At 68.7% G+C, this 56473-nt stretch carries 51 protein-coding genes and 4 tRNA genes (1 of these 55 cut by a window edge); 30 read left to right on the forward strand and 25 right to left on the reverse strand.

Annotated elements, in window-relative coordinates; translation table 11 throughout:
• Positions 1-36: 36 nt before the first annotated feature.
• From AC3EO7_RS22470 to AC3EO7_RS22500, 7 genes are all read right to left on the reverse strand, one after another.
• Positions 37-657, reverse strand: a complete 621-nt coding sequence (locus AC3EO7_RS22470; RefSeq protein WP_431966474.1) for a hypothetical protein — start codon at positions 655-657, stop codon at positions 37-39.
• A 172-nt stretch (positions 658-829) separates the two neighbouring features.
• A complete protein-coding gene (locus tag AC3EO7_RS22475) occupies positions 830-1681 on the reverse strand; it encodes an SDR family oxidoreductase (protein ID WP_435592321.1) in 852 nt (283 codons plus the stop codon).
• A gap of 157 nt (positions 1682-1838) precedes the next feature.
• The gene (gene rsgA, locus AC3EO7_RS22480; protein ID WP_435592322.1) at positions 1839-2885 is read right to left on the reverse strand and encodes a ribosome small subunit-dependent GTPase A; all 1047 of its coding nucleotides are present in this window, start codon (positions 2883-2885) and stop codon (positions 1839-1841) included.
• Positions 2886-3125: 240 nt separating this feature from the next.
• A complete protein-coding gene (glfT1, locus tag AC3EO7_RS22485; protein WP_431966480.1) occupies positions 3126-4121 on the reverse strand; it encodes a galactofuranosyltransferase GlfT1 in 996 nt (331 codons plus the stop codon).
• On the reverse strand, positions 4118-4969 hold the full coding sequence (gene wzt / locus AC3EO7_RS22490) for a galactan export ABC transporter ATP-binding subunit Wzt/RfbE (RefSeq protein ID WP_431966482.1): 852 nt from the start codon (positions 4967-4969) through the stop codon (positions 4118-4120). The genes glfT1 and wzt overlap by 4 nt, the downstream gene beginning before the upstream one ends.
• Positions 4970-4980: 11 nt before the next feature.
• A complete protein-coding gene (gene wzm / locus AC3EO7_RS22495) occupies positions 4981-5817 on the reverse strand; it encodes a galactan export ABC transporter permease subunit Wzm/RfbD (RefSeq protein ID WP_431966785.1) in 837 nt (278 codons plus the stop codon).
• A 252-nt stretch (positions 5818-6069) separates the two neighbouring features.
• Positions 6070-6672, reverse strand: coding sequence for a bacterial proteasome activator family protein (locus AC3EO7_RS22500; RefSeq protein WP_431966484.1), 603 nt, complete (start codon positions 6670-6672; stop codon positions 6070-6072).
• 429 nt (positions 6673-7101) lie between these two features.
• Between AC3EO7_RS22500 and AC3EO7_RS22505 the strand changes: the two genes are divergently transcribed.
• Entirely contained in the window at positions 7102-8304 is a 1203-nt protein-coding gene (locus AC3EO7_RS22505) for a cysteine desulfurase-like protein (RefSeq protein WP_431966486.1), read from the forward strand.
• Positions 8305-8356: 52 nt separating this feature from the next.
• Here the strand turns inward: AC3EO7_RS22505 and AC3EO7_RS22510 are convergent, their stop codons facing one another.
• Complete coding sequence (locus AC3EO7_RS22510) at positions 8357-9367, reverse strand: NAD(P)H-quinone oxidoreductase (protein WP_431966488.1); 1011 nt, start codon at positions 9365-9367, stop codon at positions 8357-8359.
• Between the two features lie 417 nt (positions 9368-9784).
• Here AC3EO7_RS22510 and AC3EO7_RS22515 point away from each other — a divergent pair, with 417 nt between their 5' ends.
• The 3 genes from AC3EO7_RS22515 (at position 9785) to AC3EO7_RS22525 (ending at position 11602) form a co-directional block, all read left to right on the forward strand.
• Complete coding sequence (locus AC3EO7_RS22515) at positions 9785-10960, forward strand: alpha-hydroxy-acid oxidizing protein (protein WP_435592323.1); 1176 nt, start codon at positions 9785-9787, stop codon at positions 10958-10960.
• A 122-nt stretch (positions 10961-11082) separates the two neighbouring features.
• Positions 11083-11493, forward strand: a complete 411-nt coding sequence (locus tag AC3EO7_RS22520) for a MarR family winged helix-turn-helix transcriptional regulator (protein WP_431966787.1) — start codon at positions 11083-11085, stop codon at positions 11491-11493.
• A gap of 24 nt (positions 11494-11517) precedes the next feature.
• A tRNA-Ser gene (locus AC3EO7_RS22525) sits at positions 11518-11602 on the forward strand.
• 150 nt (positions 11603-11752) lie between these two features.
• Here AC3EO7_RS22525 and AC3EO7_RS22530 read toward each other — a convergent pair.
• Both AC3EO7_RS22530 and AC3EO7_RS22535 read right to left on the reverse strand, forming a co-directional pair.
• A complete protein-coding gene (locus AC3EO7_RS22530; protein WP_431966492.1) occupies positions 11753-12583 on the reverse strand; it encodes a phosphatase PAP2 family protein in 831 nt (276 codons plus the stop codon).
• 176 nt (positions 12584-12759) lie between these two features.
• On the reverse strand, positions 12760-13878 hold the full coding sequence (locus AC3EO7_RS22535; protein ID WP_435592324.1) for a nitric oxide synthase oxygenase: 1119 nt from the start codon (positions 13876-13878) through the stop codon (positions 12760-12762).
• A gap of 435 nt (positions 13879-14313) precedes the next feature.
• Here AC3EO7_RS22535 and AC3EO7_RS22540 point away from each other — a divergent pair, with 435 nt between their 5' ends.
• The gene (locus AC3EO7_RS22540) at positions 14314-15366 is read left to right on the forward strand and encodes an alpha/beta hydrolase-fold protein (protein WP_435592325.1); all 1053 of its coding nucleotides are present in this window, start codon (positions 14314-14316) and stop codon (positions 15364-15366) included.
• A 62-nt stretch (positions 15367-15428) separates the two neighbouring features.
• Here AC3EO7_RS22540 and hisC read toward each other — a convergent pair whose 3' ends face one another.
• A complete protein-coding gene (gene hisC, locus AC3EO7_RS22545) occupies positions 15429-16505 on the reverse strand; it encodes a histidinol-phosphate transaminase (protein ID WP_435592326.1) in 1077 nt (358 codons plus the stop codon).
• Between the two features lie 193 nt (positions 16506-16698).
• Between hisC and AC3EO7_RS22550 the strand changes: the two genes are divergently transcribed.
• The 5 genes from AC3EO7_RS22550 (at position 16699) to AC3EO7_RS22570 (ending at position 22293) form a co-directional block, all read left to right on the forward strand.
• On the forward strand, positions 16699-17412 hold the full coding sequence (locus AC3EO7_RS22550; protein WP_431966498.1) for a dienelactone hydrolase family protein: 714 nt from the start codon (positions 16699-16701) through the stop codon (positions 17410-17412).
• A 91-nt stretch (positions 17413-17503) separates the two neighbouring features.
• Positions 17504-17593: transfer RNA gene (locus AC3EO7_RS22555), tRNA-Ser, on the forward strand.
• A gap of 35 nt (positions 17594-17628) precedes the next feature.
• Positions 17629-17701 (forward strand) — tRNA-Arg (locus AC3EO7_RS22560).
• 396 nt (positions 17702-18097) lie between these two features.
• Complete coding sequence (locus AC3EO7_RS22565; protein WP_435592327.1) at positions 18098-19504, forward strand: lipase/acyltransferase domain-containing protein; 1407 nt, start codon at positions 18098-18100, stop codon at positions 19502-19504.
• Between the two features lie 2 nt (positions 19505-19506).
• Positions 19507-22293 (forward strand): CHAT domain-containing protein, encoded by a 2787-nt coding sequence (locus AC3EO7_RS22570; protein WP_431966502.1) that lies wholly within the window; start codon positions 19507-19509, stop codon positions 22291-22293.
• A gap of 7 nt (positions 22294-22300) precedes the next feature.
• Here the strand turns inward: AC3EO7_RS22570 and AC3EO7_RS22575 are convergent, their stop codons facing one another.
• Together AC3EO7_RS22575 and AC3EO7_RS22580 are read right to left on the reverse strand one after the other, a co-directional pair.
• Positions 22301-23029, reverse strand: a complete 729-nt coding sequence (locus AC3EO7_RS22575) for a maleylpyruvate isomerase family mycothiol-dependent enzyme (RefSeq protein WP_431966504.1) — start codon at positions 23027-23029, stop codon at positions 22301-22303.
• A 67-nt stretch (positions 23030-23096) separates the two neighbouring features.
• Positions 23097-23516: a RidA family protein gene (locus AC3EO7_RS22580; RefSeq protein ID WP_435592328.1), complete on the reverse strand. Its 420-nt coding sequence runs from the start codon at positions 23514-23516 to the stop codon at positions 23097-23099.
• 88 nt (positions 23517-23604) lie between these two features.
• Between AC3EO7_RS22580 and AC3EO7_RS22585 the strand changes: the two genes are divergently transcribed.
• Positions 23605-25182: an esterase-like activity of phytase family protein gene (locus AC3EO7_RS22585; RefSeq protein WP_435592329.1), complete on the forward strand. Its 1578-nt coding sequence runs from the start codon at positions 23605-23607 to the stop codon at positions 25180-25182.
• On the opposite strand, the gene AC3EO7_RS22590 is transcribed toward AC3EO7_RS22585, so the two are convergent.
• From AC3EO7_RS22590 to AC3EO7_RS22600, 3 genes are all read right to left on the reverse strand, one after another.
• A complete protein-coding gene (locus AC3EO7_RS22590) occupies positions 25169-25879 on the reverse strand; it encodes a DUF998 domain-containing protein (protein WP_431966510.1) in 711 nt (236 codons plus the stop codon). The two genes, AC3EO7_RS22585 and AC3EO7_RS22590, sit on opposite strands and share 14 nt — an antisense overlap.
• Before the next feature lie 273 nt (positions 25880-26152).
• Positions 26153-26572, reverse strand: coding sequence for a very short patch repair endonuclease (locus AC3EO7_RS22595; protein ID WP_431966512.1), 420 nt, complete (start codon positions 26570-26572; stop codon positions 26153-26155).
• A gap of 4 nt (positions 26573-26576) precedes the next feature.
• Entirely contained in the window at positions 26577-27731 is a 1155-nt protein-coding gene (locus AC3EO7_RS22600; protein ID WP_435592330.1) for a DNA cytosine methyltransferase, read from the reverse strand.
• Between the two features lie 304 nt (positions 27732-28035).
• Between AC3EO7_RS22600 and AC3EO7_RS22605 the strand changes: the two genes are divergently transcribed.
• Positions 28036-29286, forward strand: coding sequence for a KasA/KasB family beta-ketoacyl-ACP synthase (locus AC3EO7_RS22605; RefSeq protein WP_431966516.1), 1251 nt, complete (start codon positions 28036-28038; stop codon positions 29284-29286).
• A gap of 3 nt (positions 29287-29289) precedes the next feature.
• Positions 29290-31209: a long-chain-fatty-acid--AMP ligase FadD32 gene (fadD32, locus tag AC3EO7_RS22610; RefSeq protein ID WP_431966518.1), complete on the forward strand. Its 1920-nt coding sequence runs from the start codon at positions 29290-29292 to the stop codon at positions 31207-31209.
• Positions 31210-31259: 50 nt separating this feature from the next.
• Here the strand turns inward: fadD32 and AC3EO7_RS22615 are convergent, their stop codons facing one another.
• Entirely contained in the window at positions 31260-31538 is a 279-nt protein-coding gene (locus tag AC3EO7_RS22615) for a putative quinol monooxygenase (RefSeq protein WP_431966520.1), read from the reverse strand.
• 156 nt (positions 31539-31694) lie between these two features.
• On the opposite strand from AC3EO7_RS22615, the gene AC3EO7_RS22620 reads away from it, so the two are divergent.
• From AC3EO7_RS22620 to AC3EO7_RS22630, 3 genes are all read left to right on the forward strand, one after another.
• Positions 31695-33548: an ABC transporter ATP-binding protein gene (locus tag AC3EO7_RS22620; RefSeq protein WP_431966522.1), complete on the forward strand. Its 1854-nt coding sequence runs from the start codon at positions 31695-31697 to the stop codon at positions 33546-33548.
• 2 nt (positions 33549-33550) lie between these two features.
• Positions 33551-35443 carry an ABC transporter ATP-binding protein gene (locus AC3EO7_RS22625; RefSeq protein WP_431966524.1) on the forward strand — a complete coding sequence of 631 codons (1893 nt, stop codon included), beginning with the start codon at positions 33551-33553 and terminating at the stop codon, positions 35441-35443.
• Positions 35444-35555: 112 nt separating this feature from the next.
• Positions 35556-36161, forward strand: a complete 606-nt coding sequence (locus AC3EO7_RS22630; RefSeq protein WP_431966526.1) for a putative glycolipid-binding domain-containing protein — start codon at positions 35556-35558, stop codon at positions 36159-36161.
• Positions 36162-36178: 17 nt separating this feature from the next.
• On the opposite strand, the gene AC3EO7_RS22635 is transcribed toward AC3EO7_RS22630, so the two are convergent.
• Complete coding sequence (locus tag AC3EO7_RS22635; protein ID WP_435592331.1) at positions 36179-37126, reverse strand: prephenate dehydrogenase; 948 nt, start codon at positions 37124-37126, stop codon at positions 36179-36181.
• Positions 37127-37184: 58 nt separating this feature from the next.
• Here AC3EO7_RS22635 and AC3EO7_RS22640 point away from each other — a divergent pair, with 58 nt between their 5' ends.
• The 5 genes from AC3EO7_RS22640 (at position 37185) to AC3EO7_RS22660 (ending at position 39190) form a co-directional block, all read left to right on the forward strand.
• Positions 37185-37724: a tRNA adenosine deaminase-associated protein gene (locus tag AC3EO7_RS22640; protein ID WP_431966530.1), complete on the forward strand. Its 540-nt coding sequence runs from the start codon at positions 37185-37187 to the stop codon at positions 37722-37724.
• A 13-nt stretch (positions 37725-37737) separates the two neighbouring features.
• Complete coding sequence (locus AC3EO7_RS22645; RefSeq protein WP_435592332.1) at positions 37738-38214, forward strand: nucleoside deaminase; 477 nt, start codon at positions 37738-37740, stop codon at positions 38212-38214.
• A 149-nt stretch (positions 38215-38363) separates the two neighbouring features.
• Positions 38364-38454 (forward strand) — tRNA-Ser (locus AC3EO7_RS22650).
• 101 nt (positions 38455-38555) lie between these two features.
• Complete coding sequence (locus tag AC3EO7_RS22655) at positions 38556-38816, forward strand: hypothetical protein (protein ID WP_431966534.1); 261 nt, start codon at positions 38556-38558, stop codon at positions 38814-38816.
• The gene (locus tag AC3EO7_RS22660) at positions 38813-39190 is read left to right on the forward strand and encodes a PIN domain-containing protein (RefSeq protein WP_431966536.1); all 378 of its coding nucleotides are present in this window, start codon (positions 38813-38815) and stop codon (positions 39188-39190) included. Before AC3EO7_RS22655 ends, AC3EO7_RS22660 begins: the two co-directional genes overlap by 4 nt.
• Positions 39191-39241: 51 nt before the next feature.
• Here AC3EO7_RS22660 and AC3EO7_RS22665 read toward each other — a convergent pair whose 3' ends face one another.
• A complete protein-coding gene (locus AC3EO7_RS22665) occupies positions 39242-39649 on the reverse strand; it encodes a winged helix-turn-helix transcriptional regulator (RefSeq protein ID WP_435592333.1) in 408 nt (135 codons plus the stop codon).
• A 94-nt stretch (positions 39650-39743) separates the two neighbouring features.
• Here AC3EO7_RS22665 and AC3EO7_RS22670 point away from each other — a divergent pair, with 94 nt between their 5' ends.
• Together AC3EO7_RS22670 and AC3EO7_RS22675 are read left to right on the forward strand one after the other, a co-directional pair.
• Positions 39744-40391, forward strand: coding sequence for an NADPH-dependent F420 reductase (locus tag AC3EO7_RS22670; RefSeq protein WP_435592334.1), 648 nt, complete (start codon positions 39744-39746; stop codon positions 40389-40391).
• A gap of 193 nt (positions 40392-40584) precedes the next feature.
• The gene (locus tag AC3EO7_RS22675; RefSeq protein ID WP_431966544.1) at positions 40585-40785 is read left to right on the forward strand and encodes a hypothetical protein; all 201 of its coding nucleotides are present in this window, start codon (positions 40585-40587) and stop codon (positions 40783-40785) included.
• Positions 40786-40857: 72 nt separating this feature from the next.
• Here the strand turns inward: AC3EO7_RS22675 and AC3EO7_RS22680 are convergent, their stop codons facing one another.
• Positions 40858-41850, reverse strand: a complete 993-nt coding sequence (locus AC3EO7_RS22680) for an EamA family transporter (protein ID WP_431966546.1) — start codon at positions 41848-41850, stop codon at positions 40858-40860.
• A gap of 179 nt (positions 41851-42029) precedes the next feature.
• Here AC3EO7_RS22680 and AC3EO7_RS22685 point away from each other — a divergent pair, with 179 nt between their 5' ends.
• Entirely contained in the window at positions 42030-42275 is a 246-nt protein-coding gene (locus tag AC3EO7_RS22685; RefSeq protein WP_435592335.1) for a hypothetical protein, read from the forward strand.
• Between the two features lie 155 nt (positions 42276-42430).
• On the opposite strand, the gene AC3EO7_RS22690 is transcribed toward AC3EO7_RS22685, so the two are convergent.
• Both AC3EO7_RS22690 and AC3EO7_RS22695 read right to left on the reverse strand, forming a co-directional pair.
• On the reverse strand, positions 42431-44728 hold the full coding sequence (locus AC3EO7_RS22690) for an MMPL family transporter (protein ID WP_435592336.1): 2298 nt from the start codon (positions 44726-44728) through the stop codon (positions 42431-42433).
• A 230-nt stretch (positions 44729-44958) separates the two neighbouring features.
• Positions 44959-47256, reverse strand: a complete 2298-nt coding sequence (locus tag AC3EO7_RS22695; RefSeq protein ID WP_431966550.1) for an MMPL family transporter — start codon at positions 47254-47256, stop codon at positions 44959-44961.
• Between the two features lie 202 nt (positions 47257-47458).
• On the opposite strand from AC3EO7_RS22695, the gene AC3EO7_RS22700 reads away from it, so the two are divergent.
• The 4 genes from AC3EO7_RS22700 to AC3EO7_RS22715 all read left to right on the forward strand — a co-directional run bounded on the left by AC3EO7_RS22700 (position 47459) and on the right by AC3EO7_RS22715 (position 52265).
• A complete protein-coding gene (locus tag AC3EO7_RS22700) occupies positions 47459-48052 on the forward strand; it encodes a TetR/AcrR family transcriptional regulator (protein ID WP_431966552.1) in 594 nt (197 codons plus the stop codon).
• Between the two features lie 36 nt (positions 48053-48088).
• The gene (locus AC3EO7_RS22705) at positions 48089-48547 is read left to right on the forward strand and encodes an RrF2 family transcriptional regulator (RefSeq protein ID WP_431966553.1); all 459 of its coding nucleotides are present in this window, start codon (positions 48089-48091) and stop codon (positions 48545-48547) included.
• A gap of 68 nt (positions 48548-48615) precedes the next feature.
• The gene (locus AC3EO7_RS22710; RefSeq protein ID WP_435592337.1) at positions 48616-50349 is read left to right on the forward strand and encodes an ABC transporter ATP-binding protein; all 1734 of its coding nucleotides are present in this window, start codon (positions 48616-48618) and stop codon (positions 50347-50349) included.
• Positions 50346-52265 (forward strand): ABC transporter ATP-binding protein, encoded by a 1920-nt coding sequence (locus tag AC3EO7_RS22715; RefSeq protein WP_435592338.1) that lies wholly within the window; start codon positions 50346-50348, stop codon positions 52263-52265. The genes AC3EO7_RS22710 and AC3EO7_RS22715 overlap by 4 nt, the downstream gene beginning before the upstream one ends.
• Position 52266: 1 nt before the next feature.
• Here AC3EO7_RS22715 and AC3EO7_RS22720 read toward each other — a convergent pair whose 3' ends face one another.
• Positions 52267-52899, reverse strand: coding sequence for a TetR/AcrR family transcriptional regulator (locus AC3EO7_RS22720; protein ID WP_431966559.1), 633 nt, complete (start codon positions 52897-52899; stop codon positions 52267-52269).
• A 60-nt stretch (positions 52900-52959) separates the two neighbouring features.
• Between AC3EO7_RS22720 and tgt the strand changes: the two genes are divergently transcribed.
• The gene (gene tgt, locus AC3EO7_RS22725; protein WP_435592339.1) at positions 52960-54213 is read left to right on the forward strand and encodes a tRNA guanosine(34) transglycosylase Tgt; all 1254 of its coding nucleotides are present in this window, start codon (positions 52960-52962) and stop codon (positions 54211-54213) included.
• Positions 54214-54312: 99 nt separating this feature from the next.
• Here tgt and AC3EO7_RS22730 read toward each other — a convergent pair whose 3' ends face one another.
• Entirely contained in the window at positions 54313-55095 is a 783-nt protein-coding gene (locus tag AC3EO7_RS22730) for a queuosine precursor transporter (RefSeq protein ID WP_431966563.1), read from the reverse strand.
• 129 nt (positions 55096-55224) lie between these two features.
• Between AC3EO7_RS22730 and AC3EO7_RS22735 the strand changes: the two genes are divergently transcribed.
• Positions 55225-55770, forward strand: coding sequence for a DUF4190 domain-containing protein (locus tag AC3EO7_RS22735; protein ID WP_431966565.1), 546 nt, complete (start codon positions 55225-55227; stop codon positions 55768-55770).
• Positions 55771-55848: 78 nt separating this feature from the next.
• On the opposite strand, the gene AC3EO7_RS22740 is transcribed toward AC3EO7_RS22735, so the two are convergent.
• Positions 55849-56473, reverse strand: the 3' portion of a protein-coding gene (locus AC3EO7_RS22740; RefSeq protein ID WP_431966567.1) for an RDD family protein. Its footprint extends 110 nt past the window's final position; only the last 625 of its 735 coding nucleotides appear in the window; its start codon lies beyond the right edge, outside the window; it ends in the stop codon at positions 55849-55851.

Here is a 56473-nt window from a genome sequence, read left to right on the forward strand (position 1 = left end):
CTTCCCCCTTCCCCCCCCCCCCCCCCGCCCCGGCGGTCACACCAATTCGGGTACGCGCAGGTGTGCGAGCGCCAGCTCGAATTCGCGGACTTCGGTCACTCGGATGCCCGCGTGCTTGGTGTTGGTCTCGCGCATCGCTGCGGCCTGCTCGCGGTTGCGGGCCATCGCCTCCGAGCTGTCGAAGGTGACGCTGGAGACGCCGCGCCCGGAGGCCCGGTCGACCATCAGGCTCGCGCTGCAGAAGCCCTCCAGGGTTTCCATCCCGGGCAGCGCGCGGGACTTGTAGGTGTCGATCGCGGTATCCACGCGATTCGGGTCGCCTTCCACCCAGATCGCGCGCACGCAGGCGCCTTCTCGCGAGCGGTGGTCGCGGTGCAGAACGGCGATCTCCCACTCCTCGACTTCCGCGTTGCCGCCGAACATTTCGGCTACGCGCTCGCGGATCGGACGGACCCGGACCGCGCTGTCGTGCATCGCCTGCTCGGTTTCCCACGCCGTCGTCGCGATGCATTTCCCGGACTGCCGGTCGACGAGCAACGACAGCCCGATACAGCCTGGTATGCCCTCCAACGCGGGCATGGTTTCGTCGCGCACGTGCGCAATCCCGGCGTCTATCGAGGAGGATCGCGCGTGAATAGTGGTAGAACGTGCGAACACGGTCCACCTCCTCTGTGCTCGGGGCAGCGCCCCGGTGGCGCCACCGGTGCCTATCACACTTCTCCCCCCGCCTCTCCGAGGCAATAGGACCGCCCCGCCGCACAGACGTTTCGTGCGCCTCACCGGCGCGGCGGCCCTGTGACGCGCACGAAAGTTGTGTGCCGACCCAGGATCAGAGGAAAAGGTCGGTGGTGAGTTCGGCGTCGCCGGGGACTACGCGGTATTTGTCCAGTTCGGTGATGCCGTGTGCGGCGAGCACCTCGTCATCGATGAAGAAATTGCCGGTGGTCTTCTCGGCGGGCGAGGTGAGCACCAGGTAGGCGGAGTCGGCGTAGATGTCGGGGGTGCGCGAGGTGGCGACCATCTGCTCGCCGCCGAGCAGGTTGCGCACCGCGGCGGTGGCGATGGTGGTGCGCGGCCAGAGCGAGTTCACCCCGATGCCGTCGCCCTTCAGCTCTTCGGCGAGACCGAGCGTGGTCAGCGACATGCCGTACTTGGCGATGGTGTAGCCGAGCGAGCCGCCCGCCCACTTCGGGTCCAGGTTCAGCGGCGGAGAGAGGGTGAGGATGTGCGGATTGCGCCCGGCCTTCGCCGATTCGCGTAGGTGCGGCAGGCTCAGCTTGGCCAGCAGGAAGCTGCCCCGGCAGTTGATGTCCTGCATGAGGTCGTACTTCTTCATCGACAGCGCGTCGGTGTTCGACAGATCGATCGCCGAAGCGTTGTTCACGACGATGTCGATGCCGCCGAAGCGTTCCACGGTCTGGCGCACCGCCTCGGCCACCGAGTCGTCGATGCGCACGTCGCCGACGAACGGCAGCACCTGCCCACCCGCCTCCTCGAGTTCCGCGGCCGCGGTGTGGATCGTGCCGGGGAGCTTGGGATGCGGCTGATCGGTCTTGGCGATCAACGTGATGTTGGCGCCGTCGGCCGCGGCGCGCTTGGCGATCTCCAGACCGATGCCGCGGCTGCCGCCCGACATGATCATCGTCTTGCCCGCCAGCGGCTTCGAACCCGGTTCCGTCATGGCCTGCTCCTGTCGTTCGTGCCGCGGACGAGGTGCGCCCGCGACGCCACGCCTTGCACGCTAAGCGTAACTCAGCCCCCTATGCAACCAGTTGCATAGGGGGCTGAGGGGTGGCCGTCGAATCACTCGTTCCCGGGCATGCGGCGAAGCACGACGCTCAGCGTCGCGACCCCCGCTCCCGATATATCTGGCGCTGCTGTTTTCTGATGCCGCGCCAGGCGCGATCGCGCTCGGCTTGCAACCGCTTGTCGACCCTGGCCGCCATCCAGGCGTTCTCCTTGGCGAGCTTGCGATAACTGTCGAAGCGGCGCTGGGAGAGCGCCCCCGTTTCGAGGGCATCGCGCACCGCGCAGCCGGGTTCGCTCTCGTGCGAGCAGTCGTCGAAACGGCATGCGGCGGCGAGCGATTCGATGTCGCTGAAGGTCTTCTCGAGCCCTTCGCTGGCGTCCCACAGGCCGATGCCGCGCAGCCCAGGGGTGTCGATCAGCGTCCCGCCGTTGGGCAACGGGCGCAACTCCCGGTGCACGGTGGTGTGCCTGCCCTTCTTGTCCACCGAGCGAACGGCGTTGGTGGCGAACACTTCCGCGCCGAGCAGCGCGTTGGCCAGCGTCGACTTGCCCGCGCCGGAGGGGCCGAGCAGCGCGACCGTCCCGTCCAGCACGGCGGTGAGCACGTCGATGCCGTACCCGCTGGCCGCGCTGACCGCGAGCACCGTGGCGCCCGGCGCGACGGCCTGCACCGCCTCGATCGGAACATCCTCCGCCGCATCGGCTTTGGTGAGCACTACGAGCGGTTGCGCGTTGCTCTCCCAGGCCAGGGTGAGCAGCCGTTCGATCCGGCCGAGGTCCACGTCGCCGTCGGCGGGGGCGCAGATCAGCACGGTGTCGACATTGGCGGCCAGCACTTGGCCCTCGGACCGGCGTGAGGCCGTGGAACGCACGATCGCCGAGCGGCGCGGCAGCAACGCGCGCACATTGCGCTGCGCGTCGATGGTCACCCAGTCGCCGGTGCACAATCCGTTCGGCTCGGCATCCGCGCGCGGGCAGCGGGCCCGCGTCGAGCCGTCCGGCGTCGCGACCTCGCATTCGCTGCGATCCATCCGGATCACCCTGGCGGGCACGCAACCGTCATCGATGAGCGCGGCGTATTCGTTGGCTACGGCTTCCGTCCAGCCGTAAGGGACGAGCAGGTCGTAGTCGACCATGATGGGAAGAATCCATTCGTCGGGCGCCGAACCCGACCGAGGTTCAGCGAGGGGTAATAGAGGTGGAGTGCGGTGCGGCGGCACGCGGCAGCGCGGCGCGCACGGCAACCCGAACGTTCGTCGTCACGATCTCCACCTCCTCCCTTCTGATCTCACCCGGCTCGAACCGGGAACTCCCCGAACCTTGCCAGACCCCGATAGCCCCCGCAAGCGATTTATCGACCCCCGGCGATGGACCGCTTACTTGTCCGGCTTGCCGAACTGTTCGTTGCGTCCGAGCGAGCGCAGGTGGAACCATTCGCGCAGGCCTGCCGGGTCGCGGCGGGTGACGAGGAAGAACCAGGAGAAGCGAATCCACTCCTGCGGCAACAGTTTGCGCATACCGGGCTGGGCCATCAGATAGCCGCGGTTGCGGTAGGTGAAGTAGCGCTTCACCGGATCGTCGGGGTACTGGGTGTGCATCCGGCCGCCCAGGATCGGCTTGAATTCGGCGGCGCCGTTGGGATGCAGGTAGGCCGTCTGTAGGCAGGTGCCGAAGGGTAGGCCCGAGCGGACCAGCCTGCGGTGCACCTCGACCTCGTCGCCGCGCACGAACAGGCGTAGGTCGGGCACGCCGATCAGGTCGACCGCCTTCGCGGAGACGAGCGCGCCATTGAACAGCGACGCGATGCCGGGCAGGAAGTCCTCGTCGCCGAGCTCGGAACGCAGCCGCCGCCACACCACGCCGCGGCGCAGCGGGAAGGCCAGCCGGTCCGGGTCGTCGATATCGCAGACCACCGGGGAGACCTCGGCGAGCCCGTGCCGGTTCGCGCAGTCGAGCAGGGTCGCCAGCACCTCGGCGCCCTCCGGTCGTCCGTCGTCGTCGGCCAGCCACACCCAGTCCGCGCCCTGGGTCAGCGCGTGCAGGATGCCGAGCGCGAAGCCGCCCGCGCCGCCGAGGTTGTGCGCCGAGCCCAGGTAGGTGGACTCGATCGGCTGCTGCTCGACCAGTTCGGCGACCTCGGGCTCGTTGCCGTTGTCCACCACGATGAGGTGATCGACCGGCCGGGACTGCGAGGTGACGACCTTCAGCGATTCGGCGAGCAGGTCACGACGCTTGTGGGTGACCACGACGGCGATGATGCGGGCGCCGGGACCGGTGTCGGTCGGCGTGTACACCCGCTCCGGTGCGGTCGAGTCGACCGGGGCCTGCGCCCCAGCGGTGATCGGGGCGTCTTGCCCGGTCGGCTCGTTCATGCGTTGTTTCGCTCCAGTTCTCGTGCGCTGTCCTCGGACTCTTCGGTCGCCGCCCGCTCCGCTGCCATTTCCTTCAGCACGGTCGCGACGTGGTTTCCGGCGTCCGGACCCTCGTACGCGCGCACCACCTCTTCGATGCCGCCGCGCAACCGGATCTGTCCGTGATCGATCCACAGCGCGGAATCGCAGAGCTGAGCGAGGAATTCGTTGGAATGGCTGGCGAATACCAGAATGCCAGAACGCGCGACGAGTTCCTGTAAACGCAGCCGCGCCTTCTTCATGAATTCCGCGTCGACCGCGCCGATACCCTCGTCCAGCAGCAGGATTTCCGGGTCGATGGAGGTGACGACACCCATCGCCAGCCGCACCCGCATACCGGTCGAATAGGTGCGCAACGGCATCTGCAAGTATTCGCCGAGCTCGGTGAACTCGGCGATCTCGTCGATCTTGGCGAGCATCTGCTTGCGGGTCTGGCCGAGGAAGAGCCCGCGAATGATGATGTTCTCGTAGCCGGAGATCTCCGGGTCCATGCCGACGCCGAGGTCGAACACCGGCGCCACCCGCCCGCGAATGCGCGCACTGCCTCGGGACGGTTCGTAGATGCCCGAAAGCAGCCGCAGCAGCGTGGATTTCCCCGCGCCGTTGTGGCCGACCAGGCCGACCCGGTCGCCTTCCTTCAGCGACAGCGTGATGTCGCGCAGCGCTTCGACCACCACGACGTCGGATTGGTTGCGCCCGATCGCGCCGCCCGCCTTGCCGAGGAACGCCTTTTTCAGAGACCGCGATTTGGCGTCGAAGATCGGGAACTCGACCCACGCCTGACGGGTTTCGATACTCACACGGCTCATCGCTGCGGCTCCTATACCCAGTACGGTACGCGCGAACGGTACTTCTTCATGGCCAAGGCCGCGACGATCCAGCCCACCACCGTGATCGCGCCGACGATCACCCAGTGCCGCAGTTCCTGCGGTTCACCGAGCAGGGGAGCGCGCACGATTTCCAGATAGTGGAAGGTCGGGATGATCTCCACCAGCCTGGCTCGTTCGCTCGCCGCGCCGATCTGGCTTTCCAAGGTCTTGGTCGTCCACATCACCGGCGTCAGCACGAACAGCATCAGCGTGGTGCTGCTGAGAATCGGCGCGATATCGCGGTACCGGGTGCTGAAGATGCCGAACACGATCGACACCCACATGGAATTGAGGAAGATCAAAACGATCGCCGGTATCGCCAGCAGGCTCGACCAGCGCAGGTTCTCCCATATCCCGAACGCCGCCAGCAGCACCAGGTAGATGACCATGTTGTGGGCGAAGAACAACAGTTGCCGCCACACCAGCCGGTACACGTGCACGCTCAGCGCGGACGGAAGCTGTTTGATCAGGCCCTCGTTGGCGATGAACACCTCCGAGCCCTCGAGAATGCTCGCCTGGATCACATTCCAGACGATCAACCCGACGGTCACGTAGGGCAGGTATTCGCGCAGCGGCTGACCGAGCAGCGTCGCGTAGAGGATTCCCATCGCCGCGGCCTGCACGCCGGTCGCGATGGTGATCCAGAACGGGCCGAGCACCGAGCGCCGGTAGCGCTGTTTGATGTCCTGCCAGCCGAGCGACAGCCATAGTTCGCGCTGGCCGAAGCCGTCGCGCATGTCCTTGATCGCGCGCCGGAAGGTCTGCGAGTCGGAGACCAGCGGCGTCATCGCCTCGGTCTCGCTCGGCTGCTCCGGCGCGGTGCTCTCGGCACTCACCGGATGCTCTTCGGCGGTCGAGGGACTGTCGGAACGCAAGCTGTCATCTGAACGCACTGGGCTCTCTTCAGGACGCGCCGTACTCTCATCGGAGTCGGGGCGAGCGGCAGCGGCGGGCACGGTGCTCGACCCTACCCCTGCATCCTCGCACCGGGTCCGCTGGCACACGCTGGACCGGGGAAACTCGTCACCCACCAAGCTGGGTTACAGGTACTGTCCGGAACCGCCCGTCACCTGGTCGCCGCGCCCGCCGCGCGGGTCCACCGTGTGGATACCGGGCGGCAGCGCGCCTTGGCGCATCTGCTCGAGCTGCGCGCGAGCGGCCATCTGCTGAGCGAACAGCGCCGTCTGGATGCCGTGGAACAGGCCCTCCAGCCAGCCGACCAGCTGGGCTTGCGCGATGCGCAGCTCGGCGTCGGAGGGAATGGCGTCGTCGGTGAACGGCAAGGTCAGCCGCTCGAGTTCGTCGCGAAGCTCCGGGGCGAGGCCCTGCTCGAGCTCACGTACCGAGGACTTGTGGATCTCCTTGAGCCGGCTGCGGCTCGCGTCGTCGAGCGGAGCCGCCCGCACCTCCTCGAGCAGCTGCTTGATCATGGTGCCGATGCGCATGACCTTGGCGGGCTGCTCGACCATGTCGGCGAGCGATTCGCCGGCGTCGTCGTGGTCGCTCTCGTCGTCGGCCTTCTCGTCGCCGTCGGTGACCACCTGTCCGGTCAGCGGGGTGCCCGCGTCGGCCGGGATGACCAGCGGCCGCCCGTCGGGTCCGACCACGACGATGGAATCGGGTGACTCATCCGAGTGCGTCATGTTCCCTATCATGTCGCGTTGTCGGCGGACGCGCTAAACGGGCACGTCCGGGTGGAAGGTGGCCGGGCCGGTCCCGCGGCTGGACGACGCCGACTATTCTGTTCGGGTCCGTGTGGTTCGGATTTGCTGAAAGTCGGTTGCCATGCTGATTCCCGGGTCGCTGCGTCGCCGCGCATCGGCGCCCAGTCCTGAACGGTCCGGTTCCGAGCGACTGTGCACGGAGCGGTCCCCTCTCCCTCGGCCCTGCCTCGCGCGGCCGCGCGCGTACCGGCGGAGCCCGGGGCGAAATCCCAGGTCGAGGTCGGTGTCGAGCCCGCAGCGGCCGTCCGTCGTCCGGTTCGCGCGGCGTGCCGTTCCGCCTCCTTCGCGAGCAGGCCAGGAGGGGAAGGCGGTTACGCAGGCTTGCCCGCTGCCCTTAGAGTGGCCAGCATGACTTACGACGTCGCGAGGGTTCGGGGCCTGATACCGTCCCTGGGCGACGGCTGGATCCATCTCGATCCACAGGCGGGCATGCTTGTCCCGGATTCGGTATCTCGTGCCGTGTCAACGGGTTTCCGCACGTCGTCGTTCTCGCACATCGGCCGCAACGGCGCAGCGGTGCGCAGCGCGGCCATCCTGGACGCCGCCCGCGAGGCCGTCGCCGATCTGGTCGGCGGTGATCCGGCGGGCGTCGTGCTCGGCCCGGATCGGGCGGTGCTGCTGGCCTGGCTCGCGGAATCGCTGAGTTCCCGGCTCGGTCTCGGCACCGGGATCGTGCTGTCCCGCCTGGACGACGAGGCCAACGTCGCGCCGTGGCTGCGCATCGCCAACCGCTACGGCGCGCACGTGCGCTGGGCCGAGGTCGAGATCGAGACCTGCGAGATGCCGTCCTGGCAGTTCGAGGAGCTGATCGGGCCGACGGCCCGACTGGTGGCATTGACCGCGGCCTCACCCATCGTCGGCTCCGCGCCCAACGTGCGGGTCGCCGCCGACCGGGTGCACGAGGTGGGCGGTCTGCTTGTCGCCGACGCGTTCGGCGCGGCGCCCTACGCGCTCATCGATATCGACGAGCTCAATGCCGACGTGGTCGCGCTGAGCGCACCCGCGTGGGGCGGGCCGCAGATCGGCGCGCTGGTCTTCCGCGATCCCGCGTTCCTGGACCGGATCCCCTCGATGTCGTTGAACCCGTACGCGAAGGGCGCCGAACGGCTCGAGGTCGGCGGGCACCAGTACGCGTTGCTGGCCGGGCTCACCACCTCCATCGACTTCCTCGCGGGCTTGGACGAGCGGGCCACCGGCACCCGCCGCGAGCGGCTGGAAATCTCCATCACCTCGCTGCAGGACTACCACGACCAGCTTTTCGAGCACCTGATGGACGTGCTGGACAAGATCCCCGGCCTGACCGTGATCGGCCGTGCCTCGACGCGGATCCCGACCGTCAGTTTCACCATGGCGGGCATGCAGGCGGAGAAGATCGCCGCCAAGCTGGCCGACGCCCGCATCGGCACGCTCAGCGGCGTGCACGGCGGGAGCAGGCTGCTCGACGCGCTCGGCGTCAACGACGAGGGCGGCGCCGTGACCGTCGGACTCGCGCCCTACACAACCAGATTCGAGATCGACCAGCTCGGCCGCGCGCTCGCCGCGCTGGAATGAGCCCGGGTCTCGAGGCCGCGTCCGGCTCTCGAGACGTATCAGCCCGCGAAGGTCAGTTCCCGTCCTCGCGCACGCGCAGCACGACCTTGCCGAAGGTGTCCGCGGCATCCAGCATCCGGTGCGCCTCGGCGGCCTCGGCGATCGGCAGCTCGGCGTGGATCACCGGGACGATGGTGCCGTCGGCGATCAGCGGCCAGACGTGCCTGCGCACCTCGGCGATGATCTCGGCCTTGCTTCCCGTGCCGGTGGCCGGGCGGTTGCGCACGTTGGTCGCGTGCACCGAACCCCACTTCGACAGCAGCGCACCGAGGTCGAGCTCGGCCTTCACCCCGCCCTGCATGCCGATCACCACCAGGTGACCGTGCTCGGCCAATGCCTCGACGTTGCGGGACAAGTAGGCGGCACCCATGTTGTCGAGGATGATGTCGGCGCCGGGGCCGTTCGCGCCGGACTGCTCGGCGCGGACCGCGGCGACGAAATCGTCCTCGCGATAGTTGATCAGCACGCTCGCGCCGAGTTCGGCACAGCGCGCCAGCTTCTCGGCCGAGCCCGCGGTGACCGCCACCCGCGCGCCTTTGTGCACCGCGAGCTGGATGGCGTGCGTGCCGATGCCGCTGCCGCCGCCGTGGATCAGCACCAGCTGGCCCGCGCGCAGACCGGCGGTCATCACCAGGTTCGACCACACCGTGGCCGCCACCTCCGGAAGCGCCGCCGCCGCAGCGAGATCCAGGCCTTCCGGCACCGGGAGCACCTGGCCCGCGGGGACGACCACCCGCTCGGCGTACCCGCCGCCGGACAGCAGCGCGCACACCCGGTCGCCGACCCGCCAGTCCCGCACGCCCTCGCCGACCTCGGCGATGACGCCCGAGCACTCCAGACCGATGATCTCGCTGGCGCCCGCGGGCGGTGCGTAGAAACCTCGGCGCTGGAGCAGGTCCGCGCGGTTCACGCCCGCGGCGACCACATCGATCGACACCTCGCCGTGGCCCGGCGCCGGATCGGCGGCCTCGCCCCACGTGAGCACCTCGGGTCCGCCGTATTCTTTCAGCTCGATCGCACGCATCAGCCCATAGTGCCCCGCCGCTCACCGCGGCATCCGTGCGACCCGGTCGCCGTGGTTTCGCCCGGTCGGCAAGCGCCGTGGACTTGCTCGGTCGGCGAGCGCCGTGGACTTGCTCGGTCGGCGAGCGCCGTGGACTTGCTCGGTCGGCGAGCGCCGTGGACTTGCTCGGTCGGCGAGCGCCGTGGACTCGCTCGGTCGGCGAGCGCCGTGGACTCGCTCGGTCGGCGAGCGCCGTGGACTTGCTCGGTCGGCGAGCGCCGTGGACTCGCCCGGTCGGCGAGCGCCGTGGACTCGCCCGGTCGGCGAGCGCCGTGGACTCGCTCGGTCGGCGAGCGCCGTGGACTTGCCCGGTCGGTGAAAGCCGTGGATTCGCTCAGCGTCCTGCGGGAACGGACACAACGGACTAGCGTTCCCCGCGTGAGCAGCTTCATCGACTTCCAAAACGAGATCTACCTGGGCGGAGTGGGCGGCATCGTGCCCGAGCTGCCCATGACGGCCGCCGGGTTGGAACAGCGTGCCAAGGAAGTCCTAGGGCCTGCCGAATACGCCTATGTCGCGGGCAGCGCGTCGGCCGAGCGCACCGCGGCGGCCAACCGCGCCGCCTTCGACAGATACCGGATCGTTCCGCGCATGCTGCGCGGCACCACCGGGCCCGGCGCGCGCGATCTCTCGGTGGAGGTGCTCGGCACCCGGCTGGCGGCGCCGGTGCTGACCGCGCCGATCGGGGTGCTCGAACTGATGCACGAGGGCGGCGAGGTGATCGTCGGCGAGGTCACCAAGGAACTCGGGATCGGGTCGGTGCTGTCCACCGCGGCGTCGTCCACCATCGAGGAGGTCGGCGCGGCCGCGGGTGAATGGTGGTATCAGCTCTACTGGCCCAACGATCCGGAGCTGGCGCGCTCGTTCGTGCAGCGGGCCGAGCGCGCGGGCGCCAAGGCGATCGTGGTCACGGTCGACACCCCCACCCTCGGCTGGCGGCCGCAGGATCTCCAGCTCGCGCACCTGCCGTTCCTGCACGGCAAGGGCATCGCCAACTACCTGTCCGACCCGGTGTTCCTGGCGAAGCTGCCGACGCCGCCCGAGGAGAGCGAGGACGCCATGCGGGTGGCGATCCTCACCTGGGTCGGGCTCTTCGGCAACCACAACCTACGCCCCGCCGACCTCGCTCACCTGCGCGAATGGACCGATCTGCCGATCGCGGTGAAGGGCGTGCTGCACCCGGACGACGCTCGCCTCATGGTGGACGCGGGCGCCGACGCGGTGGTGGTCAGCAACCACGGCGGCCGCCAGGTGGACGGGTCCATCGCGGCGCTCGACGCGCTGCCCGCGGTCGTCGCGTCCGTCGGTGACCGTGCCGACGTGCTGTTCGACTCCGGCGTGCGCAGCGGCTCCGACGTGCTGATCGCGCTGGCGCTCGGCGCCAAGGCCGTGCTGTACGGGCGGCCGTACGCCTACGGTCTCGGCATCGCGGGCCGCGACGGCGCGCGGCACGCGCTGCGGCTGCTGCTCGCCGATCTGGACTCGGTGCTCGGGCTCTCCGGATGCGCGAAGGTGGCCGATCTGAACCGCGGCATGATCGCCGCCGCCCGGTGAACGAATCGGGGTTTGCCCAGTTCAGGGCTGTTTAGAATAGGGCGGTGGATCCCGAACCAAGCGGTCGCACGCCCGAACCTCGCTGGCTGAGCCCGACGCAGCAGCGCGCCTGGCGCGCCTACATGGACGGTCATCAGCGGCTGATGACGGCGCTGAACCGGCAGTTGCAGCGCGACAGCGACCTCAGCCTCGCCGAGTACCGAATCCTGGTGCTGCTGTCCGAGGCGCCGGGCCGCTCGCTGCGCATGAGCGAACTCGCGGATGGTGTGCTCTCCTCCCGCAGCAGGCTCACCCATCAGATCCGGCGCATGGAGGCGCAGGACATGGTGCGCCGCAACACCTGCGAAGAGGACGGCCGCGGCGTCGTCGCCGAACTCACCGACGAGGGCATGCGCCGCCTCGAAGCCGCCGCCCCCGGCCACGTCGAAGCCGTCCGCAACGACTTCATCGATCTGCTCGTCCCCGAACAGCTCGCCGTGATCGGCGAAGTGTTCGACCGCGTCGACAAGATAATCGGCGAGCGAGCCGACTGAACCGTCCGTTAGGATCGTGGGCCTGGAGACGTGGCAGAGCGGCCGAATGCACTCGCCTTGAAAGCGAGCGTCGCGAGAGCGACCGGGGGTTCAAATCCCTCCGTCTCCGCTCCACTCGTCGTTGGCTCATGCTCATGGAGGGCATGAGCCGGGCTCGTTTCGCAATGTTTGTGCGGGTGCAACCCCCACACCCCGCCCGGCGGGCTTTGCCCCCGGACCCCCAACCCATCCATGGTTGGGCCGACCATGGGACTCGGGTCTATGGTCGGGCTGACCATAGGGGCTGTGCGGCAGCTTCGTTCGTGTCCCACAGCGTGGCGGCGGCGGGGACGAGCAGCCGGTGCAGCACCGCTGCTCCGGCCAGCAGGAGGACGGCGACGATGGCGTCCAGCCAGTAGTGGTTGCCGGTTCCGATCACGATGACCGTGGTGAGCGTGGGGTGGGCGAGGGCGAGCCAGCGCCAGCTGGTGCGTGTCGCGGCCACCACGGCGACAGCGAGCAGCAGCGCCCAGCCGACGTGGAGCGACGGCATCGCCGCGAACTGGTTCGACAGACCGCCGGATTCCGAAGGGCCGTAGACGGACTGGCCGTGCAGCGCGGCCACGTCGACGAAACCGCGTTCCGGCAGCATGCGTGGCGGCGCGAGCGGCAACAGCACGTGCAGCAGCAACCCGGCGCCGGTCAGGCCGACCATGAGGTTGCGGGTCATGCGGTAGTGCCGTGGGCGGAAGACCCAGAGCCATACGATCACCGCGACGGCGACAGTGAAATGCGCCGTCGCGTAATAGAAATTCGCCGGGACGGCGAGAAAATCCCAGTGCAGGAACGGCCTCTGCACGGTGGTCTCCGCGAGGAATCCCAGCCGGTCTTCGACATCGAGCAGCGCGTGCGCGTTGCCCAGGGCGCGCTCGGTGTCGTCGGCGGTGATCAGCCGACCGGCGCGGTACCCGAGATACAGCACGGTGATCAGAGCCAGCTGTCGAACCGCCTCGCCGCCGCGGCCGTGCACCGCCGACCGCACACGGTCGAGCGCTCCGGTGGCCGGGAGGCCGAATTCCAGATGCGGACCGGGAAATCCGACAGCCACCATCGCCCGTGGCCTCCTTCGCCATTGAACAGATCCGCCGAAATGTTTAACCGGAGGTGCATTCTCCGTTTACCGTAACAGCATCGGCTCGTCGGCAAGCCCGTGTGTGACCCGAGAGACAGCAAGGGCCGACACGGGTCCGAAGGGAGGGACCCGCGGGGCAGGCGAAGCGAACGGACTCAGCGCCGGACGAAGTTGGGGCGGATATCGTCGTCCGGCGGGTCGAAGTAGCGGTGGAAGGTCGGGGTCAGGCCCGAGGAGATCGGCGGGTTGATCCAGCTCCAATCGGTGGGACAGGCGCGGCCTGCGGCCTTCTCCTTCTCGGCGTGCTCGCAGAACTGTTTCGCCACGGTGTGGTGGTCGACGATGTGCACGCCTGTCTTGCGATAGCTGTGCAGGACAGCGCGATTCAGCTCGATCGACGCCTGGTCGCGCCAGAGGGTGCGGGGATGCGAGGTGTCGAGGCCCATCATGTCGGCGATCAGCGGCAGCATGTTGTAGCGGTTCGTGTCGCTGAGATTGCGCGCGCCGATCTCGGTGCCCACGTACCAGCCGTTGAACGGCGCGAACGGATAGGTGACGCCGCCGATCTCCAGATTCATATTGGAAACCGCGGGCACCGCATGCCATTTCAGGCCGAGCTTGGCGAACCAGTCGAAATCGGGATGCTCGATCTCCACCTCCCTGGCCAGCTCGCGCGGCACCTCGAACCACCTTATCGGCTCGTCGGGCGTGCTGATCAGCACCGGAAGGAGATCGAACGGCGTGCCCGCGCCGCGCCAGCCGAGCTTCCTGGCGAACTCGGTGAGCGCGACATTGGCCGCGTCGCCGGTGACTGTCCCGTCGCCGTTGCGATACCCCGCGTAGCGCAGCAACTGCGGGCTGACGATGCGGTACTCGCGCCCGTCACCCTGGCGCGGCGGACCGACGGTGATCATGGACTGCACCGCGCCGCCATTGGTCGCCATGTGCAGATGCTGCCAGCACACCTCGGCCAGGTCGCGCGCCGAGCGGACGCGCCGCGCGTCGAGCAGTTTCAGTGAGCGCCAATGCTTTCGGCCGACGCAGCGGGCATGGTTGCGCCAGGCCAAGCGAGCGCCGATCAGGATCTCCTCGGCGGTCTGCACATAAGCGCCGGTCTGGCGCAGCTGGTCCAGCGCGTTGCGGCGGCGATGGGCGTTCAGGTGGGCGAGTTCCGGTTGTCGGAAGAAGTCGTCGCACTCGCGCAGGCGGCGGGCCAGCCCGGGGTCGAAAGGCTGGGTGTCGGTGGCGGTTTCGAACGGTGGAACGGGCAACACGTGGTTCACGGTCTTTTCTCCGGTCGGGCATCAGGTACTGCGGCAAACAGACATCGATCGAGCAGAGAAGTCGCGCGCGCGGCGCGGCCGGCACACCGATCTGTTCGGTGGTGCGCGGGTGTGTGTTAGCAGAACCGGGTGGATTAGCCCTCGCGTTGCCGAAAAACCGGTCGGACGGTGCGGACGCGGGCGTGCCGAATGCCGACCTCTGTCAGGGTCGTGGCTGTGTCGTCCGGTCATGGCGGTCCCCATCGACGTGCCAAGAAGCGCCCGAGACGCAGCGTAAGGCGAGTGTGCTGGCGGTGTGCCCGAATTCGGAGTATTCGCACTTAGCCTCGCCGGGCGCCGAACCGCGAAAGTGGCGCTCGTCACAAATCATTCGAATCCCGTATCGCGGGTCGAGTGGGCCGCACGCCATCTGGCACCATGGCAGGCATGCTGTCTCGGCGTTGGATGCGGCGACGGCTCGCGGTCGTCGCGATGGGCGCCGCACTGCTCACGGGTGCGGCTGGGGTCGGAGCACCTCCCACGGTGGCCGCGCCCGACAAGCCGAGCACCGGGTCTTCCGACGGCCCCGGCGCCGCCGAGCCGACCACCGCGCCTGCCGACACGCCCTCGATCGAGCGCGTCGAACCGATCACCGATCGCAGAGTCCGCGTGTTCGTGAAATCGCCCGCGATGAGCCGCACCGTGCAGGTGCAGGTGCTGCTGCCGCGCGACCAGAACCACAGCAGGCCCACCGTCTACATGCTGGACGGGCGCAGCGCCGAAGCCGACAGCAACAACTGGATCGAACTCGGTCACGCCGACCGCTTCTACGAAGACAAAGACGTGAACGTGGTGTTCACCGTCGGAGGTCCGGCCAGCTTCTACACCGACTGGCAGCGCCCCGATCCCGTGCTCGGCACCAACCGCTGGGAAACCTTCCTGACCAAGGAACTTCCGCCGCTCATCGACGCGGAATTCCAGGGCAACGGCCGCAACGCGATCATGGGCGTCTCGATGGGTGCGGAGGCGGCGATGATGCTCGCCTTCCGCAGGCCGGAGCTCTACCGTGCGGTGGCCGCGCACAGCGGATGCTTCTCCACGGGAACCGATATGGGCCAGGCGCAGGCCCGTGCCGTGGTGGCCACCTATCAGGGGGAGCCGGACAACATGTTCGGCTCCGAGGGGCATCCGGACTGGCTCGCCCACGACGTGGTGCTGCACGCGGACGCGCTGCGCGGCAAGGCGATCTATCTGTCCGTCGGCAGTGGTATCCCCGGGAAGTACGACGTGCCCGGCAAGACGGACGTGGTCAGCACCATCGGATTCGGCGGACCGCTGGAGGCCGCGACGAACGCGTGCACCCGCAGGCTGGTCGACCGCTTCACCTCGCTCCGCATTCCGGTCACCGCGAATTTCCGTGCTACGGGCACGCATTCGTGGCCGTACTGGGGTGACGAACTCGCCGCCTCGTGGCCGACGGTGTACCCCGCGATCCGCTGACGCCGCGGGGCGTGGTCGTACCGGCGACCTCGCTCGGACGCCGACCGGGGTCGCGCCCGATCTCAGGCGAAGCGCGCCAGCACGCCGGGATCGGTGGCGAAGTCGAGGAACCGGTCGTTCTCGTGCGGATCGCCGACCGTCACGCGGACGCCATCCGTCCCGTACGGCCGCACCAGCACACCGGCTTCCGCGCTCGCCTCGCCGAACTCCCCGCTGCGCGCGCCCAGCGGCAGCCAGACGAAATTGGTCTCGCTCGACGGCACCGCGTAACCGGCCGCGAGCAGCGCCGCGCGCATCCGATCGCGCTCCACGATCACCGCGTCGGTGCGCTCCAGCAGCTCGTGGCGCGCCTCCAGCGAGGCGATCGCCGCGGCCTGGGCCACCCGGTTCACGCTGAACGGGATGTGCACCTTCATCAGCGCCGCGATCACCTCCGGATCGCCGACCGCGTAGCCGACGCGCAGGCCCGCGAGCCCGTAGGCCTTCGAGAAAGTGCGCAGCACAATCACATTCGGCCGGGTGCGGGCCAGCTCGACGCCGTCCGGCCGATCCTGCGGAGTGAGCCGCAGGTACTCGTAGTACGCCTCGTCCAGCACGACGAGCACGTGCGAGGGGACGGCGTCCAGGAAACGGATCAGCGCCTCGCGGCCCAGCGCGGTGCCGGTCGGGTTGTTCGGGTTGCAGACGAAGATCAGCCGGGTGTTGTCGGTCACCGCGGCGGCCATCGCGTCCAGGTCGTGCGTCAGCTCCGGTGTCAGCGGGACCTGCACGGCCGTCGCGTTGCCCACCTGGGTGACGATCGGGTACGCCTCGAACGAGCGCCAAGCGAACAGCACCTCGTCGGCCGGTGCGGCGCAGGTGATCTGGACCAGCTCCTGGCACAGCGCGACGCTGCCGCAGCCGACCGCGACGTGCTCGATGGTGACCCCGAGGAACTCGGCCAGCGCGGCGCGCAGCTCGTTCGCTTGGTTGTCCGGGTACCGGTGGGCGAGCTCGGCCGCCTCCGCGATCGCCTTCGCCGCGGCGGGCAGCGGGGGCAGGGTGGTCTCGTTGCTGGCCAGTTTGACCGCGCCCGGATGGCTGCGCCCGGGCGTGTAGGCCGGGATGGCGGAGAGGTCGGGCCGGATGCGCGCTGTCACCCCTCCACCCTAAATGGCCCGGGGCGAGCGGCGCCCAGGCGTACCTCCGCCTCGGCCGCGGCCACCCGCGGGCCGGCGACGGGCGTCGTCCGAAGGCGCCGGAATCGCGGCTTCCATTCCGGAAATGTTGCGGGTAATGGCCGCTCACGTGCAATTTCTCGCGAAGAACAGCGGCTCGCCCTAGGCTGGTTCCATGTCGGGCATTTATGACGATATCGCCCCGCTACGTGGTGGCGAAGACCTCGAGCAGCGCCCCATCGAAGGTCGCCGGGTGCCCATCACCGTGATCGAACCGGAGGGTAATTCGCGCGGCGGAATCGTGGTGTTGCACGAATCACGGGACTTCACCGGCGCACTGCTCGAGTTCATGCGCGCGCTCGCCACCGAGGGATGGACCGTCGTCGCGCCCAACCTGTTCCATCGGGCGAACGGCGATCCCGCGCACGAGGTCTTCGGCGAGGAGCTCTTCGACGACTTCGACGCCTGCTTCGACTGGCTGACCCGGCGCGGCGTCTTCCCCGACTGCATCGGCGTGCTCGGCTTCGACCACGCGGGCACCGCCGCCTTCCTCGTCGCCACCAACCGGCCCATCGGCGCCGCGGTCAGCATCGCCGCCTCCGGCATCACCGAACCGCTCACCGACGAGGCCGAGGCGCTCGTGCGCGTCGCCCCCGACCTCCAGGCCCCCTGGCTCGGCCTGTTCGGCTCCGACGATCCGGCCACCCCGCCCGGTGACGTCGACCGTCTGCGCGACGCCGCCGCCCAGGCCAGCGTCGCCAGCCTCGTGGTCACCTACCCCGGTCTGCACCACCGCGCGGACACCCCGGACGCCGAGGACGAGGACGGCAACTCCGCCATCGACTCCCAAACCCGGATCTTCGACTGGTTCGACAGCAACTTACGCTGATAACCAGGCGTTTTGTTATCCGGACGTTGGGTCATGTAACCTTCATGCTCGGCGGTTCGAAAGGACCGGTGCCCTCGAAGAGAAGGCTCCAGGAGGCGTGCCAGAGCGGCCGAATGGGACTCACTGCTAATGAGTTGTCCCTTCACGGGGACCGGAGGTTCAAATCCTCTCGCCTCCGCCACACCCGGTTCGCCGGGTGACAACTGAAAAGGTAATGCGCCCGTAGCTCAACGGATAGAGCATCTGACTACGGATCAGAAGGTTAGGGGTTCGAATCCCTTCGGGCGCACTTTGTCGAAAGGCCCCTCCTGCACTCGGGAGGGGCCTTTGTCATGCGAGTGCGAATGGTCGGGGAGGCCGACCGGCCGGTATGCGTAGTGACCATTGGGGAACGTGGGTAGCGGGGTACGCATGCGGTGCGGGCGGGGATGGGGGAATCTCGGGGCGGAGGCGGACCGATCGTGCCGGCCGGGTCCGGAAGTCGTTGCGTACACGCATTTCTCGCCGGCGCTCGGCAAGTCGGGCGGTTCGCCCGACGAATCGCCTGGTGACGGCCTCCGGTCTCGATCATCGCGGCCTCGCCGCGCGCAGGCCTGACCAGGTCTTTCGAGTACCCGAGTACTCGTGATTCCGGCCACCGAACGCGAGAGCGTGGAGATCACACACGAACGGACGGAGGCCGGACATGCGTGACGTGGTCGTGTTGATCCCGGGGATCGGCGGCTCCGTGCTGGCACGCGAGGGCAAGGAGCTGTGGGCTCCCACGCCGGGCGCGGTCCTGCGCGGTGTGTTGTCCCTCGGTCGCAGCATCAAGCGGCTGCGGCTGGACGGCGACGATCCCGCCGTCGACGACGTGGACGGCGTCGTCGCGACGCGGGTGGTGCCGGATCTGCACATAGTGCCCGGTCTGGATTGGAAGATCGACGGCTACACCCGGTGCCGCAAACAACTGGTCGAGCGGTTCGGGGCGGTCGCGGGCGAGAACTATTTCGAGTTTCCCTACGACTGGCGGCGCGACAACCGGGTCGCCGCGGCGAAGCTCGCCAGGTCGGCGCACGACTGGTTGCGGAACTGGCGGGAGAAGTCCGGCAACGCCGACGCGAAACTGGTCCTGATCGGGCACTCGATGGGCGGTATCGTCTCGCGGCTCTACCTGGAGCAGTTCGACGGATGGAAGGACACCCGCACGTTGATCACCTTCGGCACGCCCTATTCCGGGTCGATCAACGCGCTCGAATTCCTCGCGAACGGTTTCCGCAAGAACTGGGGGCCGTTCGACGTCGACCTCTCCGACCTGCTGCGCTCGTTCACCTCGGCGTATCAGCTGTTGCCGTCGTACCGCTGCGTGGCAGGGCCCGACGGTACGTGGCTGAATCTCGACGACCCCAGCCTGGACTGGAGCAGGACCGGCGTGGACGCCGACCGTCTGCGGGCCGCCGTCGAGCTGCATCGCGGCCTGCGCAAGCAGGTCGACGACCGGATCGCCGAAACCGGACCCGGTTACGAGATCCGGCCGGTCATCGGCGACTTCCAGCCGACAAGGTGGGCCGCGCGATTCGCCGACGACCGGATCGAGGTGCTGTGGGCGCGCAAGGCCGCGGGCGAGGACGGCGGCGACGGCACGGTCCCGAAGGTGTCCGCCATCCCGCACGAGTTGATGGACGGCTGGCGTAACGCCTCGTTCGTGAGCCAGAAGCACGGCTCGCTGCAGAACGACGATCCGGTGCTCGACCACGTCGGCGGCGTGCTGCGTACCGCCGAGTTCGGTGGCGTCGATGTCTTTCCCGCAGTGCAGGACCCGGTCGCGCTCGAGGTGGAGGACGTCACCACCGCCGAACCGATGGTCGTCCGCGCGAAGACCGCCGCCCGCGAGGCGGCCTTGGTCGCGACGGTGGAGGATCTCGGCCGCGGCGTGTCCAGCGTGCATCCGCTGACCGAGGCGTCCGACGGTTGGCGGCAGGTGACCCTGGCGAACCTGCTCCCCGGTGACTACCGGGTGACCGTGGCCGCCGACACCGTCCACCCGGTGACCGATCTGGTGAGCGTAATAGATCTCGATGAGCTAGCCCGCAGCGCGGAAGGGCCGGGATAACGATGCCGCCGGAGCCCACGCAAGCCTTCCACCGATTCGACATCAGTGTGCTGGATGCCGGTGGGCGCGTGTGGGTCTCGGCATCCTCGCCCCAGGGAGCGGTGTACGCCGTGCCGCGGACGCCGCCCACCTGGGCTCTGTCCCACGGCTTCGAAACGCCGTCCGAGTGGCTCAACGCGGTCGTGCGCAACGCCTGTTCCGGCGCCGAACCGGCCGCCGTCGAGGTCGGACGTATCTTGACGCGACTGGTGTTCGACGTACCCGAGATCCGCAATCTGTTCGCGCGAACACGCGGCGCCGCCCGCCACATCGGGGCGCAGGTGCTCGTACGCGTCCAATCGGCGCCCCAGCACGTCAACGCCTGGCCGTGGGAGCTCTTGCTCGACCCGGAGAGTGGCATCGCCAGAGGGGTCGACCTCCTCGCCTGCGCTCGTGACACCCACATTCTGCGGCTCGGGCGCTTCCGCACCTATCCGGTTCAGCAGGCCCAAGACCCGATCAAGGCGCCCTTGAACGTCCTGATCGTCATGTCCAGCCCGATGCCGAAGGTCGGCGAGCAGAACCAGGAGGCGCTGTTCGACCTGTACGAGGCGAAGCGATCGCTGCTCGACGGGCTGCGCCCCCTCGTGCGGCAGGGCAAGCTCAACGTCGTCGTAGAGGACCGGCCGTCGACCGAACGAATCCGTCGGACCATTCGCTGCCAGTCCGATGGATTCCAGATATTCCACTATCTCGGGCATGCCGCGCCGAACGGCTTCAAGCTCGAAGACGCGGGCGGCCGTGGCCGTTTCGTCCACAACCGGGAACTCTGTGACATTCTCTCCGAACTACCCGACTTGCGGCTGGCGGTCTTCGCGGGGTGCGAGACCGCGCGGGCCCCTGCCGCTGTCGCAGGCGACGACTGGCGCGGTCAGATGTCCACCGCCGACCACTTCGTGCGCGCCGTGTGCCCGATGGTCATCGGCATGCAGACGGTGCTGCCGTTCGACACCGAGAAGATCTTCACCAGCTCGTTCTACGAAGCGATCACCGCAGGGCACTCCGTCGTGACGGCGCTGCGCATGGCCAGGCAGGAGATCGCGGCCGACGAGTCCGCCGGTGGAACCAAGCTGAACTGGGTGGTGCCGACGCTGCACGTCGGCGCCAACGAGCCGGGCGCGCTGATCGACAAGCGCAGCGCGGGCAAGCCGATCGACCTGCCGCCGCGCGTCTACCGCCCGTTCGGCATCGTGCAGGGCGACCGCAGGTTCATCTCGCGACTGATCGAGCTGCGGCAGGCCATCGACGTACTGGCGGGAACCGCGCAGGCTCGGCTGCTGCACGTCAAAGGAGTTGCGGGCAGCGGCAAGTCGGCGTTCATGGACCGCGTGCTCGATGATCTCGACGACGACGTCGTCCGGGTGTTCGTCGGCGCGCGCTGGTTGCTCGAAGAGGCGGAACGCAAACGTCAGGATCAGAATCCGGTCGGGATACTGCATGACGCCGTAGCCGCCGCGATGGCCGAAAGCGGCCTGCGGGTGCCGCGCGACCGCCTGGCGAAGGACCCGACCGATCTCTGGCGGAACCTGCTCGGCAAACTCGAGCACACGCGCTTCGTACTCGCTGTCGACGAGGCGGAGCTGCTCGCCGACGACACGAGAGGTGCCGCTACGCTGCGCGCGCTGGCGGAAATGCTGGATCGGCGCCTGCCCGCACGGGTCGCGATCACCTCGACCAACGGCGTCGCCGGGTTGACCGACCGCGCCGACATGCCGTCGCGGACCAGGGAAATACGGTTGGACCTGCTGGCCTGGCCCGAGGTGTGGCAGTGGATCCGCCGTAATCAGCCGGTCCTCATCCGGTTCGGACCGACCGCCCTTTCGCGCCTGTACGCCGATCTGCCGCACCTCGAACAGTGGGACCAGCTCGCCGACCGAGTGCGGGCCTGTCCGACACCCCCGACGGCGGAATCGCTCGCGAACCTCGCGCGCCAGGACATCGAGGAAGTCGCCGCACCGGTGAACGCTCAGGATCTGTTCACCGCCGCGACGGACCTGGGCAGGAGGGAGCGCCCGCTGCGGCTCGCCCTCGCGGGGCCGATGTCGGACGCCGGTGAGCTCGCGCGCACGATCACCCAGTTCGCCGGAGAACACGGCGTAGCCGGACGGGCGGTGCCCTTCGGAACCGGCGACAGCGCCGCCGTGTTCGCCGAAGTGATCTCCCTCGAGGGTGTGGCGGATCGAGATCGGCTCGTCCAGCAGGCGGGCGCCGACATCGTCGTGGCGGACGATGTCCCGGACGCCGCGATGCTCGACGGCTCGGACCATCTCGTCGTCTGTACCGCGGACTCGGGGCTCGGGGAAGTCCCGGGCGCGGCGCGTGGGCGCGTATTGATCGCGGGCACCATCGAGGACCGTGCCGGGCCTATCGATGTCGTCGCCGCCCGGACGCTGCCCGGCACGTCGGCGGCGTACGAAGCGGCCATCGCGGCGCTCATCGTCTGGGCCACCGATCGCACGCTCGACGCCGCCCACGTCCGAGCCCTGCTGCTGGAGACCGCCGAACAGAAGCAGCTCGCGGACGGGCGCGTGGTGCGACGGCTGAATGTGGCGGCCGCGCTGGACAGGCTGCGCAAACAAGACATCGTCGAAACGATCGGATCGGGCAGGCTCGACCTGCCACAGGTACTCGCCAAGACGGCCGCCAGATCGGATCAGGCCATCGCCTTGGTCGACAATCTGGTCGCGGGCGGCACGCTGGTCAAGACCATCACCGATGGCGTCGAATTCTTCGCCCAACCGGATCGCTGACGGCGGCTCAGCGCCACGCGGGAAGGTCGGGCAACGGACCGGACAGATCTCGGCCGGGGGAGCGGCCGATGAGCCAGGCGAGGAGAGAGGGAGCCGGGCCGAGGACGGTGTGCGCCGGGTCGCCGGGGGCGAGCGAGGCGGCGAAGTCGAGGTCGGCGGCTCGGACGTCGAAGGGCGGGGTGTCGGGGTCGAGAACTTTGGCGAGGTCGGCGGTGACGCGGGGGAGCGCGCGGGCGACGAAGGAGGCAGGCCAGTCGGCGGGGGTGTAGGAGGCGGCGAGGTCGACGTGGTGGATTTCGACTTCGAGCAGGCGCATCCAGGCGATCTCGGCCGCGGGGATGGCGCGGCCCGCGCGGGTGCGGACCGTGGCGCTCCAGTTCTCCCGCGACGCGGTGCTCGCGAGCGCGGACCAGCGGTTGGCGGCGGCCTCGATGTCGCGGAGTTGTTCGGCGACCGGCCGCGGCGAGCCCGCGTCGATGTCGAATTCGCGCACGAAGGAGCTGGCGTACTGCGGGGTCTCGATGCCGGTCCGCGCCCAGATCAGCAGGTTGACCAGGCTGTCGGCGTTGCGGGCGAGGTGGGCGAGCACGTGCCCGCGGGTCCAGCCTGGCAGCAGCGAGGGTTCGATGACGTCACCGTCGCGCAGACCGCTCACGGTCTCGAGCAACCGGGCGGTCGCGTCGGCGACCTGGTCGAGCAGATCGTGTGGTGTGGGATCCTGCGCGTCGCTGGTCACGGTGTCGACCCTAATGGGCGCAGCTGGGCGCAGCCGTCGAAAACGCGCGCGCGGCCGGAGTGGACGACTACCCAGCGACGAGCTGATCCAAGCGCTCATCGGCGACGACCGCGTCGGCCTCGATCTCCACCAGCAATGCGGGCGTGATGAGCGCTTTCACCTCGTACATCGACGCGGCGGGCCGGATCGACCCGAACACCTCGGCGTGCGCGGCGGCGACCTCGGGCCACCGGCCGATGTCGGTGACGAAGATCCGGGTGCGGACGACGTCGGCCATGCGCGCACCGGCTTCGTCGAGCGCGGCCGCGATGCGGCGCAGGGCTTCCCTGGTCTGCTCGCCGATGTCGTCCCCGCCGACGGCGGTACCGCCCGGCGCCGCGGCCGTGGTCCCGCTGACCGCGACGAAGTCGCCGACGCGCACGGCTCGCGAGTAGCCGACGACGTCTTCGAACTCGGATTCGGAGGAGATGTTCACACGCTTGGTCATGGCGACAGCATGGCCGCCGGTGTCCGCCGTGACCAACAATTAACCCCGGCGTCGACTCCGCGATGGGTCGGCGCGATAGGCATGCCGGGTGATTGCCAGACCCGGTCTCCTGCTCACCTGCTCCGCGATCGTCTGCGTGGCCACCACGGCCGCGGGGTGCGCCGCCGAGGGCGACGGCGCCGATTTCGGTACCGCACAAGACCGTTCGGTGGTGATCACGCTCGACCAGTTGCAGGCCGCGACCGGCGGACGCACCCCGATCGCGGTGACGGCGGAGCCGGAGCACGGCACGGTCGTCCGCCGCGCCGACGGCGCGTTCGAATACACCCCGGCCGCCGGGTACCGCGGAACGGACGGTTTCACCGTCACCACGAGCGACGCGGTCCGCCTGTACGCCACCGACATTCCGCCGCTCGGCGAGTTCGGCGGAATCACCGTGCAGGGCAGCGGTTTCGGTTCTGCGTGGACCCCGGTGCCCGGCCGCGCCGACGAGTTCTACGGCCTCACCGACTGCGGCCCGAACGTGGACGGTCCCGGCAAGAACGAAAAGCTCGCGCCGACACCCCGATTCGTTCCCAAGATCGGCCGGTTCGAGCTGGACGGCGCCCGCGTGGTGCTCCAGTCCACCATCGAGCTGCGCCGCGCCGACGGCACCCCGTTCAACGGCCAGGTCGACGTGGCCGCGAACACCGGCGAGACCATCAAGGACCTCGACGGCGCGGTGCTGCCCGCCACCGATCACGGCCTCGACCCGGAGGGCTTGGTCGCACTGCCCGACGGAACCTTCTGGGTCTCCGACGAATACGGCCCGTTCCTGGTGCACTTGGATGCCACCGGCAAGGAGATCGAGCGCCTCGCCCCCGGCGCGGGTCTGCCGAAGGAACTCGCGCTGCGCACCCCGAACCAGGGCATGGAGGGACTGACCGTCACTCCGGACGGCAACACCCTGGTCGGCGTCGTCCAAAGCGGTTTGAAGACACCCGCTCTGGACGGGTCGGCCAAGGACGTGCCGATGACCCGCATCGTCACCGTCGACCTCAAGACCAAGGCGCAGCGCGAATTCGTCTACCCGCTGGCGAATCCGAAGCAGACCAAGGTCGCCGTCTCCGAGATCACCGCGCTGAGCGCCACCACCTTCCTGGTGGACGAGCGCGACGGCAACCTGGCCCCGAAGTCGGACAAGAAGATCTGGACCATCGACACCTCCGGCGCGACCGACGTCGGCCCCGAGTCGAAGGTGCCCGGCGCGCAGTACGACCCGGAGCTCGGCGGCCTGCTCGTGGACGGCAAACCGCTGGAGACGCTGGTCGGCCCGGTCTCGACCGACGACGCGGTGGCGGCGCTTGGCAAGGCGGGCATCACGCCGGTCGCCAAGCAGCGCAACCTGGATCTGACCGCACTGGTGGCGGGTCTCGACGCGCAGGGCCGTTTCTTCGGCCACGACAAGGTCGAGGGCATCGCGAGCACCGACGGCGGCAAGACGATCTACATCGCCAACGACAGCGACTTCGGCCTGGCGGCGAGCGAGGGCGAGCAGCCGCCGTTCCGGCTGAAGCCCAAGACGCTGCCCGACGGGCGCCAGGACACCGGCGAGATCCTCGTCGTCGACACCGCGAAGCTGCCCGCCGCCACCGAAACCCACCGGGTGCACGTCAAGGTCGGCTGATCGGTTCGGTCCATTCCCTGCCCTCGACGACCACCGCCACGGCCAGCGTCAGCAGCCACAGCGACATGGACCCGACCTGGATGCGCTGGGCGATGCCGAGCGCGTACTCGCCGGGCAGGTTGTCGGCCACCAGCAGCCACACCGTCGCCGCCGACCCGAGCACCAGCACGACAACCCCGAACTCGCGCAGAATCCGCCAGCGGTGGTAGCGGAACGCCGCGAGGCTGAACGCGAAGACCGCGATCGCGATCGAGGTGACCGCGAGCGTGCTCGTCAGCGCGTGCGGCTGGTGCAGCTGCGGAAACAGCTCGCTCGGCCCGCCGCAGCCCGGCTCGCCCGGGGTGCAGTCGCGCAGCGGGAGTAGCGCGTCGGCGATGGTCGACGCGCCGAAGCAGGCCAGCGCCACCCAGCCGACGGTCGTGAGCCTGCGCCGGGGGAAGATCAGCAGCCCGCCGAGCGCGGCCGGGACGAGCAGCGCCCCGACGATCTTGTCGCCCGTCCCGAATACCTCGCGGTACGGCTTGCCTTCCGCGTCGAGCTCGCTGAGGAACTCGTTCACGGGATTGGAGTCGATGGGCAGCACGAACTCCAGCACCCAGGACGAATAGCAGAGCGCGGCGACCGCGATCGCCGCGGCGATCAACCAGGACGCGATCGGTGCGCGTCGTTCGGCGATCTTGTTCCCGTCGTCGGTCACTCTGCCCATTGTCCCGAACCGCTGGGTGTGGAGTCCGAGGAAGAACAAGCGTGTTGCCAGCGGTTCGTACGGCATTACCACCTGGTGCACAGGCTACTGTCAGCTTGTCCGGCAAGTCTGGAGTGGAAGCGAGTGAGGAGGTTTCCATGATCGGATATGCGACAGCCGTCGCCGGTTTGGCGATGATGGCCACCATGGTGGTGTCGGGTTATCTCGCCGCGCACGCACCGCGCACCCTGGTCCGGAGGCGCAACCGCTAGCGGCGCGCCCGAGTCAGCCGGGGTCCCGGCCCAGCGCTGCCTGCACCCGATCGGCCGCGGCGGCCGGGTCCTCGTGTTCCCAGATCCGCACCACCTGCCAGCCCGCGTCGTGCAGCGTCGCGTCGGTGGCGCGGTCGCGCGCCACATTGCCCGCGAGCTTGGCGGCCCACCATTCGGCGTTGTTCTTCGGCGAGGTGGCGTGCTCGGGGCAGCTGTGCCAGAAGCACCCGTCGACGTACACCGCGACCTTGCGCCGCGGAAAGATCACGTCGGCGCGGCGGCGCTGACCCCGCAGTGGCGCGCGGTCCACGAAATAGCGCAGGCCGCGCCGGTGTAGTTCGCGGCGCAGTGCCAATTCCGGCGCGGTTCCGCTGCGCCGCTGCTTGGCCAGCCTGGCACTGGTCGCGGCGTCGGTGCGTGGGCGCTCGATCATCGGCTCAGGCCGCCCAGCCGCCCATGCGGTCCAGGTGGTTCTCCATGTCGGTGAGAAACCCGTCGGGGAAGCGCAGCGTGCCCATCCCGGCCCGGCGCAGGAATCCGGCGGTGGCCCGCGCGGAGAGCAATCGCGAGTCGATGAGGAAGTCCTTCAGGTCCTCGTAGGGTTCGTGCACCGGCCAGCTGGACACCGGCACCCTATAGGCGGTCCCGGCGCGGCCCCACGCCGCCATCGGCCACGGCTGACCGGGCAGCAGGACCTGATCGTGCGGTATCGGATCCAGCGGCGCGGCCAGCCTGCCGCCTACCCAGGCCGCCATCCGCACGCTCACCGCGTTGCCGATCAGCTTCCAGCGGTGTCCCTGCCGGATGCCGCGCACCGTGGTGGCAGGCGCGGTCCAGTCGGGGGCGAAGCCTTGCAGCCGTTCTCCGTCGACCAAGCCCGGCGTCACGATCTCGCCGGACGGCAGCCGCACGGCGGGCGGGCTCGCGATGCCCAGCGCCGACCCGCCTTTCAGGGTCGGTACCGCGTTCACCGCCCACCCGAGCCCGCGCACGCCCTCGGTCCAGTAGAACCCGCAGGGGTCGCTGTCGGCGTCGCCGAGCTCGAGCGGGCCCGCGTCCTCGCCGAAGAGCACGCGGCGCGGGTCCTCGGTGCGCGAGGCCAGCATGAGCACGCGCTGGCGGCGCTGCGGCAGGCCGAACGCCCGCGCGTCGACGACGCGGTATGCCCAGGTGTAGCCGAGCTCGTCCAACGCCTCGGTGATGTGCCGCATGGCCGCGCCGCGGCCCAGTTGCAGCATGAAAGGGACGTTCTCGATCAGCAGCCAGCGCGGACCGCGCTTGCGGCGCACCAGACGGAACACCTCGTCGACGAGTCCCGAGCGCTGGCCGGTGATGCCCGCGGTGCGCCCCGCCTGCGAGAGGTCCTGGCAGGGGAATCCGGCCGCGACGAGTTCGGTGCCCGCCGGGATGCCGCGCAGTCTGGTGATGTCGGAATGCAGCGGAACGTCGCTGAAGTGGGCCGCGAGCACCGCCTGCGCCCCTACGTCGATCTCGCAGAGCAGCTCGGAATGCCAGCCGTGCTCGGCGAGGCCGAGCTCGAGTCCGCCGATCCCGGCGAACAGCCCGACCATCCGCCCGCCCGTCACAGTCATCCCTTCTCGTGATTCCACGACGGGCGCGAACACGTCCGCGCTCCGTGCCCCGCACAGCACGTTACTCGAGCCCTCAGGAGCGGACCACCGGGAGGACCACCGGCGGCGTATCGGGCTCCCCCGGCGCACCGGCGCGGGCGCGGTACGGATTCGCGTGTCTTGCTGCGGATTAGCTCGGGCTCCTCGATAATGCGAATCGGCCGGATCACGACCACGGTTGCTTCTCCCGCTTGGCCTTTCGACGCCGCGGCGTCGACGCGCAGTTCCCGGAACACTCATGCGATCGCCAGGAAAGTGAGTCCTGATGCAGCTCCCGTCCACCAAGCGTGGCAACTTCCCCGATGTCGTGGTGACCAGCCTCGCGGCGACCACGTCGATCGCGGGGGATGTCGACTCCACCTGGAAGGGCCTACTGAACGGCGAGAGTGGCATCGGTGTGCTCGACGATCCGTTCATCGACCAGTTCGAGCTGCCGGTGCGCATCGGCGGGCACCTGAAGGTCACCCCTGATTCCTGCCTCAGCGCCGAAGAGGTCCGCAGGCTGGCCTACGTCGAGCAGATGGCCACCGTGCTCGGCCGGGAGGTCTGGCGCAATGCGGGCAGCCCCTCGGTCGACCAGGACCGGCTGGCCGTTTCCATCGGTACCGGCCTCGGCGGCGCGGAAGCCGTGATCGATCAGCGCGACAAGCTGCAGAACGGTGGCTACCGCAAGGTTTCCCCGCTGGCGGTGCAGTGGATCATGCCGAACGGACCGGCCGCGTGCGTCGGCATGGAAGTCGGTGCGCGCGCGGGCGTCTGTACCCCGGTCTCGGCGTGTTCGTCCGGCTCGGAGGCGATCGCCAACGCCTGGAAGATGATCGTGATGGGCGACGCCGACATGGTCGTGACCGGCGGTGTCGAGGGTTCCATCCAGGCGGTGCCGATCGCCGCGTTCACGATGATGCGCGCGATGAGCACCCGCAACGGCGATCCGAAGGGCGCTTCGCGGCCGTTCGACGTGGACCGTGACGGATTCGTCTTCGGTGAGGCGGGCGCGATGATGGTGATCGAGACCGAGGAGCACGCCAAGGCCCGCGGCGCGACCATCCACGCCAGGGTGCTCGGCGCAGGCATCACCTCCGACGGATTCCACCTGGTCGCCCCCGATCCGGAGGGCACCGGCGCCGCGCGGGCGATCACGAGGGCCATCGAGACCGCCGGGCTGGCGAAAAGCGATGTCACGCACATCAATGCGCATGCCACCGCGACTCCGATCGGCGACACCGCCGAGGCGCGGGCGATCGGCAAGGCGGTGGGCTCGCACGCGTCGGTCTACGCCCCGAAATCGGCGCTCGGCCATTCGATCGGCGCCGTCGGCGCGCTGGAGTCGGTGCTCACCGTGCTGAGCGTGCGCGACGGCATCGTGCCGCCGACGCTGAACCTGGAGAACCAGGACCCCGACGTCGACCTCGACATCGTCAAGGGCGGGGCGCGGCAGGGCCGCATCGAGTACGCGGTCAACAACTCCTTCGGTTTCGGCGGGCACAACGTATCGATCGCCTTCGGGAGGTACTGAGCCATGATCCGCGAGACCGTGGACGACTATCTGGACGAACAGGGCAACATCACGATCCCGGGTGACAAGACACTGATCGACTTCGTCGACCAGCACACCACGGCGAGTCCGGACGGTCTCGCGTACCGCTACATCGACTATTCGCGCGAACACGAGGGCGAGTACCGAGACCTGACCTGGAGCCAGTTCAGCGTGCGGCTGCGTGCGGTCGCGGCCCGGTTGCAGCAGGTCGCGCAGCCGCGCGACCGAGTCGCGATCCTCGCCCCGCAGGGCCTGGACTACGTGATCTCGATCTTCGCCGCCGTCTACGCGGGCACCATCGCGGTGCCGCTGTTCGATCCCGGCGAGCAGGGGCACACCGACCGGCTGCACGCGGTGCTCGCCGACTGCGCTCCCGCGGTGATCCTCACGGTCTCGACCGCGGCATCGGGCGTGCGGAACCTCTTCCGTCATCTGCCCGCGACGCAGCGCCCGCGCATCGTCGCCGTGGACGCGATCCCGGACGGGGTCGGCGCGAGCTGGGTGCGCCCGGACATCGACATCGACAGCATCGCCTACCTGCAATACACCTCGGGCTCCACCAGGATTCCCGCGGGCGTGGAGATCACCCACCGCGCCGTCGGCACCAATCTGTTGCAGATGATCGACGCCATCGGCGTCACCGAGAATTCGCGCGGCGTCACCTGGCTGCCGCTGTTCCACGACATGGGCCTGCTGTGCGTGATCCTGCCGACCATCGGCGGCGGATTCATCACGATCATGTCGCCGAGCGCGTTCGTGCGCAGGCCGTACCGCTGGATCAAGGAGCTGGCCGCGGTCTCCGACGGAGCCGGGACCTTCGCCGCCGCACCGAATTTCGCCTTCGAGCACGCCGCGGAGCGCGGGCTGCCGAAGGCGGGCGAGAAATTGGACCTGTCGAACGTCATCGGGTTGATCAACGGCAGCGAGCCGGTCTCGGTGGCTTCGATGAAGAAGTTCAACGACGCGTTCACCCCCTACGGTCTGCCCACGACCGCGATCAAGCCCTGCTACGGCATGGCCGAGGCGACCCTGTTCGTCTCGGCGACCAAGGCCGAGGACGAGGCCAAGGTGGTCTACGTGGACAGGGGCGAGCTCAACGCGGGCCGGATGGTTCAGGTCGAGCCAGGCACCGACAACGCCATCGCGCAGGTGTCGTGCGGTTATGTGGCGCTGTCGCAGTGGGCCGCGATCGTCGATCCCGAGACCAGCGTGGAGCGGCAGGACGGCGAGGTCGGCGAGATCTGGCTGCACGGCGACAACATGGGCATCGGCTACTGGGGTCAGCCGGAGGAATCCGTGGCGACCTTCCACAACCGGTTGCGCAGGCTGCCGGAAGGCAGTCGCGCGGAAGGCGCCGCCGAGGACGCGAAATGGATGCGCACCGGCGATTTCGGCGCGTATTTCGAGGGCGAGCTGTACATCACCGGCCGGGTGAAGGACTTGGTGATCGTGGACGGGCGCAACCACTATCCGCAGGATCTGGAGTTCTCGGCGCAGGAAGCCAGCACGGCGCTGCGCCCCGGCTTCGTCGCGGCGTTCTCGGTGCCCGCCAATCAGTTGCCCGCGGAGGCACTCGAACAGGGCGGCGCGGCAACGCGATTCGACGCCGAGGACACCTCCGAACAGTTGGTCGTCGTGGCCGAGCGCGGTACCGGCGCGGCCAAGGCGGATCCGGGCCCGATCGCCGAGGCGGTGCGCGCCGCCATCGCGCGCCGCCACGGCGTGACGGTTCGTGATCTGCTGCTGGTGCCCGCGGGCTCGATCCCGCGCACCTCCAGCGGCAAGATTGCCCGACGGGCCTGCCGCACCGCGTATCTGGAGGGCACGCTGCGCGGCGGGTGCCGGCAGCAGTCCTTCCCGGACGGGCTGGAGTGCGAACCGGAAGGCGCGGGCATGCACTGAGTAGTTCGACGGCGGGCGCTCGTTCTCGAACGGGCGCCCGCCGATGCTTTTTACAGGGGGGTTTCGACGGTGTAGTCGAACTCGCGCACGTCCGCGCCCACGATCCGGGTCTCCAATCCGCCCGAGGGGCCTTCCCCACGGAAGCGTTCCGCGTCGGCGCGGGACGACCACCGCTCGTACACATTGACGCGATCGGGTTCGAGCAGATCCGCGCCGAGACAGAAATCGAGGCAGCCCTCGGCCACTCGCGCCTGTTCGACGACCTCCCGGCACCGCGCCAGGTAGTCGTCCCGGTCGATGACCCGTAGGTATCCGGCGACGATCAGCATTACCGCAGCTTAGACCGGCTACCCGCTCGTGGTGTGGCGAAAAATCGGTTGGCCGGAACGCGACGTGGTGCGACCCTGGGATGTCGGACCCCGCTGCGAACATCGCCGGGCGCCGGATCACTCGACACCGCGATCCACACACCACGAGGGGGAGCATTGTCAGTCACGCTCGAGTTGCCGTCGGCCGAATCGGACGCGGACAGACCCGAGCGGCCCGCCGGCACGCCGCCGGGCCGCCTGCATTCCCTGCGGCGCTTCGGGCCGTACCTGCGCCCGCACCGGGCCGCCCTGCTCGGGGCGACCACCTTGGCGGTGCTGGCGACGCTGACCGCCGTCGTCATACCACTGCTGATCGCGCGCATCATCGACGGACCCATCGCGCACCGCGACTACGGGGGGATGGTGGTGCCCGTCCTGCTGGTACTGCTGCTGGGCCTGCTGGAGGCGTTCGGCATCTGGGGCAGGCGCTGGCTGGTCTCCAAACCGGCCACGTCGTTCGAGATCACGTTGCGCGCCAAGATCTTCCGCAAGTTGCAGACGCTGGCGATCGGGCGCCACGACGCCTGGGAGTCGGGCCAGCTGCTCTCGCGCGCCGTCGACGATCTGGCCGTCCTGCGGCGATTCGTCGCGTTCGCCGGACCGTTCCTGGTGATCCACATCGTGGTGATCCCGATCGGCCTGCTCGTGCTGTGCCTGCTGAACTGGCGGGTCGGCCTGATCTTCGGCCTGATCTCGATTCCGCTGGTGTTCATCGCGACCAGGTTCGAGCGGCGCTACGCGGTGGCTTCGCGGCGCTCGCAGGATCAGTCCGGCGACCTGGCCACCACCGCGGAGGAATCCGTGCAGGGCGTGCGCGTCCTGAAGGCGTTCGGCCGCGGTCTGTTCTTCGGTTCGCGATTCACCGCCCAGTCGCGCGAGTTGCAGCAGACCGAACTGCTCAAGGTGCGACTCGACGCCAGGCTCTGGTCGGCCATGATGGGCCTTCCGCAGCTGGCCATCGCTTTCGCGCTCGGCTACGGCGGGTACGCGGTGGCGCACGGCACGATGACGCTCGGCACCCTGGTCGCGTCCATCACGCTGGCGACCTTCCTCCAGTGGCCGATCATCTGGACCGGCTTCCTGCTCGCCGAGCTGAACGACGCGCGCACCGCCGCCGATCGCTACTGGGAGATCATCGACACCCCGGTCGACATCACCGACCCCGCCGATCCGGTGCGGCTGCCGGAGCGTATCGCGGGCGAATTGACCTTGGACGGTGTGCGTTTCGCGTTCCCGCGCGGCGAGGACGAAGGCAAGGACCCGATGCCGGACACGGAACGCGAAGTGTTGCGCGACGTCTCGCTGAAGGTGCGGCCAGGCGAGACGGTGGCGCTGGTCGGCGCGACGGGCAGCGGAAAGACCGCACTGCTCAACCTGATTCCGCGGCTCTACGACGTGACCGGCGGCGTGATCACCATCGACGGCATCGACATCGCCTCGATGCGGGTGTCGGACCTACGTTCGGTGGTGGCGGTCGCGTTCGAGGACCCGGTGTTGTTCTCGGCCAGCGTGCGCGAGAACGTCGCGCTCGGCGACCCGGAGGCCACCGACGAGGACGTGCGCCGCGCGCTGGACATCGCCCAGGCCACGGATTTCGTGGACAAGCTGCCGTGGGGCCTCGACACCAGGATCGGCGAGCAGGGCCTGAGCCTGTCCGGCGGCCAGCGGCAACGGCTGGCCCTGGCCCGCGCGGTGCTCGGCCGCGCGAGCGCCGGTGACCGCCCCCGGATCATGGTGCTCGACGATCCGCTGTCGGCGCTGGACGTGGAGACCGAGGAGCGGGTGCAGGAACGGCTGCGCACCGTGCTGGCCGGCGCGACCACGCTGCTCGTCGCGCACCGGCCGTCCACCGCGGCGCTGGCCGATCGGGTGGCGTTGCTGGCCGAGGGCTGCATCGTCGCCGAGGGCAGCCACGACCAACTGCTGCGCAGCAGTGCCCGCTACCGCGAATTGATGGGAGGCGAAGCGTGAGCGTGACCGAGACCGTGTCGAAAGACGCGGTGAGCGAGCCGGATTCGGTCGACGAGGTCGCCGACTGGCGTGGCATCGCCAGCGAGGACAAAGAGGTCACCGAGACCGGAAACCTGGTGCTGGCCGGGCGATCCCGGCGGCTGCTGCTCGACCTGGTTCGCCCGTACCGCAGGCTCGCGGTGCTGGCGCTGGTGCTGATCGTGGTGGACAACGCGGCCACCGTCTCGGCGCCGCTGTTCGTCGCCTACGGGCTCGATACCGGCATTTCCGAAGGCGCCAAGGGCAATTGGACGCCGCTGACGCTGACCGTCGCAGGCTACCTCGCCGTGGTCGGCATCAGCGTGTGCACCACCTTCAGCTTCCTGCGGGTCTCGGGCAGGCTCAGCCAGAGCGTGCTGTTCGACCTGCGCGTGCGGCTGTTCGGGCACATGCAGCGGCTGAGCGTGAGCTTCCACGAGAAGTACACCTCGGGCAAGGCGGTCGCCCGGCTCACCGGCGATATCGAAACGCTCCAGGAACTGCTGGAGAGCGCGCTGAACCAGGCGCTGAGCGCGATCCTCTCGGTGGTCACCATCGCGGTGCTGCTGGTCTACCTGGACCAGACCCTCGCGGCCATCGTGCTCGTCGGTTTCGTGCCGCTGGCGCTGGTGACCAGGTGGGCGCAGCGCAGGCAGCGGGCGGGCTACCGGCGCACCCGCGGCGCCATCGCCAAGGTCGTCGTGCAGTTCGTCGAGTCCATGGGCGGCATGCGCGCGGTGCAGGCGTTCCGCCGCGAGCAGCGCAACGAGGCCGTGCTCGCCGTCGAGGACGCCGAGTACCGGACCGCGACCACCGCCGCCATGCGCGGCATGGGCGATTACGCCGGACTCACTCGGCTGCTCGGCAACCTCACCACGGTGATCGTCATCGTGGTCGGCGCGTGGCAGGTGATCGAGGGCAACCTCGCCGTCGGCGTGCTGGCCGCGTACCTGCTGTACCTCAACGAGTTCTACGGCCCGCTCGACGAGCTCGCCCAGGTGTTCAACTCCTACCAGTCCGCCGCCGCGGCGCTGGAGAAGATCTCCGGCGTGCTGGAGGAGGAGCCCTCGGTGCCGGAACCGAAGGATCCGGTGCCGCTGGGCAAGGCCGCGGGCGCGGTGCGGATGGACGAGGTGTGGTTCGGTTACGACGCCGAGCCCGGACCGGAGGCGACCGACGCGGCGGGGCGCGGGCCGGTGCTGCCCGAGTTCTCGCTGGAGATCCCGGCCGGGCAGGTCATCGCCCTCGTCGGTGCGACCGGTGCGGGCAAGTCGACCCTGGCCAAGCTGCTGACCAGGTTCTACGACCCGTCCGGCGGCACGGTCACGCTGGACGGGATCGATCTGCGCCGGATCTCCGATGCCGACCTGCGGCGCACTGTCGTCATGGTGACCCAGGAGTCCTACCTGTTCTCCGGGTCGGTCGCCGACAACATCCGCCTCGGCAGGCCGGACGCCACCGATGCCGAGGTGCACGCGGCCGCCCGCGCGGTCGGGCTGCACGACTTCGTCGTGAAGCTGCCGGAGGGTTTCGACACCGACGTGCGCAAGCGCGGTGGCAGGCTCTCGGCGGGGCAGCGGCAGCTGGTCGCGTTCGCCAGGGTCTTCCTCGCCGATCCGGCGGTCATCGTGCTCGACGAGGCCACCTCGAGCCTGGACATCCCTGGTGAACGGTTGGTTCAGCGGGCGCTGGAGACAGTGTTACGGGACCGCACCGCCGTGATCATCGCGCACCGGCTGTCCACCGTGGCGATCGCCGACCGCGTGCTGGTGCTCGAACACGGCCGGATCGTCGAGGACGGCGCCCCCGCCGAGCTGATCGAGGGCACCGGCCGCTTCGCCGGACTGCACGCCGCGTGGCGCGAGTCACTGGTGTGATGCCCGCGGCGTTCGCGACGGGCCAGGAGGAGGTAGCGCAGCGTGACCACACGGGGACCCGCGAGCGACGCAAAAATACAGCGTGCCGGGTTTTTTCGCTTACGGTAGATACGTGACCAATCCAGCCCCCGCCCCCGACAGCAAACCGGCGGCACCTCGGTGGCCGGCAATTCTGACATGGCGCGCGCACAACGCCACGCGGATGGAATCGGTGCGCGTGACACTGAACGGCAATCGCATTCGCGCCGCCGGTCGCATGATCGGCGGGGCGTGCGAGGACCACCCCGCCTTCAGCGCGTCCTACGACCTGGTCACCGACGAGAACGGTGCGACCAAGCGGCTGTCGCTGCGCGCGACCACCGCGGCGGGGGAGCGGCACGCCTCGATCGCCAGGGACGAGGAGAACTACTGGCTGGTCGACGCGGGCGGCAGCCACGTCCGCTCCACCTTCGCGGGTGCGCTCGACGTGGATGTGGTGCTCAGCCCGTTCTTCAACACCCTGCCGATCCGGCGCTACGGGCTCCAGCACGCGGTGGACGACGTGCAGGTGCCTGTGGTGTACGTGCGCCTGCCCGATCTGCTCGTTCAAGAGGCCAGCCTGGTCTACAGCAGCGGCACCGACGGCATCAGCGTGCTGTCGCCGGTCTCCAGCGCGACGGTCACCGTCGACGAGGACGGCTTCCTGCTGGACTACCCGGGGCTGGCCGAACGCATCTGAGTTCGGGCCATCCGAGTTCAGACCCCGGTGATCACGCCGCCGCGCCGCCCGGCCTCGCGCAGCCGCTCCAGCCAGTCGTGGTCGCCGGGCCGCACGTCGGTGATCTCCCAGCGCCGCGCGGTCTCGTAGTCGTTCCTCGCGTCGTGGCCCGCCTGGGTCAGGTCGGCGAGCGAGCCCTCCGCGCGCAGGGTGTCGCGGGCCGCGCCGAGCACCGTCAGCGTTTCCTCCAGCACGGCGAGCAGTGCGTCGGCGTTCGGTTCGCAGATCGCGCGCACCAGCTCGGGAGCGGTCGCCGCGACCCGGGTGCCGTCGCGGAAGGATCCCGCGGCCAAGCCGAGCGCGAGCGGCCCGCCGCCCGCGCCCGCGACGGCCAGCGCCTCGGCGAGCACGTGCGGCAGGTGCGAGATCCGCGCGACGGCACGATCGTGTTCCTCGGCGACCACCGGAACCACCACCGATCCGCAGTCCAGCGCCAGCGACGCCACGCGACGCCACGGATCCGCGTGCGTTCCCGCATCGACGCCCACTGCCCATACCGCGTCGCGGAACAACTCGGGATCCGTGGCCGCCCAACCGGATTCGGAGGTACCGGCCATCGGATGCCCGCCGACGAAGCGCGCGGCCAGTCCGTGCTTGCGCACCGCGGCGGCGACCGGGGCTTTCACGCTCACCACGTCGGTCAGCATGCATTCCGGCGCGAAGGTGGCCACCGAGGCGAGGATGTGATCGACGGCGGGCATCGGCACCGCGATCACGATCAACGCGTCGGCTTGCGCGGCCCGGCCGAGCACGCCGGGCAGGTCGTCGTCCACGTCGAAACCGTCGGCACGTGCGGCGGCCGCCCCGGGTTGCGATCTGTTGTAACCGAATGCCGTATAGCCCGCCGACACGGCGGCGCGTAGCAGGGAACCGCCGATCAGGCCCGTCCCGAGGACACACACCGGTGCTTTCTGGTCGCGAGTCACCGGAACAGATTCGCATACGACTTCAACATTTGAGCTCGAGCCGACTACCGTTGCGGCCATGGCAGCACAGCGCTCGGGCACGAACAGGGCGGCGTCGGAAGATTACGACGACGTGGAAGGGTTCGCAGTGGCGGTTGTCCGCGAAGAAGGCAAATGGCGGTGTAGTCCGTTGACCCAGGCTGCGCTCACCGATTTGTCCGTTGCGGAAAACGAGCTGAAGGCATTGCGCAGCTCGGGGGCGGTCTTCGGTCTGCTGGACATCGACGACGAGTTCTTCATCGTGTTGCGGCCCGCGCCGAGCGGCACCAGGTTGCTGGTCTCGGACGCCACGGCCGCGATCGATTACGACATCGCCGCCGATGTGCTCGAGGCACTGAACATCGAAATCCCCGATATCGATCCCGACGAAATCGACGACATCGAACCGTGGGAAGAGGGCGATCTCGCGGTACTGGCCGACTTGGGCCTGCCCGAGCCGGTGCTCAGCGTGATTCTCGCCGAGACCGACCTGTACCCGGACGAGCAGCTGGGCATGATCGCCCAGCGCCTCGGCTTCGCCACCGAACTCTCGGCGATACTGGACAAGCTGCCGCGGTGATCGCGGTGCGCGCATGACTGTGCTGCCCGAGAACCCGCTCGTCTCGGACGTCGCGATGATGCGCGCCGCGCTCGACGCGGCCGCGGCCGCCGATCCGCGCGATGTGCCCGTCGGTGCGGTGGTCTTCGACGCGTCCGGTCGCGAGCTGGCCCGCGCCGCCAACGCCAGGGAGGCGCTCGGCGACCCGACCGCGCACGCCGAGGTGCTCGCGCTGCGCCGCGCCGCCGCGGTGCACGGGGACGGCTGGCGGCTGGAGGGCGCGACCATGGCGGTCACGCTCGAGCCGTGCACGATGTGCGCGGGCGCGCTCGTCCTCGCGCGGGTCGGGCGGCTGGTGTTCGGCGCGTGGGAGCCGAAGACGGGCGCCGTCGGCTCACTGTGGGACGTGGTGCGCGACCGTCGGCTCAATCACCGCCCGCAGGTCCGCGCCGGCGTCCTGGAACCGGAATGCGCCGCCCTCCTCGACAACTTCTTCCGCACCCAGCGCTGAGCCCACCCCCGTTTACCGGGGCTTACCGGGCCCGCGGCAGCGGGACCGCCCCCATTTATCGGGGCCGCGGCAGCGGGACCGCCCCCGCGGCAGCGGGACCGCCCCCAGCCGATTTAGCGATCCGGACCGGGTCAGGTAACCTAGTCGGCGGTGGCGTGTCCGAGCGGCCTAAGGAGCACGCCTCGAAAGCGTGTGAGGGGTAACCCCCCTCCGAGGGTTCAAATCCCTCCGCCACCGCCAAAGCCCCTCACCCGTTCACTCGGGTGAGGGGCTTTTCCTTTGCTCGGGCAGCGGCCTGATCACAGGTATGACTCGGTCATACCTGTGGGTAGAATGGCCTCATGGCCAAGATCACCATCAGCATTCCCGACGACATCGCCGAGAAGGCGAATCACGCGGTAGCCGCCGGACTGGCGGGTTCGGTGTCGGCCTACTTCACCCAGCTCGCGCAGCGCGAGCCGGATTGGGCCGCCGCCGCCGAGATCATTGCTGAACTTGCCGCCGAGGCCGGTGTCACCGACGCCGACCGGGCCGAGGCCGCCGCCGCATTCACCGCCGCCGAGAACGCCGCCGCTGCTGACGCTCTCGGCGGTGCCGCGTGATCGTCGTTCTCGACTCCGGTGCACTGATCGGGCTGGAGAAGCACAGCGCCGCAGCGGTGGCCGCCCTCGAGTACGCCCAGCGCAACAACTACGACATCGTTGTGCCCGCAACGGTTCTCGCGCAATGTTGGCGCAACAGCCCCCGGCAGCACGCAGTGTCTCGGCTGTTGAAGACTCGTGCCCTCCGCGTGGTGGACCTCACCGAGGCGCATGCCTACGCGGTCGGGAAATTGCTCGCCGACACCGGTACGGCCGACGTGGTGGACGCTCACGTGACAGTCCTGGCGCGAGCGCTGCGGGCAACCCTGGTGCTCACCTCCGACCCCGACGACTTGAAGGCTCTCGACCCGGCGGTACGGCTGCACATGGTGTAGGAGTTACGTCGATGGCGGCCGGTCGTGGTAGCCCTCCGATCGGCGGTCGACTCACCCGACCGCTCGGATGAAGGGCTTTTCGGGCCGACCTTTCTTTTCCGCGTCGTCCTGGGCGGCGAGTAGGTCGTCGCCGTTCTGGAGGATCCATTCGCCCATGGCTTTCATCGGGCCGTCGACCAGGCTCGCTCCCAACCTGGTCAGGCCGTATTCGACGCGGGGTGGCGCCTCGGGGAATCGGTGGCGCTCGATCAGGCCGTGGTCGAGCAGGCGGTGCAGCGCCTCGGTGAGGGCTTTGTCGCTGACTCCGCCGATGTCGGCGCGCAGGTCGCTGCGGCGGCGGGGGCCGGTGTGCAGGGCGACCAGCACGACCGGGTCCCAGGTGCGGGCGAACAGGTCGGTCGCCGCTCGCACCCGGCAGTCCGCGACCAGCTCTCGGCGTCGGTCCTGGTAACCGCTCATGTCCCCGATGATCGCCCCTTGTCACGCACCGATCGGTGCGTATCGGTTTCCCTACCGTAGCCGTCGACCGAATGGATGCGACAAGGGAGACATGATGCGGATCGGGATTCTCGGCACGGGCACGCTGGCCGCCGCGCTGGGCGGCTGCTGGACGCGGGCGGGACACCACGTCACCGTCGCGGGGCGATCGCAGGACAAAGCCCGGACGCTGGCTGCTCGTCTGGGTGGCGGCGCCCGAGCGACCACGGTACGCGAGGCCGTCGCCGGGGCCGATGCGGTGCTGCTCGCGGTGGCCTGGGACGGCGTGGCCGACATCCTGCGCAGCGCCGAATCCGCCACGGGGACACTCGCGGGCACGACGCTGATCGACCCGACCAACGCCGTCGATCACGGGGTCGGTGTGCTGTCCACGCCGCCCGGCGGGTCGGGTGCGCAACGCGTGGCCGAACTCGCGCCGGGTGCCCACGTGGTCAAGGCGTTCCACCTCTTCCCCGCCGAGCAGTGGGGTGAGCTGCCCGGCCACCCCGTGACCGTCGCGATCTGCGGGGATCATCCAAATGCTTTGCGCGTCACCGAGACCCTGGTTCGCGATGCCGGTGCGGAAGCCGCCGTGCTCGGCGGGCTCGACCGTGCCAGGCAACTGGAAGAAGCGGCGGGCTTCGTTATCGCCCTCGCGTTCAAAGGCTTCGACCCGCGCGCCGCGGTGCCGCACGTACCGGCGGGCGCTCGAGCGGTCCCGTAGTCGGCGCCACGGACGACAAAAGGCCCCCGCCCGGCAGCGCGGGCGGGGGCGAGTGGGCGGATGTCGGCTGGTGTCCGATTCGCGCGGTAGAACCTCGAATTCCGGGTATACGCGGAACAGATGGAAGCGGGAAGGGATGTGACGCCTAATGCGCCGCCGAGCCGTCCGCGTGGGAACGATGCGCGAGAGTTACATGAGAATCGGAAGTCTGATCGTCTTGATCTGGTTGTTGATCGGAGTGGCCGCCTGCGTCCAGCGCGACTACTTCGACAGCGGCCCGGTCAATTGCGCCGGTGCAGGCACGATCGCGGTCACGGTGATCGCGGGTCCGCTCAACTACATGGGCGTGAATCCGAAGGTCTCGGATTGCAATGTGCCGCAGCCGAGTCCGTAGTCGGCGCGGGTAGCGCGCCGGGCGACGGAACCATGGCCCCGCCGGTCTTCTCGACCGCCGGGGCCGATTCGTTCAGCGGGCAGCCGCGGCCAGATCCCGCGGTCGCGGGGCAGGTGATGCGCTGTCGGCCACCGTGTGCCCAGCCTCGTGCGGCGCTGCTACGGGCCTTCGATCGGCCGCGAAATAGGCCGAGCCCGCGGCGGCCACGACCACGATCGCGACGCCGCCCCACTGCGCCGCGTGTAGACCCTGGCCCAGCAACATCCACCCGGCCAGCGCGGCGGCCGCCGGTTCCAAACTCATCCACACCCCGAACACCGACGCGTTGATCCGCCGCAGCGCGGTCAGCTCGATGGCGTGCGGCACCAGCGACGAGCACACCGCGATCACGGCGACCCCGGCCAGCAGCAGCGGGTTCAGCAATGCCGAACTGCCTTGCGCCACAAGGAAAGGCAGCACGATGACGCCGCTGAACGCCATGGCCAGCGCGAGCCCGTCGTGGCCCGCGGTGTGCCGCCCGACCACCGAGCTACAGGCGATGTACGCGCCCCACCCGGCGCCGCCGAGCAGGGCGAACAGCACGCCGGTCCACGACATCGGTCCGCCGGAATCCATGAGCAGCAGTACGCCCGCTCCCGCGAGGAGCACCCAGAACGCGTCGCGCGGCTTGCGTGATCCGAGTAGGGCGACGGTGAGCGGGCCGAGGAATTCGATGGTGACCGCGACGCCGAGCGGAATCCGTTCGATAGCCGCGTAGGAGCAGAGATTCATTGCGGCGATGGCTATTCCGAGCCCGGCGATACCGGGCAGCGCGTGGCGAGGCACCCGGAGCGCGGGCCGCCAGAGCAGCAGGGCGAGCACGCCGGCGACGGCGATGCGCAGGCAGGCGACCACGTCCGCGCCGCCCGCGAGCGGGAACAGCTGTTTGGCCACAGCCGCGCCGACCTGGATGGAGACCATCGCGCCGAGCACCAGCAGTGGCGCGGGCACCCGATCGATGGGCGTTCGAGTGGTGAGAGGGGGGAGTGTGCGCAGCGGTATCTGTTCGACCGAAGTGACGACCACGAGCCAAAAAGCTAGGTGTGCAAAGTAAAAGAATTTTGACTGCCCGGTTGCCGCACCCGCCTTCCTTCGTTGCGAAATGTCGCCCGAACTGTGGCCGAGCGCACTGGGAGTAACCGCGGGGCATGAGGGTATCTCCCCCCTTACGCCAGTCGGCGCGAGTGTGGAAGGAAGCGATGACTATGCGCGAGCGAGTGACTCACGGGCGGGCTGCGCGCGAATCCGGGATGCGGTGGTTCAGTCTGCTGCTCCTGGTGTGGTTGGCCATCGGCATGATCGCCGCAGGCCAGCGGCAGTACTTCACCAGCGGGCCGATCAACTGCGCCGGATTCGGCACGATCGCGCTGACCGCGGTCTCCGGCCCGCTGAATTACATGGGACTCAACCCCAAGGTGTCGAACTGTACCGTGCCGCGGCCGAGTGAGTGACTCGGTAGCAACCCGGTAGCGCCGGGCGGTCAGCTACCGGTTGCCGGGCGTAGCTTCGCCTTCGATCCGGCCATCGCTGGGCCGTGGGCGGCTGCGTCCGGGACGAGAACGGACCCACGCCGAACAGGTGCGGAGCCGATTCGACCGCGCGGGGGTCAGTCGCTGACCGCGACGGACTCCCGCGCGGCGCCCGTCCGGGCTCGCAGCTCGCGTAGCCGCGCGCCCTCCACGTCGATATCCGGCACGATCTTGTCCAGCCACTTCGGCATCCACCACGCCCACTCGCCCATCAGCACCAGCAGCGAGGGGATCAGCACCATCCTGACCAGGAAGGCGTCGAGCAGCACGCCCGCCGCCAGCGCGAAACCCATGGACTTGGCGGTCGGGTCGGATTCCAGCAGGAACGAACCGAACACGGAGATCATGATGATCGCCGCCGCGGTGACCACGCGCGCGCCGTGGTGGTAGCCGTTGACCATGGCCTCCTTGGGCGAGGCGCCGTGCACGTACTCCTCGCGCATGCGGGTCACGAGGAACACCTGGTAGTCCATCGCCAGGCCGAACACCAGACCGATCAGCATGATGGGCAGAAAGCTGACGATCGGATGCGGATCGTCGATCAGCCCGAGCTCGCCGTCCTGGAAGATCAGCACGGTCGCGCCGAACGTCGCGGCCATGGAGAGCAGGAACCCGAGCGCGCCGGTCAGCGGCACCAGAATCGAACGGAACACCAGGATCAGCAGGACGAAGGCCGCCCCGGCGACGATCGCCATGTAGGGCACGATCTTGCTGAGCAGCACGTGGTCGATGTCGGCGTAGATGGCGGTGGTGCCGGTGATGCCGTATTGGATGCCGTACTCGGCCTTCAAGCCTGCTTCGGCTTCGCGGGCGTCGCGCACCAGATCCTTGGTGGACTGGTTGTTCGGGCCCGACTTCGGCACGCCGTCGAGCAGCGCTCCGTTGCCGTCCCGGCTCAGCGTCGGCTCGGTCACGTAGTCCATGTCGGCGTAGGAGATCAGCTTGTCGCGCAGTGCGTTCAGCGCTTCCGCCCGGCGATCCACGGGCACGTCGGTGAGGTCGACAGCGACGTTGAGCACCCCGTTGCTGCCTTCGCCGAAGCCTGCCGTGCGCAGCTCGTAGGCCATTCGCACGGTGGAGGTCTTGGGCATGCTGTTTTCGCCGGGCAGGCCGAGGTTCAGTCCGGCCGCGGGCGCGGCGAGCAGGCCGAGCACCACGACGCTGAGCACCAGCGTGACGGCCGGAACGCGGCCGATCAGCCGGGCGACGCGCATGCCGTTGGTGATGATCGAGTCGTCCTCCGGGTCGTGCGTGGCGATGAACGGCAGCTCGGGCTTGAAGAGGAACCTCCCGAGCGCGCCGAGCAGCGCGGGCATCAGCGTCAGCGCGACCAGCACCGCGAAGGCCGCCGCGATCGCGCCGCCGAGACCCATGAACGTCAAGAACCTGACGCCGACGACGCTGAGCCCGACGAGCGCGATGATCACGGTCAGCCCCGCGAACACCACCGCGGACCCGGCAGTGCCCAACGCGGTGCCTGCGGCTTCCTCGGCCGAATCCTGCACGGCGAGTTCGTGTTTGTACCTGGACACGATGAACAGCGCGTAGTCGATGGAGAGCGCGATGCCGATCATCGAGGCGAGGAACGTGGTGAAGCTGGGGATGGACAGCACCGAGGTGCCGAGCAGGATCAGCGATGTCGCCGCCCCGAGGCCGACGATCGCGGTGACGATCGGCACGAAGGCCGCCACGAGGGCGCCGAAGGCCACGATCATCACGATCAGCGCGACGCCCATGCCGATCATCTCCGACTTGCCGCTCGGGACCTGTTGCTCGATCGCGATGGTTCCGCTGAGCTCGACGGTCAGCCCGGCGTTGCGCGCGGCGTCGGCGGCGTCGTAGGCGGCCGCCCGATCCTCGGCGGTGATGTCGGCGAACTCCTTGATGGTGAACGGCACGCTCACGACCGCGACGGTGTCGGGCTCGGTCTTGTTGAGCACGTTCAGCGGCGCTCCGCTACAGGTGGAGACGTTCGGCTCCGGCACGAGGCAGCCCATCTGCTTGGCCGCGGCGACCGGGTCGACCAGCGGCTTGGCGTGGTCGACGATGCCGAGGCGCTGCAAGCTGCCGATCAGCGCGACGACCGCCTCGTGATTCACCGGGTCGGTGAGCTTCTGCCCCTCGGGCGCGCCGATCACATACGTCCCGGTGACGGCGTCGAACTCGAACGCCGCGGACATGCCGGGGAAGTGTTCGTCGAGGATTTTCGTCGCCCGCTCGGACGGCAGGTTCGGCAGGCTGAAGTCGTCGGTCATCGGCTCCTTCAACTGCGTGCCGAGCGCGGCGAGGAGCAGGAAGAGGACGAGCCATACCGGCAGCACGATCCACTTGCGGCGGAAAGCGAATTTTCCCCACCGGTACAGATACACGGACAACGGGTTCTCCTCGCGGTGATCGGGTCGAGCCGGTTCGGGCACAAGCGCGCGGGCTCACCCGCCGCGCATTCACGAACTACCGCCGCCGCGCCGATGCGCAGGCGGTCAACCGAGCAAAGAGTCGAACACCCCGAGTCTGCTGCGGACCGAGCGCGAGATCAAGAACCCCCGGAAACACGTCGGCCCCGCACCCAGACCAGGGTGCGGGGCCGACGGTCGGCGGAATCCGATCAGCTCACGGCGACCGGTTCCTTCTTCAGCTCGACGGACTTCCGCTGCAGTTCACGCAGCTTGGTGCCCTCGACATCGATATCGGGCACGATCCGGTCCAGCCACTTCGGCATCCACCAGGACCACTTGCCCATGATCACCAGCAGCGCCGGGATCAGGACCATGCGGACGATGAAGGCGTCGAACAGGACACCTGCCGCCAGCGCGAAACCGAAGGTCTTCGCGGTCACGTCCGTCTCCAGGATGAAGGAGGCGAACACCGAGATCATGATGATCGCGGCGGAGGTCACCACGCGCGCGCCGTGGTGGTAGCCGGCGACCACCGCTTCCTTGGGCGACTTGCCGTGCACGTATTCCTCGCGCATGCGGGTCACCAGGAACACCTGGTAGTCCATGGCGAGACCGAAGACGAGGCCGATGAGCATGATCGGCAGGAAGCTGACGATCGGCTGCGGATCGTCGATCAGGCCGAGCCTGCCCTCCTGGAAGATCAGCACGGTCGCGCCGAAGGTCGCGGCCATGGAGAGCAGGAAGCCGAGCGCCGCGGTCAGCGGAACCAGGATCGAGCGGAACACCAGGATCAGCAGGATGAACGCGGCGCCCGCCACGATGGCCAGGTACGGCGCGATCTTGCTGAGCAGCACGTGGTCGACGTCGGCGTAGATGGCGGTGGTGCCGGTGATGCCGTACTCGATCCCGTACTGCGCCTTCAGCTCCGCCTCGGCATCGCGGGCGTCGCGCACCAGGTCCTTGGTGTCCTGGTTGTTCGGGCCCGACTTCGGCACGCCGTCGAGCAGCGCGCCCGCCTTGTCCTCGCCGCTGAACTGCGGTTCGGTGACGTAGTCCATGTTGTCGTAGGACGCGAGCCGATCGCGCAGGGCGTTGACCGCCTCGTCGCGCTTCTCCGGTGCGACGTTGCTCAGGTCGACCGCGACGTTGAGCACGCCGTTGCTGCCTTCGCCGAAGCCTTCGGTGCGCAGTTCGTAGGCCTTACGCACGGTGGAGGTCTTGGGCATGCTGTCCTCGCCGGGCAGGCCGAGGTTCAGTCCGGCCGCGGGGGCGGCGAGCGCGCCGAGCGCCACGACGGACAGGATCAGCGCGACCCACGGCGCCTTGCCGATCAGGCGGCCGAAGCGCATGCCGTTGGTGACGATGGCGTCGTTCTCCGGGTCGTGCTTGGCGACCAGCGGCAGCTTGGGCTTGAACAGGAACCGGCCGAACGCGCCGAGCAGCGCGGGCATCAGCGTGGTCGCGGTGATGACCGCGAAGCCTGCCGCGATCGCGCCGCCCAGGCCCATGAAGGTCAGGAACTCGACGCCGACGATGCTGAGCCCGGCCAGGGCGATGATCACGGTCAGGCCGGCGAACACCACCGCGGAACCGGCGGTGCCGAGCGCGGTGCCCGCCGCCTCTTCCGGCGAATCCTGTACGGCGAGTTCGTGTTTGTACCTGGACACGATGAACAGCGCGTAGTCGATGGAGAGCGCGATACCGATCATCGAGGCGAGGAACGTGGTGAAGCTGGGGACCTCGATGACCGAGGTGCCGAGCATGATGACCGAGGTGGCCGCGCCGAGGCCGATGATCGCGGTGACGATCGGCACGAAGGCCGCCACGATGGCGCCGAAGGCCACGATCATCACGACCAGCGCGACGCCCATGCCGATCAGCTCGGCGGTACCGCTCGGCTGCTCCTGAGTCTGGGCGATGGAACCGCTCACCTCGACGACGAGACCGGAGTTCCTGGCGTCGGCCCCCACGTCGTAGGCCGCCTTGCGGTTCTCCTCGGTGACGTCGGAGAACTTCGCGATGCTGAACGGCACACTGATGACGGCGACGGAGTTCGGGTCGTCCTTGCTCAGCACGTTCAGCGGTGCGCCGCTGCACTGCGAGGGATCGGGATTGGCCAGGCAGCCCATCTTGTCGGCGGCGTCGATCGGGTTCGAGATCGGCTTCTCGTGGTCGACGATGCCGAGCTCGCCGAGCTTGGCGATGAACGCCTCGACCGCCGCACGGTTCGCGGGATCGGTCAGCTTCTGCCCCTCGGGGGCGCCGATGACGTAGGTTCCGGTGACGGCGTCGAACTTGAACGCCTCGGACGCACCGGGGAAGTGCTTGTCGAGAATGTCGTTGGCTCGGGCCGAGGGCAGCTCGGGCATGCTGAAGTCGTTGCTCATCGGCTTGCTGAGCTGCGAGCCCAGGCCACCCAGGAGCACGAACAGGACAAGCCAGACCGGAAGCACTATCCATTTCCGGCGGAAAGCGAACTTTCCGAATCTATAGAGGTAAACGGACACGAGGGGTACTCCTAGCGATGACTGGGGCGTGCTGGATCGTGGCGTGCAGACAACACTCTCGCGGGGCTCCCTGCTGTCCCCGCCTCCATATACGCTTCTGCCTACCGTGCGGTAGGTAGACTACCGAGCGGGTAAGTGGAGGTACAACCTCAATTTTGGTGGCAACCTTAGCCCTGCGCAGGATTGATGAGAGGATCATCCAATGGCCGGACCCGACGCACCCGAGAGCGTTATCGCAGGTAGTGGCACTAAAATCGCGATTCGCGACGCGGCTGTGAAGCTATTCGGCGCCAAAGGATTCGAGCAGACGAGCCTTCGTGAGGTCGCGGATGCGGTCGGAATCACAAAGGCGTCGCTGTACTATCACTACCCCTCGAAGCTCGATCTGCTCCTGGCGATCATCGACCCGATCATCGATCATCTGCGCTCGGTCGTCGAGGACATCGACGCGGTCCCGCACAACGCCGAGGGCGTGCGCGCGGTGCTGCGCGGTTACCTGCGCGGGCTCATCCGGCACCGCGACGCGGGCGCGCTGTGCGTGCGCGACGCGGTGGCGATCGTCAACGCGATGGCCGACCGATATCCGGACCTGAGGGATTCCAACCAGGTGCTGCGCGATTGGCTGGCGGGCCCGAATCCGAACGACGAGGCGCGGGTGCGAGCCTGCGCCGCGCTCGAGGTGCTCGGGGTGGCGCTGATCTCGAAGGAGCTGGTGCCGGGCGCCGACGACTCGCTGCTGGAATCCACGCTGCTCGACTCGGCCACCTGCGTGTTGACCGCCTGCGGCACCGCGTAGATTCGAGCGCGTCGTCGAACACGCCTGGGAGTAGCCGTGCACATCACCGCGAAGGTCGATTACGCGGTGCGGACCCTGCTGGAGATCGCCTCGGCCACACCGGAGGCCAAGATCAAGGCGGACGCCATCGCGACCGCGCAGCGGATTCCGCCGAAGGTGCTCGAGACCGTGCTGGGGGAGCTGCGCCGCGCCGAGCTGGTCGTCAGCAGGCGCGGCCCCGACGGCGGCTACTCGCTGGCCAGGCCCGCGTCCGAGATCTCCATCGCCGACGTGATTCGCGCGGTCGAGGGCCCGCTCGCCTCGGTGCGCGGGCATCGGCCGGAGGACGTGAAGTATCCGGGTACCGCCGAACCGCTGCAGCGGGTGTGGATCGCGCTGCGCGTGAACATCCGCTCGGTGCTGGAGAACGTGACGATCGCCGACATCGTCGCCGACGGTTTGCCCGAGTTCGTGGAGGCGCTCACCGGTGACCCCGGCGCCTGGGCGCGGCGCTGAGCTGGGATTTCCGCCGGGAGAAAACTTCACGACAGCTGTCGGCGATTGCCGGTAGCCTGCCAAGCATCATGTTGATCAGACTGCTCAGGACCCATCTGTACCCCTACCGCGCACAACTGGCGGGGGTCGTTGCGCTCCAGCTGGTTTCGGTCATCGCGATGCTCTACCTGCCGAGCTTGAACGCCGATCTGATCGACGGCGGCGTCACCAAGGGCGATATCGGCTACATCTGGACCACCGGGCTGTGGATGCTCGCGGTCACCGGCGTGCAGATCGTCGCGTCCTCGGTCTCGGTCTATCTCGGCGCGCAGGCCGCCATGGGCGCGGGCCGCGATCTGCGCGGCGCTCTGGTGCACCGGGTCGGCACGTTCTCCGCCCGCGAGGTCGGCATGTTCGGCGCGCCCTCGCTGATCACCCGCAACACCAACGACATTCAGCAGGTGCAGCTGCTCATCGTGATGTCGGCGACCATCCTGGTGATGGCGCCGATCATGTGCGTCGGCGGCATCGTCATGGCGCTGCGCGAAGACCTGAGCCTGTCCTGGCTGCTGCTGATCGCGGTGCCCGCGCTGGCGCTGTCGATGGGGTTCATCGTGGCCAGGATGGTCCCGGGCTTCCGTGACATGCAGGAGCGCATCGACGGGGTCAACCGGGTGCTGCGCGAGCAGATCACCGGCATCCGAGTGGTGCGGGCGTTCGTCAGGGAGCGGCAGGAGACCTGGCGGTTCGGCCTGGCCAACACCGATCTCACCGAGGCCTCGTTGCGCGTCGGCAAGCTGATGGCGCTGATGTTCCCGCTGGTCATGCTGATCAGCAATGTCACAGCGGTGGGGGTGATCTGGTTCGGCGGGCACCTGATCGACTCCGGCGAGATGCAGATCGGCTCGCTCACCGCGATGTTGTCCTACATCATGCAGATCCTGATGGCGGTCATGATGGCATCGTTCCTCGCCATGATGGCCCCGCGCGCCGCGGTGTCGGCCGACCGGATCGGCGAGGTGCTCGCCACCGAGTCCTCGGTGCTGCCGCCGCGTCTGCCGCAGCCGTTCAAGGGCGATCCGGCGACGGTCGACTTCCAGTTCTGCGAGTTCGCGTTCCCTGGAGCGGAGAAGCCGGTGCTGCGCGCCATCCGATTCCAGGTGGAGCCGGGCACCATGACGGCCATCGTCGGCTCCACCGGCTCCGGCAAGACCACGCTGCTCAACCTGATCCCGCGGCTGATCGACGTCACCGACGGCGCGGTGTACCTGGGCGGCACCGACGTCCGCCACCTCGACCTGGAAGTACTGCGCGAACAGATCGGGCTGGTGCCGCAGAAGGCGTACCTGTTCTCCGGCACGGTCGCGAGCAACCTGCGCTACGGCAACCCGGACGCCACCGACGAAGAACTCTGGCGCTGCCTGGAGATCGCGCAGGCCGCCGACTTCGTGCGGGACATGCCGCAGGGTTTGGAGACGCCGGTCGCCCAGGGCGGCACCACGGTCTCCGGCGGCCAGCGCCAGCGCCTGGCCATCGCGCGTGCGCTGGTGCGCAAGCCGCGCGTCTACCTGTTCGACGATTCGTTCTCCGCGCTCGACGTCGCCACCGACGCCAGGCTGCGCGAGGCGCTGAAGCCGGAAACCAGGAACGCCTCGGTGATCATCGTCGCGCAGCGCATCGCCACCATCCGCGACGCCGACCAGATCGTGGTACTCGAGGACGGCGTGATGGCGGGCATCGGCACCCATGAACAATTACTGCGCGACTGTCCCGAGTATCAGGAGATCGTGGCGTCCCAGCTGAGTGCGGAGGAGGCGCGATGAGGCCAGGAGCTCCCACTCCCGGATCGCCGGACGCCAAGGCGAAATCGTTCGGGCCGTCGCTGAAGCGGTTGCTGCGCAGGCTGGCTCCCGAACGGTTCTACGTCTGGTGCATCGTCGGCCTCGCGATCGTCTCGGTGGTGCTCAACACCCTCGGCCCTTACCTGCTCGGCAAAGCGACCAACCTGGTCTTCGACGGCGTCGTCGGCAGGAACCTGGAGGCGATGCGCGGTCTGTCCAAGGAGCAGGCCGTCGAGCGGCTGCGGGAGAGCGGCAACGACACCCTGGCCGACATGCTCAACGCCATGAACGTCGTCCCCGGCGTCGGCGTGGATTTCGGCGCGGTGGGCCGGGTGCTGCTGGTCGTGCTCGCGCTCTACGCCGGCGCCTCGGTGTTCGGCTGGCTCCAGGGCTACCTGCTCAACATCGTCATCAACCGGACGGTGAAGCGGCTGCGCAGCGAGGTCGAGGACAAGATCCACCGGCTGCCGTTGCGCTACTTCGACTCTCAGCCGCGCGGCGACGTGCTGAGCCGGGTCACCAACGACGTCGACAACGTCTCGCAGAGCCTGCAGCAGACCATGAGCCAGCTGATCGTCTCGGTGTTCTCGGTGATCGGCATCCTGATCATGATGTTCTGGATCTCGCCGCTGCTGGCGCTCATCGCGCTGCTCACCGTGCCCGGCGCGATCGTCGTCACCGCGCAGATCGCCAAACGATCCAAGCCGCACTTCGTCGACCAGTGGAAGTACACCGGTCTGGTCAACGCCCAGGTCGAGGAGGCCTACACCGGCCACGAGGTGGTCACCGCGTTCGGCCGCGGCCGCGAGGTGAGCCGGGAGTTCGACGAGCGCAACCAGGCGCTCTACGAATCCAGCTTCAAGGCGCAGTTCATCTCGGGTCTGATCATGCCCTCGATCATGTTCCTCGGGAACGTGAACTTCGTGCTGGTCGCGCTGGTCGGCGGCCTGCGGGTGGCGACGGGTCACATCTCGCTCGGCGAGGTGCAGGCGTTCATCCAGTACTCCAGGCAGTTCAGTCAGCCGCTGACCCAGATCGGCGCGATGGCGAACCTGCTGCAGTCCGGCGTGGCCTCGGCCGAGCGGATCTTCGAGATCCTCGACGCCGAGGAGCAGAGCCCGGACCCGGTCATGGAGAACGTGCGACCGGTGGATCGCGGGCGGGTCGAGTTCGAGGTCGTCTCGTTCCGGTACGAACCGGAGAAGCCGGTCATCGAGCGACTCTCGCTGGTCGCCGAGCCAGGACACGTGGTGGCGATCGTCGGCCCCACCGGCGCGGGCAAGACCACGCTGGTGAACCTGCTCATGCGTTTCTACGAGCTGGACGCGGGCACCATCACCATCGACGACGTCGACATCACCGAGATCACCCGCGACCACCTGCGCTCGCGAATCGGCATGGTGTTGCAGGACACCTGGCTGTTCCGCGGCACCATCCGCGAGAACATCGCCTACGGCAATCCGAACGCGAGCGAAGCGGAGATCCTCGCCGCGGCCCGCGCCGCCTACGTCGACCGCTTCGTGCACGCGCTGCCCGAGGGCTACGACACGATCATCGATGAAGAGGGCTCGGGCGTCAGCGCCGGTGAGAAGCAGCTGATCACCATCGCCCGCGCGTTCCTGGCCAAGCCGTCGATCTTGGTGCTGGACGAGGCGACCAGCTCGGTGGACACCCGCACCGAACTGCTGGTCCAGCACGCCACCGCGGCGCTGCGCAAGGACCGGACGAGTTTCGTCATCGCGCACCGGCTTTCGACCATCCGCGACGCCGATCTGATCGTCGTGATGGAGGCGGGCCGGATCGTCGAGCACGGCACGCACGAGCAGCTGCTCGAGGAGCGCGGGGCGTACTACCGGTTGTACAGCGCCCAGTTCGCGGCCGCGGCCGCCGAGGCCTGATTCAGGCGCAGAGCTGGGGGAGCAGCGTCCGGTAGACCCACTCCTCCCAGCGCTGCGCCGACCAGCCCCTGGTGCGGACCAGCAGCAGGAACAGTTCGGTGCTGAGCAGGCCGTAGAGCAGGTCGGCCGCCTCGTCGGCCGAGACATCCTGGCGCGCACCGGGTTTGCTCATCAGCGCGGTGGCGGTGCGCAGTTGCACGGTGTAGCGCTGATCGGCCGGGTCGGCGGGCCACATCGCCGCGACCTCCGGGTCGGTCGCCGCGGCCGTCTCGATCACCTTGTGGATCGGTGCGATGCGTTCGAGCACCGGCCGGGTGCCGGTGATGTGCGCGCGCAGGTGCTCCGGCGCGGTCTCGGTGGCCAGCGCGGCGCGGAACCAGTCCCGTTCCATGGTCGCCACCGGTTCGTCGTCGCCGGCGATCGTGACGTCGACCAGTTCCTTCAGCAGGGTGCGCTTGTTGCCGAACCCGAAGTAGATGGTCTGCACGGCCACGCCCGCCCGCGCGGCGATCTCCTGCAGGTTGCTTGCGCCGTAGCCCTGTTCGACGAACAGCTCGCCCGCGGCGGTGAGGATCCGCCGCCGCGTCTCCTGGGCTTTGAGGGCCCGCTTGTTCGTCCCTTTGACGGCGCTCATGACTGGAGTTTAAGTCCAGTGAGTTGGTCGGACGCGGAACGCACAGGGCCGCCTGCGAGGATGAGAGGCGTGTCAGCTCCGGAATCGTTCTCGTTCACCGTCGGCGCCCGGCTGGAGGGACGGCACGGTCGCACGGGCGTCATCCAGACGCCGCACGGCGCGATCGCGACGCCCGCGTTCATCCCCGTCGGCACGAAGGCGACGGTCAAGGCGGTGCTCCCGGAGACGATGAGCGAGCTGGGCGCGCAGGCGCTGCTGGCCAACGCCTACCACCTCTACCTGCAACCGGGCGCCGACATCGTGGACGAGGCGGGCGGGCTCGGCGCGTTCATGAACTGGCCGGGGCCCACCTTCACCGACAGCGGCGGCTTCCAGGTGATGTCGCTCGGCGTCGGGTTCAAGAAGGTGCTGGCCATGGAGTCCGTCGACGTGCGCAGCGACGACGTGATCGCCGCGGGCAAGGAGCGCCTGGCCACCGTCGACGACGACGGCGTCACATTCCGCTCGCACCTGGACGGCTCCAAGCACCGGTTCACCCCGGAAGTCTCGATGGGCATCCAGCACCAGCTCGGCGCGGACATCATGTTCGCCTTCGACGAGCTCACCACGTTGCTGAACACCCGTGCCTACCAAGAGAAGTCGCTGCAACGCACGCACGAGTGGGCGCAGCGCTGCATCGACGAACACGAGCGGCTGACGGCGGCGCGCACGCACCGTCCGTACCAGGCGCTGTTCGCCGTCATCCAGGGCGCGCAGTACGAAGACCTGCGCCGCAAGGCATGCCGCGAGCTGGAAGCGGTCCGTGGCGCGGGCGGAACGGATTTCGACGGTTACGGCATCGGCGGCGCGCTGGAGAAGCACAACCTCGGCGCCATCGTCGGCTGGTGCTGCGATGAACTGCCGCAGGACAAGCCGAGGCACATGCTCGGCATCAGCGAGCCGGAGGACGTCTTCGTCGCGGTGGAGAACGGCGCGGACACCTTCGACTGCGTGAATCCGTCACGCGTGGCCCGCAATGCCGCCATCTACGTGGCCGAGGGCCGTTTCAACATCAACACCAGCCGGTTCCGTCGCGACTTCACCCCGATCGACGAGACCTGTGACTGCTACACCTGCGCGCACTACACCCGCGCCTACCTCCACCATCTCTTCAAGGCCAAGGAGATGCTGGCCGCCACGCTGTGCACGATTCACAACGAGCGCTTCACCGTTCGCCTGGTCGACCGCATCCGCGCCAGCATCGACGACGGCTGCTTCGACGAGTTCAAGGCCGAGACCCTGGGCCGCTGGCAGGGTCGCATCCGTACGCCCTAGCCACACCTGACCTGCTCGCCACACACGCTGCCTACGTGTCACAGCTCGGCCGACGCTGTGACGCGTAGGCAGCGTGTGTGGCGAGGGACAGGCGACGTGCTAAGCGTGCAGCGGGTCGGTCGAGCGCGGTGCGTAGCTCGGTTCGTGCTTCTTGAGCAGCGCGATCACCCGGTAGGTGATCGGCATGACGAGCACCTCGACCAGCGTCTTCCACAGGAAGCCGACGATCACGTAATTCACGAACTGCTGCCAGGTTTCGATGCCGATGGCCCCCGCGGCGATGGAACAGAAGATCAGGGTGTCGGCGAATTCGCCGACCACGGTGGAGCCGATCAGCCTGGCCCACAGGTGCTTCTCCTTGGTGCGCTCCTTGATCAGCACCAGCGTCGCGGAATTCAGCAGCTGGCCGACGAAATATCCGGCGAGACCGGCGATCACGAGCCGCGGCACCGGGCCGACGATGGTGCGCAGCGCCTCCTGGTTCTCGTAGAAGCTCGCCGAGGGCAGGCGGAGCGCGACGGCGAAGCACAGCACGGTCAGCAGCAGGGCGCCGAAGCCGTAGTAGATGGCGTGCCGGGTGGCGCGGAAGCCGTACACCTCGCTCAGCACGTCGCCGAGGACGTAGGCCAGAGGAAAGAGGAAGAACGCGCCGTCGGTGACGATCGGTAGGACCTGGAACGGCCCCACCGTCACCGATTCGTCGCCGAAGAATTCGACGCCCTTGGTCGCGCAGATATTCGAGATGATCAGCGTCGCGGTGAACAGCGCGACGATCAGCGGGTAGTACCCCCGCGCGACCTGGGCGAATGCCGCGTGGTCCGGCGCGGGGTGTCCAGACTCTTCGTGTTCTTCGGTTTTGTGCACATCACTCACGGGCATCATCTTCCCAGCTCGGACCCGGCCGCGTGGGCCTGTCGACATCTGCGGGCGCATACGCGTACCCCCGCTTTCGCCGCGGTCGTGCGCGGCTTTGGGCGGACCGCGTCCGCCTGCGCCCATTACGCTGTACCCATGACGAATCCCGGCGATTCCGACGAGTGGTGGAAGCAGTACGGCGGCCAAGGCGTGTCGCCGGACTCGGGCGCCCAAGGCTCGGTGCCGCAGTATCCGAACTCCGAACCGACCGGGTACCCCTCCGCCCCGCAGTACCCGCAGCAGCCGCCGCCGTCGCAACCGCAGCAGCCGCAGTACCCGAACTACCAGCAGCCCGCGGCCGGGTCGCCGTACCAGTCGGGTCCGGCGCCCTATCCGCAGCAGCCGAATTACGGTTACCCACAGGGTTATCAGCCGTACGGCGCGCCGCAGGGCGGGGGTTCCAACGGTCTGGCCATCGCCGCGATGATCGTCTCCATCGCCGGTGTCGCTTCCTGCTGCTTCCTGCTGCCGAGCATCATCGGCTTGGTGCTGGGCGTTGTCGCGCTGAATCAGATGAAGCAGTCCGGTAACTACGAAGGCAAGGGCATGGCCCAGGCCGGCGTGTGGGTCGGTGTGGGCGGCATCGTGCTCGGCATCCTGTACTGGGTGCTGAACATCATCGGCATCGTCGCCGGGGTATGAGTCGAAACGACCTCACGCGAAACGAATCAGGGGCGCCCCCGCAATGCGGGAGCGCCCCTGAACGCTTGCCGGGGTGGATCAGCCCTTGACGACCTGGGTGCCGCCCGCGAACTTGTCGTGCCAGCCCTGCTTGTTCGGGTCCTGCTCGATGCTCACCGCGATGTAGATCCCCAGACCGAACGAAGCCAGATTGCCGAGGCAATAGACCACGTTCACCGCGAGGAAGAGGTTGCGCTTGAGCGAGGTCACCGGGTCGATGTTGGCCGCGCCGCCGGGGCCGACCACACGCATGCCGAGGATCTTCTTGCCGAGGGTGGTGCCCTGCGTGGTCTCCATGCCCACGAAGTAGGCGGTGACCAAGGCGAAGTAGACGGCGAGCGCGAGGATCGACGAGATCAGGCCGGCGGGCAGGATGAACGACAGCACCCAGTACACGATGCCCGCCGGAATACCCGCGATGACGCTGTCGATCAGGCGCGCACCGAAGCGCGGCAGCAGCTCACCGGGCTGAGCGCCGGTACCGTAACCGCCCGCACCGTAGCCCTGTTGCTGCTGCGCGTACTGCGGCTGACCGTACGGGTCCTGGTTGTACTGCGGCTGCTGGCCGTACTGCGGCTGCTGCTGTCCGTAGGGATCCTGCCCGTACTGCGGCTGCTGCCCGTACTGCGGCTGCTGCTGCCCGTAGGGGTCCTGGCCGTATTGC

The organism is Nocardia sp. bgisy118 (genome assembly GCF_057708605.1).

Coding starts and splice junctions, on each gene's coding strand:
- AC3EO7_RS22475 (WP_435592321.1), bottom strand. CDS start 1,681: ATGACGGAACCGGGTTCGAAGCCGCTGGCGGGCAAGACGATGATCATG.
- rsgA (WP_435592322.1), bottom strand. CDS start 2,885: ATGGTCGACTACGACCTGCTCGTCCCTTACGGCTGGACGGAAGCCGTA.
- glfT1 (WP_431966480.1), bottom strand. CDS start 4,121: ATGAACGAGCCGACCGGGCAAGACGCCCCGATCACCGCTGGGGCGCAG.
- wzt (WP_431966482.1), bottom strand. CDS start 4,969: ATGAGCCGTGTGAGTATCGAAACCCGTCAGGCGTGGGTCGAGTTCCCG.
- wzm (WP_431966785.1), bottom strand. CDS start 5,817: ATGACGCCGCTGGTCTCCGACTCGCAGACCTTCCGGCGCGCGATCAAG.
- AC3EO7_RS22500 (WP_431966484.1), bottom strand. CDS start 6,672: ATGACGCACTCGGATGAGTCACCCGATTCCATCGTCGTGGTCGGACCC.
- AC3EO7_RS22505 (WP_431966486.1), top strand. CDS start 7,102: ATGACTTACGACGTCGCGAGGGTTCGGGGCCTGATACCGTCCCTGGGC.
- AC3EO7_RS22510 (WP_431966488.1), bottom strand. CDS start 9,367: ATGCGTGCGATCGAGCTGAAAGAATACGGCGGACCCGAGGTGCTCACG.
- AC3EO7_RS22520 (WP_431966787.1), top strand. CDS start 11,083: ATGGACGGTCATCAGCGGCTGATGACGGCGCTGAACCGGCAGTTGCAG.
- AC3EO7_RS22530 (WP_431966492.1), bottom strand. CDS start 12,583: ATGGTGGCTGTCGGATTTCCCGGTCCGCATCTGGAATTCGGCCTCCCG.
- AC3EO7_RS22540 (WP_435592325.1), top strand. CDS start 14,314: ATGCTGTCTCGGCGTTGGATGCGGCGACGGCTCGCGGTCGTCGCGATG.
- AC3EO7_RS22550 (WP_431966498.1), top strand. CDS start 16,699: ATGTCGGGCATTTATGACGATATCGCCCCGCTACGTGGTGGCGAAGAC.
- AC3EO7_RS22565 (WP_435592327.1), top strand. CDS start 18,098: ATGCGTGACGTGGTCGTGTTGATCCCGGGGATCGGCGGCTCCGTGCTG.
- AC3EO7_RS22570 (WP_431966502.1), top strand. CDS start 19,507: ATGCCGCCGGAGCCCACGCAAGCCTTCCACCGATTCGACATCAGTGTG.
- AC3EO7_RS22580 (WP_435592328.1), bottom strand. CDS start 23,516: ATGACCAAGCGTGTGAACATCTCCTCCGAATCCGAGTTCGAAGACGTC.
- AC3EO7_RS22595 (WP_431966512.1), bottom strand. CDS start 26,572: ATGATCGAGCGCCCACGCACCGACGCCGCGACCAGTGCCAGGCTGGCC.
- AC3EO7_RS22600 (WP_435592330.1), bottom strand. CDS start 27,731: ATGACTGTGACGGGCGGGCGGATGGTCGGGCTGTTCGCCGGGATCGGC.
- AC3EO7_RS22605 (WP_431966516.1), top strand. CDS start 28,036: ATGCAGCTCCCGTCCACCAAGCGTGGCAACTTCCCCGATGTCGTGGTG.
- fadD32 (WP_431966518.1), top strand. CDS start 29,290: ATGATCCGCGAGACCGTGGACGACTATCTGGACGAACAGGGCAACATC.
- AC3EO7_RS22615 (WP_431966520.1), bottom strand. CDS start 31,538: ATGCTGATCGTCGCCGGATACCTACGGGTCATCGACCGGGACGACTAC.
- AC3EO7_RS22640 (WP_431966530.1), top strand. CDS start 37,185: ATGGCAGCACAGCGCTCGGGCACGAACAGGGCGGCGTCGGAAGATTAC.
- AC3EO7_RS22645 (WP_435592332.1), top strand. CDS start 37,738: ATGACTGTGCTGCCCGAGAACCCGCTCGTCTCGGACGTCGCGATGATG.
- AC3EO7_RS22655 (WP_431966534.1), top strand. CDS start 38,556: ATGGCCAAGATCACCATCAGCATTCCCGACGACATCGCCGAGAAGGCG.
- AC3EO7_RS22665 (WP_435592333.1), bottom strand. CDS start 39,649: ATGAGCGGTTACCAGGACCGACGCCGAGAGCTGGTCGCGGACTGCCGG.
- AC3EO7_RS22670 (WP_435592334.1), top strand. CDS start 39,744: ATGCGGATCGGGATTCTCGGCACGGGCACGCTGGCCGCCGCGCTGGGC.
- AC3EO7_RS22675 (WP_431966544.1), top strand. CDS start 40,585: ATGAGAATCGGAAGTCTGATCGTCTTGATCTGGTTGTTGATCGGAGTG.
- AC3EO7_RS22685 (WP_435592335.1), top strand. CDS start 42,030: ATGCGCGAGCGAGTGACTCACGGGCGGGCTGCGCGCGAATCCGGGATG.
- AC3EO7_RS22700 (WP_431966552.1), top strand. CDS start 47,459: ATGGCCGGACCCGACGCACCCGAGAGCGTTATCGCAGGTAGTGGCACT.
- AC3EO7_RS22710 (WP_435592337.1), top strand. CDS start 48,616: ATGTTGATCAGACTGCTCAGGACCCATCTGTACCCCTACCGCGCACAA.
- AC3EO7_RS22715 (WP_435592338.1), top strand. CDS start 50,346: ATGAGGCCAGGAGCTCCCACTCCCGGATCGCCGGACGCCAAGGCGAAA.
- AC3EO7_RS22720 (WP_431966559.1), bottom strand. CDS start 52,899: ATGAGCGCCGTCAAAGGGACGAACAAGCGGGCCCTCAAAGCCCAGGAG.
- tgt (WP_435592339.1), top strand. CDS start 52,960: ATGAGAGGCGTGTCAGCTCCGGAATCGTTCTCGTTCACCGTCGGCGCC.
- AC3EO7_RS22730 (WP_431966563.1), bottom strand. CDS start 55,095: ATGATGCCCGTGAGTGATGTGCACAAAACCGAAGAACACGAAGAGTCT.
- AC3EO7_RS22735 (WP_431966565.1), top strand. CDS start 55,225: ATGACGAATCCCGGCGATTCCGACGAGTGGTGGAAGCAGTACGGCGGC.